This is a genomic window from Brevibacterium sp. FME17 (genome assembly GCF_014897515.1).
In the GTDB taxonomy this organism is placed as follows: domain Bacteria; phylum Actinomycetota; class Actinomycetes; order Actinomycetales; family Brevibacteriaceae; genus Brevibacterium.
In genome coordinates this window covers 1-57671 of sequence record NZ_JABUYD010000014.1, presented here as the reverse complement: position 1 = coordinate 57671, position 57671 = coordinate 1, and the positions used below count along the sequence as shown (strand labels likewise).

Sequence of the window (57671 nt, the reverse complement as noted above, 5' to 3'; positions counted from 1 at the left end):
CGGGCCGGTCACCGTGTTCATCGACCGGGTCCAGGTCGACCCTTTCGCCTCCCCGTCGAAGGTCCGGGTCAGGATCGACCGCGCCGAGGCGGGGTTCCCCACTGACATCACCAGCGAACGCGCAGATCGCATCGCGGCCGCCGACTTCCTCTTCCGCGTCGGCGATTCGTTCCTGCACCGCAACGGTCGGCGCTCGATCATCCTCGGACGCCCGGGACAAGAGGTGCTTGAGCGCACCAATGTCGTCATCGATGACGAAGGCTTCGAGGCACGTCTGCTCGTCAATCTTCCGGCTCGCGGCAGACGTATCTTGGGCCACCAGGCCGCGGACATCCTCACTCGCGATCTCCCTGAACTCGCTGAGGCCATGTTCGTCCATGCCAATCTGCCCCAGGTCGATAAGGCAAACAGCGGTCGGCCCGGTCAGGTCAACGGCAGCCAGGCCGGTGAAAATCTGCGCGAACATGTCCAGCTCCACAGGGATCAGCTGGAACTGCAGAACCACCTCGGCGAGGCAGGTCTTCTCGCGTTCGTCGGCAACGGTGCGATCCTGCCGAGGCAATCCGGGGATTCGGATCTGCCGATGGAGTCGAACGCTGTGGCCTTCGCCAGCCCGAGTTCACTCGAGCACACCGTCACACTCTCGAACGGACGCAGTCTCACAGGCATGGCGATCCCTCGTGGTGTCACAGTCATCGTCGGCGGCGGCTATCACGGCAAGTCGACGATTCTGCGCGCTCTCGAGCGCGGCGTCTACCCGCATATTGCAGGCGACGGCCGGGAATGGGTCATCACGGAACCCAGTGCCACCTCCATCCGGGCCGAGGACGGTCGCGCCGTGACCGGCGACGACATCTCGCCCTTCATCAACAATCTGCCATCCGGCACTGACACGAGAGCCTTCACCACGACGAACGCGAGCGGGTCCACCTCACAGGCAGCCAACCTCGTCGAAGCTGTGGAAGTCGGTGCACGTTCACTGCTCATCGACGAGGACACCTCGGCGACGAACTTCATGATCCGCGACGACCGAATGCGCGCACTCATCCCCGCCGACCGCGAACCCATCACCCCTTTCGTCGACCGCATCCGTCCACTGTTCACCCACCGAGGCGTCTCCACCGTGCTGGTCGCCGGTGGATCGAGCGCATTCTTCGAGGTCGCCGACCATGTCATCGCCCTCGACGCCTACGTGCCCCAGGAAGTCACCGAGAAGGCGCACGAACTCGTGGGTATGAAATCAGCCGATGACACAGGAGAAGTGTTCACCACTCCGCAGCCTCGAGTCCCCACGGCGAAGGCACTGCGTCCCAGCTCGAAGACGAAGTCGGCGAAGGCGAAAGGGCTCGGTCAGGTTCAGTTCGGCAAGGCCTTCATCGAACTGACCGCGGTGTCCCAGCTCGTCGACCCGCAGCAGACGACGGGCATCGCCGAGGCGCTTGAGTATATGGCCGAGATCTTCGACGACCGGACCTCACTGACTGAGGCTCTGGCCGAGGTCGAGGACATGCTTGATGCGCAGGGAGTCGACGGTCTGACCGGCAATCGCGATCATCCGGGGCATGTCGCCCGCCCCCGTGCACAGGAGATCGCGGCAGCGCTCAACCGTTTCCGGGGGCTGCGACTCATCGACTGAGCCGACTCTCCGGAGTCGACTCGCCTTCAGAACCGGGGCACCTGTTCAGTGCTCCTCGACCTCTTTCGAGTCGGTCAGGGTGCGAATACCGAAGATCGACATCACCAGCACGATGCCGGCAAGGACCGTGAACGAAATCTGCTGTGAGTGCACGAAGCCCGCAACCATTGCCGAATCCCAGGCACCCTGCGGCAGTGTGCTGCCGAGAACCGTGGCCATGATCGTGCCGACGATCGCGACGCCCACGGCGTTGCCGAGCTCCTGAGCTGTGTCATTGAGCGCCGATCCGATCGACGTGTGCGTCTCAGGAAGCGCACCGAGGAGAGCGACGGCACCGGTCGTCATGATCGTCCGCATCCCCATGGTCATGATGAGCATCCCGATCGCGCACCAGATGAATCCGTGCGTGAGAGCGAAGATCCAGACGACGAGGCTGATGAGGACGAGTGCGATACCGCCGATCGAGGTCTTGCGGTGACCGAAGCGCGCCATCGCGCGATCAACGAACGGGCCGGCAAGCAGCATGCCTGCCACGAATGGCAGGTTCGCCAACCCCGCCTGGAACGCCGACCATCCCCAGGCGAACTGGTAGAGCTGAGTCGAGACGAACATGACGCCCACCATGGCGATCATTGTCGCGGTCTGGAGGATCGCTGAACCACTCACGGTCGGCAGTGCGAGCAGTTTGAGATCGAGCATCGGGTCCTTGGCCGACTTCTCTCGCCAGATGAAGCCGATGAGGGACAGCACTCCGGCTGCGAAGATGATGATCGTCAGCGGTGCGCCCCAGCCGTTTTCAACCCCAGCGGTGAAGCCGTAGAGGAGAAAGCCCAGCGAGGCCACAGAAAGTATGCCGCCGGGGACGTCGGCATCACCTGCGCGCCGGTCAGCAGGGTCATCCTTGGCGATGCCGAACCGCACGCCGAGCCAGGCGATGAGCGCGACCGGTGCGTTGACCACTAGGAGTACTTGCCAGGGCCAGTTCGCGATCGCGAGTCCGGCAATTGTCGGACCGAGCGCGAAGCCGATCATTGAGACGACCACGATGAGGCCGATTGCCCTCGTCCGCAGATCGTCGCGGTCGAAGAGTCGAAATACCAGCGACATGGTCAATGGGGCGATGAATGCTGCGAAGATTCCTGACACTGCCCGCACCGCGATGAGCTGAGCGGGCGTGGAGACGAGCAGCACCGACAGTCCGGCAAGGCCGAAGAGCGCGAGACCGAAGAGGAGGGTCCGGCGGCGACCAAGCTTGTCACCCATTGTCCCGCCGACCATGAGCAGTCCGCCGAACGTCAGCGAATAGGCACCGACGATCCACTGCAGGTCAGATGGAGAAGCATTGAGGTCTCGCCCGATCGTCGGCAGAGCGACATTGAGAATCGAGTTATCGACCATCTCTACGAGCATGGTCAGGCACAGGGCGAGAAGAGCGGGCCAGGCAGCACGGAGACTCTGCGGTTTGGGTGCTCGAGTCTCGGCGATTGAGGAGGTAACAGAGGAGGAGGACATATGCGTCCTTTCGCGTGTGGGTGATAGTCGGCTGGATAGCCGGTGCGAAAATAACATCAGGATCGAACGACGCTCGATGATGGAACGCCGTTCGATTCATCGAACTATGTTCGAGAATAGAACGGTGTTTGGTTGAATGCAAATGGGTGGGTAGATTCAGAGACATGGATTCAGGTGCATCACGACGTTCGGTCCGAGATCTCGACACAGAAACAGAAAGTTCTGACAGCGGAGAAGATCAGAGCCCAGGTGACACGGGTGACCCAGGCGGCACGGGCGGTCCAGGTGACACCACCCCACGTCGTCGCGGCGGACGGGGAAAGCCCCGTTCCCGCGCCTCTCTCTCGCTCGAGACAATCATCGACGCAGCGATTTCGACCCTCGACACAGTTGGAGCGGAGAAGGTCACACTGAGGGGGCTGGCAGCCGAGCTGCAGAGCGGGGTGGCGAGCCTGTACTGGTATGCCTCGGGCAAAGATGAGCTCATGGCGATAGTCGCCGACGAGCTGCTGGGGCGCGCTCTCGAGGAGGCCTCGGCCCTCGAGGAGTCAGGGATGACCCGTCCGTCTACCTTTGCCGACTTCCCAGATCCCGAACCAGACACACGCACCAGCGACTCAACTGGTGAGGGGCTTGTGCAGATCCGGCGCCTGGTGCTGTGTCTCTTCATCCAGATGATTGAGCACCGCTGGCTGGCAGGGCAACTCATCAAAGCCGGACCCGATGAGCAGAACTCGCTGACATATTGGGAGCGGATCGGTCAGGCGCTGCAGAAGATGGAACTCAACGTCACCACACAGTTCCATGCCTCTCTGGCGGTCGTGAATTACGCATCCGGAATGGGGGCAGAAGTCTCACAGGGAGCCATCAACCGGGAGGCAGCGGTCGACGCCGAAGCAGAGTTCGCCGAGCAGGTTGACCACTGGTCGAGCTTCAGCCCTGAGCAGTTTCCGTTCGTCCATTCAGTGCTCGAAGAGTTCCAGAACTTCGACGACAAGTCGGAATTCGTTGCGGGCCTCGATCTTCTGCTGTCAGGGATCGAGCGCCAGACCTGGGGCTGAGCACATCGACGACGCAGATGGACCGCTGCCTGTAGCGATCGCCCGTAATGCTGACTCGCCTAACCGTCGAGGAGTGCGACGAGGTTCTCAACCGTCGTCACGGGCAGTGAGCACTGTGTTCCCTGGCAGACGATGGCGGCACCGTCGGGCACCTCGACCTCTGCACCGTTATCACCAGGGACGCCGGTTGAACCGGTGACCAATGTGACCCCAGGATGCCTGGCCGCGATGCTGTTCAGCGCGGCATCTCGGGTGGCGACACGGACTGGTTTGAGAGCTCGTTCGGACTGCCACAGCGCGTGACCGCAGCCGCGTGGGGCGCGTCCGGCGAGCGCCCTATAGACGCCGAGCAGCCGGTCGCGCAGGTCGAGTAGTCCTCCGGTGCTCAGGCCGTCGGTCTCCGCTCCGCCGTCCACGCCGATCTCTGCGTGCAGAAGTGCCACCTCTGCCGCGGCGGACCTGCCTGAGGGCACAGTATTGTCCACCGGATCGGAGGCTCTGACGTCGAGGATCTCGTCGCCCATGGAATCGAAGACCTCAAGCGTCTCACCCTCAGCGGTGAAGTCTGTGAACATCCTCGCGCTCCATGACCTCAGGTCACTCACCTGCACCGACGCTCCTGGGAGTTGGCGGACCATGATCCCTGCAGTGATGAACTGCGCCCAGTCGGCGAGGCCTGCCTGGCCGGGACCCGGGGTGTCACCGGTGAAGCTGCGCCGGACCTCGAAACTCGCATCGGTGCCGAAGCGTGCGACCATCGCTTCCCAGAAGTGGACAGCTTCACTCCCCCAGCCCGCCGACGGTCCGGTGGCTGCGGAACCACCCACACCAGCACCGCCATCTGCACCAATGCCACTTCCGTCGGACGCACCGGTGTACAAGGCGGCTTCGGCCAGAGCCGTGATTGCCAGCGAGTTCCATTCGGTGATCGTCTTCTCATCCCGCGCGGGCTGAGGGCGTGTGCCCAATAGGTGCCTCAGACTCTCCTGCTGTGCGACCGTCGCCGAGGTGGTCCACGGTGCAGGGTGGTTCTCGTCGAAGGGCACCTCGTCCATGCCCAACCAGTCGATGATGCGGATGGCGGCGACGACGGAGCCGGAGAGTTCCGCGGCGGCCGGCGAATCGACGAGCTGCAGCAGTCCCTCCTCCCCCACCTCGGCGAACTCTTCGGGTGTCACGACGTAGGCGGCACCTTCCTCCAGCACACCGTCAGCATTGAGGGAGTCCGCGTCGAGTGCGGCGATGAATCGGTCACCATCGGACATGTCCGTGGTGAGGAAATTCGCAGTGTCGGTGACCTCGCGTTCGGCGAGCGCCAACCACTTCGAATCCGGGTTGAGTGCACGTTCGACCTTCGCCCATTGCACGGCGGCGCGAAGGTAGAGCGCATTGTCATAGAGCATCTTCTCGAAGTGCGGCACGAACCATTGGCGGTCGACACTGTAGCGGGCGATGCCGCCGCGCACCTGGTCACGCATGCCGCCGCTGGCAATCCGAGCGAAGGTGCTGCGCACCGCGATGAGACAGTCGAGGACGAGCTCGCCTTCGAGGTGTCCGTCGGCTCCCAGCCTGTCGACCACGTCAAGGGCCAGTGCCCCTTCCCTCGCCGAGGTTGTTCCACCCAATCGTACGAATGTGGCCAGGAGCTGCATCAAGTTCATCAGCGGTGGGAACTTCGGGGCCTTGCCGAACCCGCCCCACGCGGGGTCATAGGAGTCGAGCAGGGACTCGGCAGCCGAGTCGAGTTCCTCGGCGCTGAGCAGCTCGGACGCGGCCTCGGCAGGCAGGGCGTCCGAGACGGCACTGGCCATATCAGCCAGACCCCGATCCATACGCGCCGTCATCTCTGTCACCTCGTCGCGGCGCTCCGTCCACGACTGGGACACGGCGGCGAGCACCTGTGTGAAGGCGGGCAGATTTCCCCGCGGGGCCGGTGGGAAGTACGTCCCGGCATAGAAGGGGCTGCCTTGCGGGGTCGCGAAGATCGTCATCGGCCACCCGCCTTGACCACGCATCGCCTGGAGTGCGTTCATGTAATAGGAGTCGATGTCCGGCAGCTCTTCGCGGTCGATTTTGATCGGCAGGAAGTTCTCATTGATGACGCGCGCGATGGCCTCGTCTTCGAAGGATTCATGAGCCATGACGTGGCACCAGTGGCAGGTGGAGTAGCCGATCGAGATGAGCAGCGGCACGTCACGACGGGCCGCCTCGGCGAGGTTGCCCTTCGTCCACATTCGCCAGTCGACGGGATTGTCGGCGTGGGCGCGGAGGTACGGACTGGTGGACGACGCGAGTTCATTGGCCATGCCCCCAGCGTCTCATTCGAATGCCCCCGCTGAGAACCGGCTCGTCATTCCACCGGCGCGAATGCCCAACATGAGGGCAAGGAGCGCTGAGGATTCGGGTGCCTTCAGCAGTCGTGCCTCCCCGTTGCTGCATGCCCATCCACTGAGCCATGTCCTCAGCAGAGCTGATCTTAACTATCAGCTGAGGTGCACTGACCAGGGCGCTCGATCTGCTCTCGGCCAGGGGGCCGACCCGCACAACAGCGGGAGGAAAATCCATCGGTCACCCACCAGAGGCCTTGCTCGCAATCCGCCGCTGCATCAGCAAGGTCGCTTCCTGAAAAGAACAGCCTTCCATGAGAGGATCCTACTATGGATGACTCGACCTCACTGGATGACTCGACCACGCTGAACGAGACGGCTGCCAGAAACGCTTCGGCCCCGATGCGCTTCACCGTGATCGCACTCGCGTTCGTCGTTCACTTCGTCGCCTGGGTCGGCTACTGCTCACTCATGTTCGCAAAAGCCGAGTATTACTCCGCCCAGAGCCTGCCCGCCGGAATTGCCATGTCCGTCCTGGCCTGCCTGGCCGGCGCCGCTGCCATCGTCGTCGCACGCGAGCTCTCGCCCATTCCGCGCAGCATCGTCACCGTGCTCAGCATTGTCATCTTCGGAATCTCGGCCATCGCCGAGGTAGTGGGACACATCGAACGGCCGAGTCCGGAAATGTTGGCGCTGACCTTCACAGAAGTCGTGCTGCTCATCGGCGCATTCGTGTTCCCCTTGGTCATCGTAGGGGTCCTCGTCGCCGTGGTGGGCAAGACTGCAACGGATGGCAAGCCTCCAGTATCGACCAAGCTTCCGGCAGCGGGCCGGGCGACAACCGGTGCGGGGGTCGTTCTTCTTGTCTGCGTGGTGATCGTGTTCTGCTGCCACGTGCCGTTGTTCCAATTCCTCGGTCCGCCTGCATTGCCCTCGTGGTACCGGCCGGCTTGGCCGATCGCCCTGAGCTCGGCAGTCGCCACGGTCGCCGCGGTGTTCCTCCTTGCACGCGCGCAGGGCCGCACTTCTTCACCAGGCTGGTCGCTGGCCATCAGAGTCTCCGGCTTCCTCACCCTGCTCTGCGCAATGTATCTGTGCAGTCTGGCGACCGGTGAGATTGTGGCCTTCCTACCTCTTGGCGACCTGAGCTGGCTGCTCTGGCGGGGAGCCGTGTTGGGACTCTTCATCGGTGCAGTGGCTCTGTTCGTCTCTGCGGCAGCGGGAAAGCCTCGACGCTGACCTCAGAGGGCTTCGACGACCTCGACAAGCCGGTCGGGCCTGTTGGTGATGATGCCGTCAGCGCCGAGGTCAATAGCCTTCTCCATCTCCTCGACACTGTCGACGGTCCACACTAGGCTCGACATTCCCAGCTCGTGGACGTGGCCGAGGAAAGTCGAATCGGCCGCGATGTACTGAGGATTGACCTGGTCGACCCAGGTAGCGAAATCGTGCAGTTCGTCCGGGCAGGGCCTCCCCAGAACCCCGACGGGGACTTCAGGCGCCAGGGCATGGAACTCGCGGATGAAGGCCCAATCGCCGGACTGGACGACGAGCATCCCCGCCGCCAATGCCCGGTCCAGATAATCGGGCACGGATGTCAGGGACTCAACAAGCACCTCGGCGATTCCGGGGTACTGGGCGGGATGCTTGACCTCGAGCAGCAGGCCGGTGCGAGTGGTGTGCACCAACTCCAGCACCTCGCCGAGGTGGGGCACGGTGACGCCGGCGAAGGAGGACCCCTTCCAGCTGCCGGCGTCGAGGGCTGCGATCTCGGCCGTCGTCATACCGCTTACGCTGAGGTCGGCACGCTCAGGGTGGAGCAAGCGGACGTTGGTGGTGCGCTCGAGGGTGTCGTCGTGGATGACGATGAGGTCGCCGTCCCTGTTCATATGCACATCGATTTCGATCATGTCCGCACCCTGCTCGATTCCGGCGGCGAAGGCGGGAATCGTGTTCTCGGGATACTTCGCCGAGGCTCCTCGGTGAGCGATGACCAGCGGTGGAACACGGACGAGGGAGGTAATTGCTGAGCAGGGGTTCAGGAGTGCGATGGGCATGTGGGGACTCCTCGACGATTGTTGCCGGTGACTGCGGGTCGGAGGCCGAATCGCGAAGACGGTCCACCGACGGTGCAGCCCATTGGCGATCAGATTAGTCATCACGAGCAAGTTCGCGATGTTATGAGAGTGGACTGGAGGTGAATCCTGGCCGTGCCGGGCTCACGAGCGCAGCCGTGGTTCGCTCTGCTCACCCACTGCTTCACTTTCCTTCAATGAGCCAATCGCCCCCACACCTGCGCACTACAGGAGCGGCTTGGTGGCAGACTGAAGACATACACAGCGAAAGTTCAGGCTTTCATCCGCCCGAACCTCTGATCGCATGATTGCCGAAGGAGGCTCAGTTCCATGGAGATGTTGCAGACCGCACTGGACGGCATCGATTCCGTATCGTCCTACGTTCTCGTTGCAGTGCTGATTCCCACTGGTTTGTATTTCACCATCCGCACCGGAGTAATCCAAGTGCGAATGCTGCCCGAAATGTTCCGCACGCTCGTCGAACCGGGAGGAAGAGATTCCGAGGGCAATAGGAACATCTCACCGTTCCGGGCCTTTTCCATCTCTGCCGCATCACGGGTGGGCACGGCCAATATTGCCGGCGTGGCCTTGGCCATCTCGCTGGGCGGCCCTGGTGCGATGTTCTGGATGTGGGTGACTGCCATCGTCGGCGGTGCCACCGCTTTCGCCGAGTCCGCACTCGGCCAGGTCTACAAGATGAAGGACGGCCCGAATTTCCGCGGCGGCCCGGCGTACTACATTCGGCACGGGATGAACATGAAATGGCTGGGTCTGATCTTCGCCGTGATCGTCGCCATCACCTACGGCATCGTGTTCAACACGGTGCAGTCGAACTCGATCGTTGACGCTGTCGGAACATCGTTCAACATTGAGGACTCGAACTTCGCATTCACAGCAATCGCCGGTGTGGTCATCGCCGTCGGTGCCTATGCGATCTTCGCCGGTGGAGCCAAGCGCATCTCGAACGTCTCCGCATACCTGGTGCCGATCATGGCCGGTCTCTACCTGATCGTCGGGATCATCGTCGTGGCGCTCAACCTCGGCGCCGTCCCCGACATGATCGCCACCATCTTCTCCGACGCATTCAGCATGAACTCGATCGCCGGTGGATCGCTTGGTTCCATCATGCTCATCGGCGTTCAGCGCGGCCTGTTCTCCAATGAGGCCGGAATCGGTTCCGTTCCGAATGCCGCGGCAACGGCCTCGGCGTCTCACCCAGCCAAGCAGGGATTCGTGCAGGCCCTGGGCGTGTACTTCGACACGATCCTCGTCTGCTCGATCACGGCGTTCATCATTCTGCTGTCCAACCCCAAGTACGGTGACTCCGGCGAGGGAATCCAGTTGACGCAGACGGCGCTGAGCGGGCAGCTCGGACAGTGGGCGATCCACTTCCTCACCTTCGCGATCTTCCTCTTCGCCTTCTCCTCCATCCTCGGCAACTACTACTATGGCGAAGCCAATATCGAGCACCTGACCACCAGCAGGGTCGCCCTGCGGGTGTATCAGCTGATCGTGATGGTGTCGGTCTTCATCGGAGCGATTGCCGCGCTGGACATCGTCTGGACCGCAGCAAACATCTTCATGGCGATCATGGCGCTGATCAACCTCTTCGCCCTGCTGATGCTTTCGCCGCTGGTGTTCAACCTGCTGAAGAACTACCAGGAGCAGCGCAAGCAGGGACTGGAGCCGGTCTTCCACCGCTCCGATCTGCCCACGTTCAAGCACATCAACACCACCGTCGACGCCTGGGACGGCACGGACGAGGTCACCACTGCGAAGTTCTGGCAGGACCGCGGCAAGAAGGTCCGCCCGGACGAGTGACACCGGCGTCCTGTTCACGCAGCGACAGCGCAATCGCATCGGGCGTTCCCCCTCACGGGAGCGCCCGATGCGCATTCACTGCAACCACTACAAGACGACTGGAAGGAAGTTTCCATGACTGTGGACCGCACAGAATTGGCCGAAGCCCTCGCCGAGGCGACCGGATGGTCGGTCATGGCCGATGCCCGCCGAGTGACGTTCACCAATGATGATCCACCGCAGGTGGTCATCTGGACTGTCACCGACGCTGAGATCGGCGAACTCCGTTACAGCCAAAACCGCATGGCCAAGTCGGCCGGAGCTCGACAGACTGCCGATCTAGGAGCATTGTGGCTGCCTGTCTACGAGGCGCTGGGTCCGTTCGAAGGATCCCGGGGATATATGCACGGGACAGAACTGATCATCCGCGAGTGATCTCGGTCAGGACTTGACCACCCTCACTCGCGGTTGGTCAGCGCTTGACTGACTTCGAGGTTGCCCCGGTTGCCCAACTGATCTGCCCGAAGGTGACCCGATAAGTCTTCTTGCTCTTCGTCTTAACCTTGTATGTGGCCTTGCCCTTCTTAGCGGTCACCGTCTTGATGGTTTTCCACTTGCTGCCGGACTTGACCTGGAATTTCACCTTCGGATTGTAGGTGACCTTCCCGTACTTCTCGGGGTTGTAGACCTTCGTCGTCGAGGTCAGAGTGACGGTCTTGCCGCTGCGCTTAGATGCGAGAGAGGCGTAGGTCTTGCCGCGAACGTAGAAGGAGCCCTTGGTGTAGTCGGTGCGCGCATACCAATGCGAGTTGTAGTTGGCATCATCATAGTCAGCGCTGATCTCAGAAGGCCCGATCCTGTACTTCCCTAGTCCCTCCAAACTCGGGCAGATCATTGCCCGATCTTTCGTTGAAGGCGAATGATAATTGCCAAAGTACGCGGAGGTGGTGCTTCCATGGCGGCCAGCAATATCTGCCTCCACGTCCCAACTGTCCACCTTCGACTTCTTGTACTTCATGTGAACATCAAAATATTTGCAGTTGCCGTTTGAGACAACCATGTTTTTCGCCGACAGCTTCGTCACGTCGAATGACATCGTCGCCGCCTCAGCGGACACAGCCGGACCGACAATGAGTGCCACAGCGGCAATAGCAGAGACAAGGGCACGCCTGATGAACTTCATGGAGACTCCAAAGAGTGGAATTGAACAGAGGAATGCCAGAGTCGGAGTCTTGGAATGTGTCAGTCGGCAGGCAGCGTCACGATACTTGAGGTGTCAATAAGCCGAACAGTATCACACCTGAATTCTGCCCGAGCGAAGAACCGTATCTACACAAAAACTGGTGGCCACGGAACCTCGGCGAAACCCGCAATAGCGGATCTTCCTTGGTTCCGTGACCACCAGTCATGGTGTCCGGAATCCCGCACCCAGCTTCAGCAGCAGATCAACGGATCAGCCACCTCGGCGATGGAGCTATTCAGCTCACAAAAGGATCTCAGTCCTCTTCGACGATGAGCGGGTAGACGCCGTTCTCGTCGTGGGTCTCGCGGCCGGTGACAGGCGGGTTGAACACGCAAGCCATGCGCAGTTCCTCGTCGGCGACAACGGTGTGCTTCTCGTGTCCGTCCAGGAGGTACATGGTGCCGTCGGAGAGGGGGTAGGTCTCGCCTGTCTCCTGGTCGGTCAGAGTGCCCTTGCCCTGCACGCAGTACACGGCTTCGACGTGGTTCTGGTAGTGGAAGGTCGAGGTGGTTCCGGCGTAGATCACGGTGTCGTGAAGCGAGAATCCGACTCGTTCCTTACCCAGCACCATGCGGCGGCTGCGCCAGGTCTCCGACTTGATATCGCGGTCTGTGTCGTTGAGGTCATCGCGGTTGACTACGTACATTCGTGGTCCTTTCAATCGGTACATCAGACGGGTTGCCGATGTGTCGGTCGAAATGTCGACCGATCCACCGGCAACGCGTCATACAAGTTTCATGGTTGAGTCTCGGCGAACCGAAGCTCAGTTTTTCAGGCTCTCGCGCTCAGCTGGGAGCAGGCTCAGACCGCCGCGGTTTCTTTGGCCGGAGCGAACTTCAGCACAGCAGCCTCGATGATGTCGAGGCCCTGTTCCAGATCGTGCGAGGAGATGGTCAGCGGAGGCATGATCTTCGTGACCTCATCCTTGGGACCGGAGGTCTCGAGGAGCAGGCCGTTCTCGAAGGCTTCTGCTGCCACCTTGCCGGCAACCTCGTCATCCTCGAAGAAGATTCCGGCGAGGAGTCCGCGTCCACGGATGGATGCTCCCTCTGCCTTCTCCACGATCGAGTCGAGGCGCTGGTGCAGTGCGGCGATTGTGTCGGCCAATTCGTTCTGGAACGTGTTGTCGGCCCAGAAGTTCTTGATCGCGGCGGTCGCCGTAACGAATGCGGGGTTGTTTCCGCGGAAGGTTCCGTTGTGCTCGCCTGGCTCCCAGACGTCGAGTTCGGGGCGGAACAGGGTCAGTGCCATCGGCAGACCCGATCCGGAGATCGACTTCGACAGGCAGACGATGTCTGGTTCGATGCCAGCCTCTTCGAAGCTGAAGAACGATCCGGTACGGCCACAGCCGGCCTGGACGTCGTCGACGATGAGCAGGATGTCGTGCTTCTTGGTGAGCTCGGACAGAGCGCGCAGCCATTCGGCACGTGCGGCGCGGAGGCCGCCTTCGCCCTGCACGGTCTCAACGATGACAGCGGCTGGCTTGTCGACGCCCGAGCCGGAGTCTTCGAGGACCTTTTCAAGCCACAGGAAGTCAGGAATCTCACCGTCGAAGTAGTCGTCGTAGGGAATCTTCGAGCTGTTGGTCAGCGGGATGCCTGCGCCTTCGCGCTTCATCGAGTTGCCGGTCACCGACAGCGAGCCCAGGGTCATGCCGTGGAATGCGTTGGTGAAGGACAGCATGTGCTGACGGCCCGTAACCTTACGAGCCAGCTTCAGTGCAGCCTCGACGGTGTTGGTTCCCGTTGGTCCGGGGAACATCACGGTGTAGTCGAGTCCGCGGGGCTTGAGGATGAGGTCCTGGAAGGTTTCGAGGAACTCACGCTTAGCTGGGGTCTTCATGTCCAGCGAGTGCAGGACTGCACCCGACTGGAGGTACTCGATGAGAGGGTTCATCACGACGGGGTTGTTGTGCCCGTAGTTGAGAGCTCCGGCGCCGGAGAAGAAATCGATGAATTCCTTGCCGTCTTCGCCCCACTGCTTCGCACCATGTGCCTTGGCGAAGGTGGCGGGCCAGGAGCGCGAGTATCCTCGCACCTCTGATTCGCGAGTTTCGAAGATGTCGGGAGTTGTGGTCTTAGAGCTTTCGGTCATCACTTGAGTCCTTTCGACTTCTGGATTACCCGCTTGCCTCGTGAGCAAGCGGCTAGGCGGTGGCCGCGACCGATCAGTTTCGGATACGGCTGTCGCCGGTCGGCGTCCCAGTCGGGATCAGCTGATCCCCAGGGCGCCTGGTGGCACCAGACTTTTCAGCGGTGCATCAAAGTGGTGCGATTTCGTACAGGTACTCGGTGTCGTGTCCGTCCGGGTACAGATCCGGGGTGATCAGCGCACGCCGTTCGCACGACGCTCCGCGCTGCTCAGCGAATGACTGGAACAGACGGTTCGACGCATCGTTATCATCGGTGATCGTTGTCTCCAGGCGGAGCGAATTGGTGCGGTCGGCCAGCTCGTTGAGCATGGTCTTCGCCAATCCGTGTCCGCGGAAGTCCGACGAGACAGCGACCTGCCAGATCATCAGCGTGTTAGGCCGATCCGGGCGGGTGTAACCGGTGACGAACCCGGCGGGCTCTCCGCCGATTCGCGCGATGGTCGAGGTGGCCGAGAAATCACGGCACCACAGGATGTAGGAGTACGAGGAGTTAAGGTCGAGAACGGCCGAATCTTTAGCCAGTCTCCACATGTGTTGACCGTCCTCCATGGTTGGAGTCCGGACATCGGTTTCTGTTTGAGGTTCAGCGACTGCGTTTCTCACGCCCCCAAACCTAACGACCTGAGGATGAGCGTCAACTCGAAAACCGGCGATTCACGCCACATTCCGGTGTGATTCCCGCGCGTGTTCCGCACGTCACGAACCCGGGTTTCCCCATGGCATCTCTGGGATGCGCCAGGGCGCTCCCGCGCGCTCATGCCGGGACAGAGCTTCGTTATCGTTTCGTTACATTTCAACACCTTTGGAACTGCGGTTCCACGGATGTTCCACGTTTCGCCGCCGCTTCGAGTCGTGACTTCGGGATGACTTTTCGATAGGCGCTGAAGCCAGCGCCCGCCTCATTGAGACGTGCGGCAGGGCTGGTTATTGAATGGGTGTGGGTGTGGAGGGCGCGGGTGCGGGTGTGGAGGGTGTGGGAGAGGAGGGCGCGGATATGTGGGTGAGGGTGTGGAGGGTGTGGGAAAGGGCGCCTCAACGGAGGCTGTCGCCGGCACCCGGCACCGATACAGCGCCGGAGCGTCCATACACCTATGCGTGCGTAGGTGTATGGACGCTCCGGCGTGGTCTCGATGGAGACACAGCCTCACGCATAGGGCGCAAGGGCGCTCCTCGGCGCCTAACCTGTGTTTCGGCCCTTAGCCTGTGTCTCGGCATGCGCGCCGGGCTTCACAGGAGCCCCTGGCCCCGCCTACCTCGGCGGCCCGGGCTACCTCAGCACTCCACGACGTTGACGGCGAGGCCGCCCTGCGCTGTCTCCTTGTACTTCGAGCTCATATCGGCGCCCGTCTGGCGCATCGTCTCGATCACCTCGTCGAGGCTGACCCTGTGCTGGCCATCGCCCCACAGCGCCATCCTCGAGGCGTTGATCGCTTTGCCTGCCGCGATCGCATTGCGTTCGATGCACGGGACCTGAACGAGCCCGGCGATCGGGTCGCAGGTCAGGCCCAGGTTGTGCTCCATCGCGATCTCGGCGGCGTTCTCGACCTGCTCGGGAGTTCCGCCCATGATGGCGGCCAGTCCCCCGGCGGCCATCGACGACGCGGATCCGACCTCACCCTGGCAGCCCACCTCGGCGCCGGAGATCGACGCTCTCTCCTTGTACAGGACACCCACCGCCGCCGAGGTGAGCAGGAAGTCCACGATCGCCCTGTGCTTGGCAGCCTCGCCGCCCTTGACCACAGAATCCACATAGTTCAGTGCGTAGTGGAGCACCGCGGGGATGATGCCCGCCGCACCATTCGTCGGCGCGGTGACCACGCGTCCGCCAGAAGCGTTCTCCTCGTTGACGGCCATGGCGATGAGGTTGACCCACTCCAGGTAGTATCCGGGGTCACGTTCGGGGTCCTCGGCCTTGAGCTTGAGATACCAGTCGTGAGCCCGTCGGCGCACCTTGAGTCCGCCTGGCAGGTAGCCCGAACGGTCCAAGGACGCCGAGGCGCATTCCTCCATCACGGAGTAGATGTGGAGGAGACCGTGGCGGATCTCGTCCTCATCGCGCATCGACTTCTCGTTGACGAGCATGATCTCAGCGACCGACATATCGGTCTCCTTGCAGCGCTGCAGGAGTTCGACGGCCGAGTGGAACGGGTAGGGCAGTTCTTCACTGTAAGCCTGCAGCTTGGCGTCGATGACAGCGTCGGCAACGGCGAACTCGTTGGCGTCATCGGTTCCGGACTCAGCAACAGCCTCGGCGGCCTGCTCCTTCTCACGGAACTCGGTCTCTGAGGTGACGAAGCCGCCGCCCACCGAGTAGTAGGTCTCTTCGGCCATCGTCTTGCCTTCAGCATCGAAGGCGGCAATGGTCATGGCATTCGTGTGGCGGGGCTTGATGGTCAGGGGACGTTTGACCATATCGTTCTCGGTGAAGGCGATCTCGACACCGCCAGCAGCGGCATCCGAGTCCCCGGCCACGTCGCCGAGGAGGATTGTGCCGGTCTCGGACATGCGGGTCCGGCGGGCGGTGAGTTCATTGGCTTCGACGTGCTCGGGAGAACAGCCTTCCAGGCCGATCAGGATGGCGTCAAAGGTGCCGTGTCCGGCACCGGTGGCGGCAAGGGACCCGAAGACATCAACCTTGATGTCTGCAACGGATCCGAGCTTGTCGCCCAGAAGTGTGAGGAAGCTCGATGCCGCTCGCATCGGGCCGACGGTGTGGGAACTCGACGGGCCGATGCCGACGGTAAAGAGATCGAAGACGCTCAGTGGCATGGAAAATACTCCGATTCTTTTCGTGTGATCGATGGGACCGGCCACGGGCCGGATGTTTCAGCTGTGGTCGGTCCCATCGGTCGGAGATTGTGTCAGAGGGAGTTGGCCTCTGCGTAGCCTGCTGCATCCATCACTTCGCCCAGTTCGGTGACGTTGACTTCGAACAGCCAGCCGTCGCCGTAGGGGTCGGAGTTGAGCAGTCCGGGGTTGTCCGTGGCTGCCTCGTTGATGGAGGTGACCTCGCCGGTGACGGGGCAGTAGAGGTCAGAGACCGACTTGGTCGATTCGACCTCGCCACATGTTTCGCCTGCGGTGACGGTGTCGCCGACTTCCGGCAGATCCACGTACACGACCTCGCCGAGGGCGTCAGAGGCGACCGCGGTGATGCCGATCTTCACCGTCTTGCCGACAATGGCGTCGGCACCGGCGTTGATCCACTCGTGCTCAGCGGAGTACGTGAAGTTGTCTGGGAGCGGAGGCAATTCAGCCATGATTGTCCTTTTCTGCTGGTTGACAGCTGTATGGGTGAGCAGGTGCCCCCCAGTGTACGAGCCACCGGGGGCAACAACATCAGGTTCGGTGGATCAGTTCTCGCCGCGTTTGTAGAACGGAAGTTCGGCCACGGTGAATTCGTGGGACTTGCCGCGGATGTCCACGAACACGGATGTGCCCGGATCGCCCAGCCCGCGGTCGAGGAACGCCAGGGCGATGGGGTGTCCCAGCGTCGGCGAGGGCTGTCCGGAGGTGATGGTTCCGACGGCAGTGCCGTCCTCGGCACCGACCTCATCTGCAGAAGCGAAGATGGTTGCCCCGGACCGTGCGGCGCGGCGGCCAGCGGAGGTGAGGCCGACGAGCACGCGTGCCGGTTCGGTCTCCCCCAGCTTGGCCAACGCGTCACGAGCTACGAAGTTCTCCTTCGTTTTGAACCCGATCATGCGGCCTAGACCCACGTCGTAGGGCGAGGTCTCGAGGCTGAGTTCGTTGCCGTAGAGCGGCATGCCCGCTTCTAGGCGCAACGAATCACGCGAGGCCAGGCCGCAGGGCACGAGGCCGTAGTCGACTCCCGCGGTTGTCAGGGTCTCCCACAAACGCTCGGCTGCGATGTTGGGAATGTAGAGTTCGAAGCCGTCCTCGCCTGTGTAGCCGGTGCGCGCGAGCATCAGGTCGATGCCCGCGATCGTCAGCGGCATCCATGCGTAGTACTTCAGCTCCCGGACCGCCTCGCCGACGGTGATCCCTGTCGAGTTCACCGAGGAATCATCGCCGGAGCCGTCGACGGCCGCATCGTTGGCCGTCGATCCGTCCGCCGAGGTGGTCGCGGGCCCGAATTCCCCATGTGCACCCTCGTCGAGGGCCCGAAGGATGATGGCCGCGGAGTTCGGCCCCTGCACGGCGATGAGTGCCGTGTCCTCTGACTCGTCGAAGAGTTTGGCATCGGCACCTGGGGACTCCCCCTGCAGGAAGTTCTGCAGGCGTTCCTTCAAGGTCGCGACGACGGTCGGGGTGTTCGAGGCGTTCGGGACGATGAGGAACTCTTCGTCAGCGATCCGGTAGGTGATGAGGTCGTCGAGGATGTAGCCGGCTTCGTTGACCAGCACACCGTACTTGGCTTTGCCGATCTTCATCTTCGAGTACTTCGCCACGAGCGCGTAGTCGAGGAAAGCGGCGGCATCGGAGCCGGTGAGGCGGACTTCTCCCATATGGGAGAGGTCGAAGATTCCCGCGGCCTCACGCACGGCTCGGTGCTCGGCCAGTTCGGATCCGTACTTCAGCGGCATGTCCCATCCGCCGAAGTCGGTGAAAGATGCACCCAGCTGCTCATGGATTCCGTGCAGTGGGGTCTCGCGCGTCGAATTCTCGGTACTCATCAGTCGTCCTCTCCATCGTTGACCTCGAAGGCCTCTGGCGGTGGGCAGGTGCACACCAGGTTGCGGTCGCCATAAGCACCGTCGATGCGGCTGACCGGCGGGAAGTACTTGGTCTGACGCAATCCCTTGACCGGGAACACAGCGGTGTCGCGGGAGTACTTGGCATCCCAGTCATCCATCACGACGGTGGCTGGGTGTGGGGCACCGGCCAACGGCGACTCCTCGTAGGTGTACTGGTCGCCGATCGAATCGATCTCGGCTCGGATGACGCGCATGGCCTCGATGAAGCGATCGAGTTCGTCCTTGTCCTCGGACTCGGTCGGTTCGACCATCAGGGTCCCGGGGACCGGGAACGCCAGGGTCGGGGCGTGGAAACCGAAGTCGATGAGGCGTTTGGCCACATCCTCGGCGGTCACGCCCGACTTCGCTGTGGCCTCGCGCAGGTCGAGGATGGTTTCGTGGCCGACGAGTCCGTGCTCACCGGAGTAGAGAATGGGGAACACATCGTGGAGCTTGGCCGCCAGGTAGTTCGCCCCCAGCAGTGCTGCACGCGAGGCCTCGCGCAGTCCGTCGCCGCCCATCAGCTCAAGGTAGGCGAAGCTGATCGGCAGGACGCCGGCGGAGCCGAACATCGAGGCCGAGATCGGCAGTTCGTGGGCATCCTCGGCACCGGCCACGAGTTCGGCCGCGGTGGGATCGCCGGGCAGGTACGGGGCGAGGTGTTCGCGCACCGCGACCGGTCCGACACCGGGTCCGCCGCCACCGTGGGGGATGCAGAAGGTCTTGTGCAGGTTGAGGTGGGAGACGTCGCCGCCGAACTCGCCGGGCTTGGCCAGACCGACCATGGCGTTGAGGTTCGCACCATCGACGTAGACCTGGCCGCCGGCTGCGTGGATCTTCTCGCAGACGTCGCGGACCTCGGACTCGAAGATTCCGTTGGTCGACGGGTAGGTGATCATGATCGCAGCGAGATTGTCCGCGTTCTTCTCGATCTTCGCGTCGAGGTCGGCCATGTCGACCGAGCCGTCCTCGGCGGTCGCGATGACCTGGACCTTGAGTCCGGCCAGGACCGCAGATGCGGCGTTGGTGCCGTGAGCCGACTGCGGGATGAGGACCACGTCGCGGTTGGCCTCACCGTTGGCCACATGGAAGTTGCGGATCGCCAGCAGCCCGGCCAGCTCACCCTGAGAGCCTGCATTGGGCTGCAGGGACACACGGTCATAGCCGGTGACCTCGACGAGCGAGTTCTCCAGACGGGTGATGAGGTTTCGCCAGCCATGAGTCTGCTCGACGGGGGCGAAGGGGTGGATGGAAGCGAACTCCGGCCAGGTGATGGGTTCCATCTCCGCCGCGGCGTTGAGCTTCATCGTGCACGAGCCGAGCGGGATCATGGTCCGATCCAACGCCAGGTCCCGGTCAGCGAGGGTGCGCAGGTAGCGCATCATCGAGGTCTCGGACCCGTGTGCGCTGAAGACGGGGTGGGTGAGGAACTCGGTATCGCGGTGGAAGGTCGCGTCGAAGGCTGGGGTCGGAACATGGTTGGCACCGAATGTCCCCGCCGAGGCGGCTTCGAAGTCCGCTTCATCGATGCGGGCAATGATTCCCAGGGCTTCAAGCAGTCCGTTGGCATCGGCGACCGAGTGTGGTTCGCCGAAGGAGACGCCGATGGTGGAGTCGTCGATGACGCGGATATTGAAACCGGCGCGTTCGGACACGACTCTGGCTGCTTCTGCGTCGGCGACGCGGATGGCCACGGTGTCGAAGAATTCGCGGCTGACCACCTCGGCGCCGGGTGCGGTGTCCGCGCACGCTCCGAAGGCCTGGGCCAGGCGGTGGATGCGGGAGGCGATGCGGGTCAGGCCGACGGGGCCGTGATAGACGGCGTACATGGAGGCCACGTTGGCCAGCAGTGCCTGCGCGGTGCAGATGTTGGACGTCGCCTTCTGGCGGCGGATGTGCTGCTCACGGGTCTGCAGGGCCAGGCGGTAACCGGGTTTGCCCTGGGAATCTTTGGAGACACCGACGAGGCGGCCGGGCAGCTGGCGCTGGAGGCCGGACTTCACGGCCATGAAGCCGGCGTGGGGTCCGCCGAAGAACAGGGGAACACCGAAGCGCTGGGCCGAGCCCACGGAGATGTCGGCGCCCTGGGAGGCGGAATCCTTGAGCAGGGTCAGGGCCAGGAGGTCGGCGTCGAAGGTCACAAGTGCGCCGCGATCGTGGGCGCCGTCCACGGCTTCGGTGAAGTCGCGGATGACTCCGGTGGTGCCGGGCTGGGCACAGACGATGCCGAAGATATCTTCGCCTACGAGGCCTTTGGCCAGGTCAGCGACGGTGACGCGGAAGTCCATAGCCTTCGCGCGGGCACGGACGACGGCGATGGTCTGCGGATGGAGTTCGGAGTCGAGGACGACGGTCGTCCCCTTCTTCACTGCTCGACGCATGAGGAGGACGGCCTCGGCGACGGCGGTGGCCTCATCGAGGAGGGAGGCGTTGGCGATGTCGAGGCCGGTGAGGTCCTGGACGACCTGCTGGAAGTTGAGCAGCGCTTCGAGGCGGCCCTGGGAGATTTCGGGCTGGTACGGGGTGTAAGCGGTGTACCAGGCGGGGTTCTCGACCAGGTTGCGGCGGATGACGGCCGGGGTGATCGTGTCGTAGTAGCCCTGGCCGATCATCTGCGTGCGCATGACGTTCTGGCCGGCGATCGCGCGGAGGTCACCGAGGACCTCGGCTTCGGAGCGGCCCGTGGGCAGGTCGAGTCCGTCGATCTGAATGGATTCTGGGATGGCTGCGGCCGACAGTGCTTCGAGGGAGTCGTAGCCGAGTTCGGCCAGCATGGCCGCGGTGTCGTCGGCGCGGGGACCGATATGCCGGTCGGAGAAGGGGCGTTCGGTGTCTCCGGTGGGTGCCGTGGTGTGCGCGAGTGAACTTGTGTGGGCGAGTGAACTGGTCAATTGCCGTCCTTGGGTCGGTGTCGCGCCCGCCTATGGAGGACGCACTGAGCAGTGGCGGTCCTCCCCGATCTGTCGGACGCGATCCTCCGTTACGCTGTGCGCACTGTGGCACGGCGAGCCGGAGTCGGCTCCTTCAGATATGCCTGCAATCGGTGGTACTGGGCCTGAGAGTTTCCCGGGGAGGGAATTGCACCTACGGCGCTGCTTCGCACTGTTCGGGCAACCGGTGGTTGCGACAGTTGAGCAGCTCTCCCACGTCATGTCTTAACGGCAGTATTCAATTGTGTGGTTTTGCGTGTTGCTGCTGTGGCTATATTCCTATAGCTGGTGTGGCTATGAACTTATGGGGCCAAGTCTAGTGTCTGCGATCACGGCGGACAAACACCGTGATGGAGCGCGGTTACCCGTGAGTCGGCCGTTCCGATCGGTGAGTCGGCTGTTCCGTTCGTGGTTGTGGGCTCGCGTGCGATTCTGTCGAGGAAATCGCACGCGAGCCCACACTGACGGAGTCAGCAGATCAGGCCTTTCCGCCGGCGGAGAACCGCATCAAATCTCTGCGAGGTCCTTGCCCTTGGTCTCCGGCAGCAGGGCCACGGCGGCGACCGTGCCAAGGCACAGCAGGATCACCCAGCCGCTGGAGAGCCAACTGAGATCGAGCGAATTGAACAGCCCGTTGAGATAGGGCGCCGTTCCACCGAAGACTGCGACGGACACCGAATAGGCGAAGCCGATGCCCTGGGTCCTCACCTTTGTCGGGAATGCTTCTGAAAGCACCGCGGACAACAGCGCACCGGACATCGCGACGATGAGAAGCGCAAAGGAGGAGGCAACGAACAGAGTCCATCCCGCCGAGGTGATCATGGCCATGAGCGGAAACTGGAAGACGGCCATGAGGAGACCGAAGCCGATGATGACCGGGCGACGGCCGATCTTATCCGAGAGTGCTCCCCAGAACGGCAGGGAGATGAGCGCAATGATCTGCGCGCCGACCGTGGCCCAGTAGGCCGTCTGCGCGTCCATGCCGCGTTCGGTGATCGCCAATGTCGACGCGTAGGACGACCATGTGTAGTGGGCTGCGGTGATGCCGGAGGTCATCAGGACGACGAGGACGATGGCGCGGGCAACTCGTCGGCGATCGAGCGGCACGACCTCAGCTGTGTCGGCCACCTCGGCTTCGAACACGTCGCTTTCAACCATGCCTCGGCGCATATAGAGGGCAACCAGCGCGAGCAGACCGCCGAGTGCGAAGGGGATCCTCCATGCCCAGTCGCCGACGGCGGCTTCGGAGAAGACGTTCGTGATGATGCCGCCGATGGTGTAGGCGAGCACGGATCCGCCGAAGATCGCAACGAAGACGATGCTGCCCCAGAAACCACGTCGATGAGCAGGAGCGATCTCCGCGATATAGGAGTTCGCGGTCGCCGATTCACCTCCGTGGGCAAAGCCCTGGGCCATGCGAACCAGAAGGAGCATGATCGAGGCGAGGATGCCAATCTGCCCGTACCCGGGCATGATCGCAATGAGGAATGATCCTCCGGCCATGATGAGCATGGTGACGATGAGGACGAATTTCCGGCCCTTTCGGTCAGCGATCTTGCCGAACACGATTCCGCCCAGCGGCCGCATCAGAAATCCGACTGCGAAGACGCCGAGCGTGGCAAGGACCGATGACACCTTGTCATCACTGTTGAACATGGCTGCGGCTATGAATGGAGTGAACACCGCATAGGCGCTCCATTCGTACCACTCGAGAACATTGCCGATGGTGCTGGCGAAGACCGAACGCCTCTTCAGATGCAGAGGCGCCGTTGCCGCTGCTGCTTGTGCTGTCATTTCTCTACCTTTCGAGGTTCTTCGAGATCGCCGAGGCGGACTCGAGGAGCAGTGGAACACCCTGTTTGAGTGAACCGGTGAAGTCGCCGGCGGCCGGGGCTTCGCCCGAGAGCCAGCGCGTGTAGATCGCTTCGCTGAAGATCGCTGCCTTCCACAGCGCAAGGGTCTGGTACCAAGGCAGTCCGGAGAGGTCGAGGCCCGTCCGCTCCTGATACCTCTGTGTCATCTGTGCACGGTTGAGGAATCCGTCTTTTCTGGTCACAGGCGTGAGATCCATGATCGTCTGGGGATAGTTCGGATCTGCGTAGGTCGCGGTGAAATACCCCAGGTCCGCCAATGGATCCCCCAGCGTCGACATCTCCCAGTCGAGGATCGCGGCCACTTCGATCGGCCGGTCCGGCTTGATCATCGCGTTGCCGGCCCGGTAGTCACCGTGGACCACCGAGTGACGCTGCGTCTCTGGTCGGTTGTCCTCCAACCATTGACCGATGCGGGCGACCTCGGGCAGGGAGCGTGTCGTGTTCTGGACCCACAGTGAGGAGAACAGAGCCACCTGTCGCTTGAGGTATCCGTCCGGACGTCCGAGAGCCGCCACATCGGGGACGGTCACGTCCACGCTGTGCAGAGACGCCAACTGATCGACGAGGATCTCACTGAACCGCTGCCTGTCGATGCGCTCATCGAGGATCGCCGGAAGTTCATCGGTGACGACGAGGCCGTCGACGAAGTCCATGATGTAGAACGGGACGCCCAACACTGACTTGTCCTCGCAGACCTGCAGGATCCGTGGAACGTCGACTCCTTGGGCACCGAGCGCTATCTGAATCTTCGCCTCGCGCACCATGTCATGGGTCGATTTCGGAATCGGCGGCCTGGGTCCGCGTCGCAGGACAACATCAGCGTCACCTCGGCGAATCCGGTACGTGACATTCGACTGTCCCTCTCCGATTCTCGACCATTGCAGCCGACCGCTGCCGATCCCGCAGGCGTCGAAGTACTCCGTGAGCGGCTCGGTGACGAGCAATGGCGGCGCCGGGAGTTCGGCGGCTTCAGCGAAGGTATCGACGACATCGACGAGGGTTGCGCTCAATTGGCACCTCCAACGACATCGCGACGTGGCTCGCCTGCGGCGACTTCCTTCCGCCGCTTCGACGAGGCCCGGCGTGAGATCGCGAATTTGTGCGTCTCGGTGGCGCCGTCGTAGATGCGGAAGGGGCGGACTTCGTTGAGGTACTGGATGAGCGGAAGTTCATCGGAAACTCCGTCGCCTCCGCACAGCTGCACAGCTCGATCGATGACTCGGTACACGGCCTCCGAACAGTAGACCTTGGCGATCGAGGACAAGGAGTTCGCCTCCTTCTGATCTGATTCGAGTACGAGCCCGGTCTTCGTGATCATGGCATCAGCGGTTTCGATGTCGATGACCGACTGTGCGATCAGCTCCTGAGCAAGTCCTTGACGCGCCAGAATGTCTCCGAAGACCTCGCGGTGCTCACACCGATCGAGCGCAGTGTCGAGGGCGCGACGAGCAAGACCTAACCACCGCATGCAGTGAGTGAGTCGAGCCGGTGCCAGACGGACCTGGGCGTAGTCGAATCCCTTCCCAGGAGCACCGAGAACTGCGGATTCTGGGACGCGCACATCGGTGAAGTGGACGTAGGGGTGACCGCCAGCGATTGTCCGGTCGACGGTGTGGATCGACCGGCCCACCTCGATGCCGGGAGTGTCTCGGTCGACGAGGAACATCGTCGCCGACTGCCCTCTTCCCGAAGCTCCCTCTCCCTGGGACGCACTCGATTCCGTGGCGACCATGACGATGAAGAAACTCGAGAGTTCGGCCCCGGAGATGAAGCGCTTGTCACCGTTGATGACCCAGTCTTCGCCATCTCTGATTGCCGAGGTGGCCAAGGCGGCCGGGTCCGACCCGGTGCCGGGATGCGGTTCGGTCATCGCGAAGGACGATCGGACATCGCCGGAGGCCAGCGGTGCCAGGTAGCGCTGCTTCTGCTCGTCGGTGGCGATGAGCCCGAGCATGTGCATATTGCCTTCATCGGGGGCCATGCAGTTGAGGACGGCGGGTCCGATCGGCGAGTATCCAGCTTCCTGGAAGATCGGCGACCAGTGCTTGATCGGCACACCCTGGCCACCCCATTCCTTGGCCACATGGGGTGCGAAGACACCGGCAGACTTCGCCTTGGCCTGCAGCTCCAGACGCACTTCTTCGTCGAGATAGACCCCCGGCCGAGGCTCGGCAGGAATGACGACCTCACGGATGAAGGTCCTGGTTCGGAGCCGCAGCGCCTCGACTTCGGTGGGCAATGCGGTCATGCTGTTCCTCCTGCGGTGATGAGTCCGCCGTCGGCGGTCAGTACCTGTGCGGTGATCCAATCGGCGTCGGATGAGGCCAGATACGCCACCGCTGCTGCGATGTCGTCCGGGGTGCCGAGGCGTTTGAGCGGGTAGGCCTCGGCGACTTCCTTCTCCTTGCCTTCGTAGAGGGCGGTGGCGAAGTTCGTCTTGACCACGGCCGGGGCCACGGCGTTGACGCGGATGTCGGGCCCGAGTTCGACTGCCAGGGTTCTGGTCAGGTGGGAGACGGCGGCTTTGGAGATTCCGTAGAGGCCGATGCCGGGGCTGGGTACCTCGCCGGTGACGGAGGAGACGCTGACGATCCGCCCCTTGTTCTCCCGGAATTCCAGTTCTTCGTGATGGACCGCGTTCTGGATCCAAGCGAGGGTACCGAGGACATTAACGTCGAGGACCTTGCGGGCCGCGTCGAGGTCGAGGTCGATCATCGATCCGTAAACGGGGTTGATCCCGACGTTCGTGACCAGAACGTCGAGCCGACCGTATGTGGCGGCGATGGTGTCGAATACTTCCGCGCGGTGATCGGCGTCGTCGGATTTTCCGGTGATGCCGACTGCAGTTCCTTCTGGGAAGGACTCGACCGCCTCGGCGAGGGCCTCGGGTTTGCGCGCGGTGATCACCACCTTGGCACCCTCGGCCTGGAGCCGCTTGGCGATCCCAAGTCCAATGCCACGGCTGGCTCCGGTCACCAGGGCAACCTGGCCTTCGAAGCGACGGCCGATACTTGCCTCAGTCATAAGTTCTCCTGTCATCATGGTCAGTACTTCGGCGCGCCCTGGCCGCGCAGCAGCCTGCGTTGGATCTTTCCGGTATGTGTTTTGGGCAGGTCGCCGATGATGTGAACGGTTCTCGGGTATTTGTATGCCGCAAGCCGTTCCTTCGTGAAGGCGATGAGATCGTCACCTGTGGTGGCTTCTCCCGCGCGCAGCGAGACGAAGGCGACGACCGTCTCACCTCGATATTCGTCGGGCTCTCCGACCACAGCGGCCTCGAGTACGGCAGGATGTTCGTAGAGGACGTCCTCGACCTCTCGCGGCCACACCTTGTAGCCCGAAGCGTTGATCTGGTCCTTTATCCGATCGACCAGGTAGATCCATCCGGCGTCGTCAATGACGGCGACATCGCCGGTGCGCAGCCATCCGTCGTCGAAGGCTGTTTCGTTTGCCTCGGGCTTGTTGAGGTAGCCGGGAGTGATCTGCGGACCGCGGAGTTCGAGTTCACCCGCACTGCCGTCGGTGACGACATGCTGGTCGACGATGTCGACGACTCGCGCTTCCAGACCGGGGAAGGGGACCCCGATGGCTAGGGTGTCTGTGGCTGGATCCACAGGGGCCTCGGTGTTCGGTGGAACTCCGATGACCGCCGAGGCGGTTTCGGTCATTCCGTAGATGTTGTGGATATAGTGTCCGAACTTCTTCCGGAACCGATCGACCGTGGCCGGTGGTACAGGAGCGCCGCCGGAGTAGAGGAAGCGAATGCTTGTCAGGTCCGCCGAGGAGGCTGTGGGGTGTTCGAGCAGCGCGTTGTACACGGTGATCGAGCCGATGGTCACAGTGACCTCGTAGTCACGAATGGCCGCAACGATCTTGTCGGCATCGACGCGACCGGTGAACGCAAGGGTGATCGGGAAGACCAGTGAGGTTGCGGCGCAGGCAACAGCTCCCGTGATGTGGAAGAGCGGTGCGACAGCAAGCATCACGTCTTGCTCGCCCAGCCCGAGCCACTGCCCGTACCCCATAGCCACGCTCATCACATTCCGGTGGGTGGCCACCGATCCCTTCGCCGGTCCTGTGGTGCCGGATGTGTAGGTGAGCAGGGCAGAGTCGTCGAGTCCAGGCAGCAGGTCTTCGCGTCTGGTCGAGCCTGCCCGGTGCGCGTCGAGGAACGTCTGCCACGAGTCGATGTCGACGCCCGTGCTGCCAGCGGGCGCCTGCGCCGAAGGGGTGGGTACGGTTGCAGCAGTCGGTTCGATGCTCTCCGTCGAGTATTCGCCATCCGTGGTGGTGAGCACCCAACTCACGGAGCTGTCGGTAACGGTCTGCACCAAAGATTCGCGGTCCCCTTCATCGCAGATGACCGCTGCTGCCTGGGAGTCATCGACGAGCGCCCGCAGTTCACGCCCCCGGTACATGGGGTTGAGGACGAGCGGGACGACACCGAGCTTCCACGCGGCCAGCAGAGCCACCGCGAACTGCGGAACGTTCTGCAGATAGATTCCGATGACGGTGGACTTCCCGAAGCCCCGGGCGAGGAATCCGGCCGCGAGGGCCTCAGCATCCCTATCGATGTCCGCGGTGGTGAAGCTGCGGTGCTGATAGACGATGGCAGTCTGCGCAGGGCTCCTGTCGACACGGGCGTTCCAGGCATGCGCCACCGATACCTCGCGGACATCCGGGTCGAGGCCGACACCCGCAGGATAGAGCTGTGTCCACACGTGCGACGAGGCGGGGGCCGCATCAGCGGCGTTCAGGCATTCATTCGTCATCGAACATCCATTCCTGGTCTGGAGGCTTTCGGTAGGACCGACCGAGCGATCGCTCGGTATTGCCTGTATCCTAGGTCACAGGGACCGAAAGGCACAAGAGAGTCGACTGCGCATCGCTGCGGGAGCGTCGACACTCAGCCCATGAGTACCCGTAGATTAGGACTGGAAGCAGTCATCGCCGTTCGCTTGAGACAAGGAATTTTCGTGGGCAGTTGGAGAAATTATCAGACGCCGTTGCTTCCTCCGATCCTGCAGGCGGCGCTGGAGAACTTCGTTCACGGCGGCTTCCACGGAACCAGCATTCGCCAGCTTGCTCATGCGGCGGGCCTCTCCGTTCCCGGTCTCTACCACCACTATGAATCGAAGCAGGCGATCCTGGCGGAGATCGACAGGCTGGCGATGACGGATCTCTGGTCGCGCAGCGTCGAGGCCCTGTCAGATGGACCGCAGGAGCCCCTCGCCCGGTTCGAGCGTCTCGTCGAATGCCTGCTGCTTTTCCACGCTCAGCAATCAGACATCGCCTTCATCGCGTTCAGCGAGATCCGCAGTCTGCAGGGCGAATCGCGGAACGCACATATTGCCGCACGTGACCGTCAACAGCAGCTTCTCAACGATGTGGTCGCCGAATGCGTCTCCGACGGCACTTTCGCGACGGAATTCCCGCGGGATGCTTCCCGCGCCATCACCACTATCTGCACCGGCGTATCCCAGTGGTACCGCCCCGGCGGCGAGCTCGATCCAGCCGGAGTGGCCGAGCGGTATGGCAGAATCTGCCGCCACGCGGCAGGACAGCCCGGCTCAGACCATCAGTCCGCGTCAGACTATCCGCACTGAACACCTTCTTGTGGCGGAGTAACGACCATTCCTCCACAGTCAATTCAGTCAGAGGGGCCAATTCTCCTCAGCGAACGAGGAGAATCAGGCGCTGCCGCCGGCGGTGATTACTCCCCCATCGGCAGTGAGCACCTGGGCGGTGATCCAGTCGGCGTCCGAGGACGCCAGGTAGGCCACGGCAGCGGCGATGTCCTCGGGAGTTCCGAGACGCTTGGCCGGATAAGCAGAGGAGACTTCCTCTTCCCTGCCTTCATAGAGAGCGGTGGCGAAGTTAGTCTTCACCACGGCAGGAGCAACGGCGTTGACCCGGATGTCCGGACCGAGCTCGACGGCCAGTGACTTCGTCAGGTGCGAGACTGCGGCCTTTGAGATGCCGTAGAAGGAGATTCCGGGGCTGGGCACCTGACCGGCCACCGAGGAGATGCTCACGACCCGTCCCTTGTTCTCACGGAAGCCCAGCTTCTCGTGATGGACTGCCTCCTGCACCCAGGCGAGCGTGCCGATGACGTTGACGTCGAGGATCTTGCGAGCGGCATCGAGGTCAAGGTCAATGAGCGGACCGTAGACCGGGTTGATTCCCACGTTCGTGACCAGCACATCGAGTCGACCGAACTTCTCCGCGATCGTGTCATAGACCTCCGCGCGGTGCTTGGGGTCGTCGGACTTCCCCGCAATGGCCAGGGCAGTGCCTTCGGGCAACTGCGCGACCGCCTCGGCGAGGGCCTCGGGTTTGCGGGCGGTGAGGACGACGGTGGCACCTTCGGCCTGCAGTCGCTTGGCGATGCCGAGTCCGATTCCACGACTGGCACCGGTGATGAGTGCGACCTGACCGGCGAATCGCTTGCCGAAATGGGCCTGGGCTTGGGTGCTGGCGTGTTCTGTCATGCGTGAACTCCATCGTCCGTCGAGTTAACCGAGCGTTCGCTCAGTGCTTTGTTTGTATCGTAGGCAGGAGCGACCGACAATCACAAGGACGAGTTGGCCGGCAGCATCAGGAGATGACGGATGAGCCGATTAGAGCAGACCCTCGACCTGGGCCCGGCCGAGCTGTTCCCGATGGCAAGGGATGCGATCCTGACGTGGAAGCTGCAGGAGTCTGCCGGTGTCATCGCGCGTCCTTCGCGCCGCGTGCATCCCGGCCAGATCATCGACCTGTGGCTCAACCCGGTCTGGCCATCGGCGCCGAGGCGGTGGCGCGGCCGGGATCTGGTGCTGCCGGTGGGATCGTGCATCGTTCTCGAGGTCATCGACGCAGAATCTGCGGCGGGCTTCGTCTACCGCACTCTGCCCGGGCACCTCGAGTCGGGGGAGCAGACGTTCCTCGTGTCCCTCGGATCAGACGGTCGCCTTGGCGTCTCCATCACTTCGGAATCCGTTCCCGGACACCCACTGCTGAGAGCCTTCGCTCCGATGTCCGTTGCAGCGCAGCGGATGATGGCCCGGCGATACGCCGCTGGACTGAAGCGGATGCTCGCCCCTCGATACCATGGCGATCATGACTGAAGCTCAGCTACGTGCGATGAGATCGGCCTCCTCACTGCTGGGGCGAGAGCTCACGTTCCTTGAAGAGTTCACCGGCGGTCAGCACGCGACCACCATCCTCACTACAGACGGTGAGAACGAACTGGTGGTTCGAGCCTTTACGGCACACCACGATGCGGCCGTCCGGGAAGCCGAGATCTTAGAGAGACTATCCGCACTTGGCGTCTGGGTCCCTCACCTGGTCGCGGCCAGCACCGAACTCGAGAATCCCCTCATCGTCACCTCACGGGTTGTCGGCAGTACGCCGCCTCCTGGCCTCTCGCCGATGACGATGGCCACGGAAATGGCGGCTGCACTCGTGCACATTCACGAAATCGATGGCACCGGACTGCGACCGACTCCAGCAGAACCTCCTCGTGGGCATGCTCCGATCATCAAGCGAGCCCAACAGGAATGGGACCGCCTGGGCATGAACGAGGCCGTGCTCACCCATTCAGATTTCTGGTGCGGAAATGCGCTCTGGGAGGGGGATCGCCTCACCGGAGTGGTCGATTGGTCAGGCGCCAGATGCGGCCCACCCGGTGTCGACGTCGCCTGGTGCCGACAAGATCTCGTCCTCCTCGGCTCCCCCGAGGCGGCTGAACTCTTTCTCGCAGAGTACGAACGACTCCTGGGCCGCCCGATCAGCGATATCAACGCCTGGGATGTGCAAGCCGCCGCTCGGGCACACGACCGCGTCGAGACCTGGCTGCCGAACTATCGCGGGATCGGACGGACCGACATCACTGCGAAGCTGCTGCGCGAGCGCCTCGATGCCTGGAACGCGACGTTGTGATCCGCGGGGCGAGCACGTCCGGAGTGGTCTAGCCCACTGTCGGCAAGACCTCCTCGGCGAGGTCGATCACTACGTCCAGGGCGGCCTTGCCATGATCGGTCCGGTGCGCCAGGTACAGAGTCGAGGGATCCTGCTCGATGTCGAGGGGCACGGCCACGGTTCCCGCCTCACGCGTATTCGCCGAGACCGAGTCGAAGGTGATCGAGATACCCAGTCCTGCTGCAACAAGGGCTCCGATCGTCTGCGAATCCGGCGCCGCCTGAGCCAGGCGAGGCGTGAAGCCGGCCTCGTGGCATAGTCGTAGGGTGTTCTCTCGCAGCGTCGAGCTGGGATGGGCAGGCAGGGTGATGAAGTCTTCGTCAGCGAGTTCGTCCACGCGCAGGGAGGAACGTTTTGCCAGCCGGTGGCCTTCGGGCAGGGCGGCGCACAGGCGCTCGATCATGACCGGTCGACCCGTCACCCCCGGTGGCTGCTTGCCCCATCTGACCAAGGCGAGATCAAGGGTTCCGTCGACCAGCCCGGCTAGGCCTTCCTCGGCGAAGACATTGGACTCGAGGCTGAAGACGATGCCCGGATTCCGTCCTCGCGAGGCTGTCACCAGGGCAGCGGCCAGAGCCCGCGAGGATGACCTGGCAAAACCGAAGCTGATGCGCCCGGTCTCCCCCGCTGCCGCCCGCTGGACGGAATCGACCGCAAGACCCTGGTATTCGAGCATTTTTCTCGCAGGTTCGATCAGCGCCTCACCCTCCGGCGAGAGTCTCACATTCCGGGTCGTGCGCTGAAACAGGGAGACCCCGAGCTCGTCCTCGAGAGCACGGATCGTGCGACTCAGCGGAGGTTGGAGCACACCCAGCCGCGCAGCGGCACGGCCGAAGTGCAGCTCCTCGGCGACGGCGAGAAAGGCACGCACCTGCTGAATCTCCATCATGTTCTGCTCTCCATCTACCTACGACCGCACACAGATCCTGCATTCGCTTAAATACCATTACAGATAACAATCACTTCTCATTATTACTCATATTGCTATATTGTGGGGTGAAACACTCTGAGGAACCTCAGAGTCGAGCAGAATCACCGGGAGCGTTCATCGATGAATGGCGAGACAGCCACGAGCCAGGCACCAGCTGATCACGGGACGACCGCGAGAGATCAGGCCGCGTCCATCGCCGATTTCCTCCCACGCGCCGGCAACGGTCCTCTCTCGGGCCAAGTCGTCGTCGATTTCTCCCGTGTCCTCGCCGGCCCCTATTCCACAATGATGCTCGCCGACCTCGGCGCCACGGTCATCAAGGTCGAAGGCCCAGGTGGTGACGACACGAGGAACTGGAGCCCACCGGTCCGCGATGACGATGCCACCTACTATCTGTCGATCAATCGGAACAAGTTCGACATCGTGCTCGACTTCTCCGATGCCGATGAACTTTCCGTGGCGCAGAAGCTCGCGGCCCGTGCCGACATCATCGTCGAGAATTTCAAACCGGGAGGTCTGAAGAAGTTCGGCCTCGACTACGACTCGGTCTCCACCTCTAACCCCGTGCCCAACGCAGAGGTCATCTATGCCTCTGTCACCGGATTCGGCGCCCACAATGCGCTGCCCAGCTACGATCTGCTCGTCCAGGCCATGTCCGGGTTCATGAGCGTCACCGGCAGCCCCGACGGCTCCCCCTACCGTGCTGGCGTCGCGGTCTTCGACGTCATCACCGGTCTGCACACGACGATCGGGATCATGGCCGCAATCCAGCACAAGAACCTCACCGGCGAGGGCCAGCTGGTCGAAACCAACCTCATGTCCTCCGCGATGTCGGGCCTGGCGAACCAGTCCGGAGCCTATGCCGCCGCAGGTGTGACACCGACGCGCATGGGCAACGCCCACCCCAGCCTCTACCCGTACCAGCCGATGGCCACGAAGGACGGCGAACTCATCGTCGCCGCAGCCAACGACGGCCAGTTCGCCGCCCTCGCCACAGCCCTCGGGCGACCAGACTGGGCCGAAGACGAACGCTTCGCAAAGGCCAAGACCCGCAACGCCAACCGTGACGAACTCGAACCCGAACTTCTCGAAGCCCTGCAGCAGCACACGGCCCAGGAATGGTTTGAGAAGCTCACGGCCGTGGGCCTGCCCTGCGCCCCGATCAACTCGATCTCCCAAGGAGTCGAGCGCGCCCGGGATCTCGGCCTCGACCCGATCGTCGAGACCGGTCAAGGCGAGCGCATCATTCCCACGATCCGCAACCCGATCCGGCTGGCGAAGTCCGAGGTCTCCTACGACCTCGCACCACCGGAACTCGGGGCCGACTCCGATCAGGTCCGCGCCTGGATCGACAGCCTCTAGCACCACGTCAACTCACAAGGAGAACGAAGCATGGATACTTCTGAACTGGATGACGTCCTCTCGATCGTCCGCGAATTCGTCCGCGAGAAGGTCGTCCCCATCGAACTCGAAATCGAGGCCGACGACGCCATCCCGGAGTCGATCATCAAGGAATCCGCCGAAATGGGTCTCTTCGGCTGGGCGCTGCCCGAGGAGTACGGCGGGCTGGGCATGAATGCCGAACAGGACGCGCAGCTGGCAATGGAGCTCGGCTATACGACACCGGCGTTCCGGTCCGTCTTCGGCACGAACAACGGCATCGCCGGGCAGGTCCTGGTCAACTACGGCACCGACGAGCAGAAGAGTCAATGGCTGCCGCAGCTGACCTCGGGCGATGTCGTCGCCTCCTTCGCTCTGACCGAATCCGAGGCCGGATCCGACCCCTCGGGCATGCGCACCAGAGCCGTACGCGAGGGCGACGACTACGTCATCAACGGCAGCAAGCGCTTCATCACCAACGCCGAGTCCTCCGACGTGCTCATGGTCTTCGCCCGCACCGACCCGAACGCGCGGGGTTCGAAGGGCATCTCCGTCTTCCTCGTCCCGACGAAGACGGCCGGCGTCACGGTCGGAACCCATGACAACAAGATGGGCCAGGCCGGTGCCTGGACCTCGGAGATCTTCTTCGACGACGTCCGTGTGCCCGCCGCCAACCTCATCGGCGGTGAGGAGGAGAAGGGCTTCTACGCCGCGATGGCCTCGCTGAACAAGGGTCGCCTGCACATCGCCGCGATCTGCGTCGGCCAGGCCACCCGCATCCTCGACGAGTCCGTGAGCTATGCCGCCGAGGCGAAACAGGGTGGAGAGCCCATCGCCCGGTTCCAGCTGATCCAGGCCATGCTCGCCGACATCTACACCGAGGTTGCCGCCGCCAAGACTCTCGTACTCGCCGCTGCGAAACGCTGGGATGCCGATGAGGACCGGAAGCTCGGACCCAGCTCTGCAAAGCTCTTCGCCTCCGAGGCTCTGGGCCGCATTGCCGACAAGGGTGTGCAGATCCAGGGTGGAACGGGCTACATGCGTGAGTCCGCCGTCGAACGCTTCTACCGCCATGCTCGCCTGTTCCGCATCTATGAGGGCACCTCGGAAGTCCAGCGCGTCGTCGTTGCCCGGCAGCTGCTCAAGGGCGCCCACAAACCCCAGTTCAACCTGTAACTCGCCTCCACGCTGAGAAGACACATCCACACGCAAAGAAAGAAGGACCTGATGACCGACGCACCAGCCACCACCGCCTCCACCGCCCAGGGCATCTCCGAGATCCCCGGCCTGCTCACCGGCAAGGTCGCCGTGGTCACCGGCGGCGCCCAGGGGCTCGGCCTGGCCATGGCCCGCAGCCTCGTCAACTCCGGAGCCAAGGTCGTCCTCGGCGATATGAATGAGGAGAGCCTGCAGTCGGCCGTGACCGAACTCGGCGGATCCGACTCTGCCGCCGGGGTCGTGTGCAATGTGGCCTCTCTGGAGAACACACAGAAGCTCGCCGATGCGGCAACGACGACCTTCGGCGGCGTCGACATCTGGGTCAACAATGCCGGCATCACCCGTGACGCGACGATTCGGAAGATGAGCGAGAAGGAGTTCGACGACGTCATCTCCGTCCACCTGCGCGGGACCTGGAACGGGCTCAAGGTCGCCACCGGCCTCATGCGCGAGCAGGACCGCGGCGGGGCGATCGTCAACGTCTCCTCCATCAGCGGCAAGGTCGGCATGCTCGGCCAGTCGAACTACTCAGCGGCGAAGGCCGGCATCGTCGGCATGACCAAGGCTGTGGCCAAGGAGGTCGCGTTCAAGGGCATCCGCATCAATGCGATCCAGCCCGGCTTCATCAACACCGCGATGACCGCGGCCATGCCCCAGCACGCGATCGATTCGAAGCTCGCCGAGATCCCGCTGGGCCGTCCCGGAGCGCCCGAAGAGGTTGCCTCGGTGGTGCTGTTCCTCGCCTCTGGCCTGTCCAGCTACCTCACCGGAACGGTCACCGAGATCTCCGGCGGACGCCACATCTGAGTGCTTCAGCCCCACATCGCGGTCCCCTTGGCGGCCACGTTCCCGTTGTGGTCGACGGCCACGACTACGGTGGTCGAATCATCGGGGTCATGTCCGACGATGACGACCTTCTCATCGACATAGAGCGGTGCTGACGCGGTGAAAGAGAACGACGAGGGGAGGGCATCGTCGCGACGCGCGGTGACGGCGTCGAGCAGCAGCATCCTGGTGAGGGGCCCGTGCACGAGAAGCCCGGGCAGGCCCTCGGTGGAGATCGCCCAATCTTTGTCGTAATGCACCCGGTGAGTGTTGAAGGTCAGCGCAGAGAACCGGAAGAGCTGGCGAGAGTCCAGAGTCAGCTCTTCGGACCATTCACCCACGACAGGACCGTGCTCGAGTGTCCTCCGCGGAGCCGATGACTCGCCGAGGAAGACATCGTGCCACGTTGATTCAACCGCTGGACGACCGCCCACCGAATAGCGGCGTACGATATCGGCAAAGACCAACCGCCCGCTCGCCCCCGTCTTCTCGGTCACGCGTCCAAGCGACGCGGACTGCTCGACGAGGTCACCCACGTGCAGCCGCGCGTAGAAGGTGGTGTCCTCCCCCGCGTACATCCGCCGCGGCAGATCGATGTCGGGGAGCAGATCGTCGCCAGGCGTACCATCGGGCCTCAGCCTCGCAAATGGACTGGAGAACGGGAAATAGAGACCTTCCCATCCGGCAGGGAGATCTGCGCCGGCTGACAGACTCCTGCGCTCGGGCGCGAAGGTGGACCTGTAGTTCTCTGCATTCACCTCACCGAACAGCTCGGTGCGAATCTGCTCCTCTGCCATCTCAGACCACCCCGCTTTCTTTGAGGTCCTCGATCGTCTTCGCGTCGTAGCCAGCAACCTCGGCGAGCACCGCATCGGTATGCTCGCCGAGGCGGTTTGCCACCCTGTTCGTCACCGCAGGCGTCTCGCTGAGCTTGATCGGCTGGCCGAACATCCGCAAGTTTCCGAGACCGCCGTAATCGGCCTCCACGACCATGTCCCGCTCGGCGGTTCCTGGGTCGTCGACGGCCTCTCCGACTGTCCTCAGCGCAGTCAGGGGCACGACGTCTCCGGCGAGCTCCTCAAGCTCACGCTGTGTCCGGTGGCCGAACCATGAATCGATGAGAGGCTTCACCTTGCGCTCGTAGACTTCGACGTCGAATCGTTTGCGCATGGTGTCGATTTCCGGATCTGTGATCGCCTCGGGCGAACCGAAGAGTTCACAGCTGGCTTTCCACAGTTTGTCGGTGTATCCGGCGAAGAAGACTTGACCGTCGGCACAGCCGAAGAGGCCGTACGGTCTTACCCAGGCATGGTCGTTGCCGCTTGGCTCCGCGACCTTCCCGTCGACCGTGTAGTCGACGACAGCGGTCTCAGTAAGTGCAAGGACGCTGTCGACCTGCGCGACGTCAACCGCCTGGCCGGTCCCTCCCTTCTCGACATGCCGGAGCGCTGCGATCGTCCCGATGACGGCGAAGAGTGCGGCGGAGAGATCGCCGATCGTCACTCCGACACGGGCCGGGGGCATCCCCTGGTATCCGTTCATCGACCACAGTCCGCCAGCGGCCTGGGCCGTGCTGTCGAACGCTGGCCTTCTGCTCCGCGAACCCGTCTGGCCATAGCCGGAGATCGAGGTGAAGATCAGCTGTGGGTTGATCCCGCGAAGGACTTCGTATCCAACGCCCAGCTTCTCCATCGTCCCGGGCCGGAAGTTCTCGATGAGGATGTCGGCGTGGCGCACCAGGTCCTTGAGAACCTGGCGCCCCTCATCGTGAGAGAGGTCGATTGTCAGACCGAGCTTCCCACGGTTGTATTGACCGTAATACCCGCTGAATTCCTCGTCGCCGTCAGAAAGGTAGGGAGGAAATCCGCGAGATACATCGGGATCGGCGGGGTTCTCTATTTTGATGACGGTTGCGCCAAGGTCGGCAAGGATCTCTGCCGCGTAGGGGCCCGCAAGAACCCGCGACATGTCAAGGACGGTGACGCCGTCGAGGGCGCCCTCGCCGCCTGCCATCTCTCGGATGAACTCATATGTTGGTTCCATGATCAGTCACTTCCCTGTGATGTCGTCGTAGCCCGTGCGGCGCCGAAGCCCGTCGGCGCCGCACGGATAGTGCTCGTTTCTGGTCGAAGCCTAGGCAGGAATGTCTTCCCCACCAATGTGGCGCCGGCACACACCTTGCGGTGGACTCTGTGACTTCGGCACATGTGACGGCGACCGTGCCCGAGACGGATACCGATGCCCGCGACGGTTCTGTAGTCGCCGCGGTCGAGGTGCAGGCCACACCTGCCGCTGCACCCGTCCGACCAGCTGATTCATAGGTTGTACCAGGTGAAACGTCCTCCCACCATCGTCGCCGCCACCGGCATCTGACGGAGATCCTCGCCAGAGACGGAGAACGGATCTTGTTCAACGAGCACCAGGTCGCCGATAGAGCCCACTTCGACCTCCGACCTGCCCCTCGTCGTCGCGGCGAGCGCCGTATCCAGATCGAGCACCTGTTCGGGGTGCCAGGGTTGGAGGCCGTCGCGGAACCTCGTCACCGCAGCGGACATCCCGATCCACGGGTCGAGAGGAGACACCGGGGCATCAGACCCCAGCCGCATGAGGGCACCGGCCCGTGCAAGGGACCCGAAGGCGAAGGCTCGCTCTGTGCGACCGGCCCAATGCCGGTCGGCCACATCCCGGTCATCCATTGCGTGTTCCGGCTGCACACTCGCGATGAGTCCAAGGGCTCCGAAGCGCTCGAAGTCGGAGGCACTGACCAATTGGGCATGCTCAATCGCTCCCGTCATTCCAAGTTCTTCAAAAGCATCGAGGACTCCGCTGTTCGCACGATCGCCGATCGCGTGGATCGCGGCAGTGATACCAGAGTTCTTCGCCCGGCTCATCACAGCCTCGAGTTCGTCGAGGGGCACGGTTGTCACTCCGCACGCCTGTGGGTGTCCGGCAGTGAGACCGGGATACGGATCCCAACACCAGGCTGTGCGGGTGTTCAGTGACCCATCGACGACAACCTTGAGTGGGCCCATCCGCACCAACCCACGAGAATCGAGCACATCCCCCGTTCGCACGCCGGCGGCGATTGCCGCCTCCAAACGCTCCGGCCATACCGAAACTTCAACTCTGAGCGAATCGACTCCTTCGTCGATTCGTGCAGGCCACAGGGAGAGGTTGTCAGTGTTCTCGAACTCGACGATCCCCACCACCCCCCGTTTGGCGGCAGCCTCTGCCGCCTCACGGTAGTCGCTGACGGTGAGCATCGATGGGTCCTGCAGACCCGTGAGTGCACCAAACCACTCGCCTTCACGAACAAGGCCAGTGGCTGGTTCCGGGCTCACCTTCATGAGCTTCGCCGCTGGCGTATTCACCCACCCGCAGTGCAGATCCTTGCTCACCAGGATCACAGGCAGCTCGGGGGAGACTCGATCGAGGGCTTCGAGCGAAGGCGCATCTGGCCACACTCCGTCTTGAAATCCGTATCCGATGAGGGCTCTGGAGTGCCCTGTTGTGTTCCCGTCTGGATGAGCGACGATCTCGCGGCGCACAATGTCGAGACAGTCGGCAGCGCTCCTTGAGAGTGAGACATCTATGCGCTGCCGTTGAGCCGTCCACTGGGCGAAATGCACGTGGTGATCCCAAAGCCCTGGCAGGAGCCAGCGACCATCGGCGGGATGAGTCTCAATCGGCTCATGGGTCCGTTGTCCCGCCGGCGAGATCGAATCGACCTTTCCTCCGCGGACGAGGACGTCGAACTTGTCAGGCTTCCCAGTCACCGCGACGTCAGTGAGCAGCAGGTCTTCACTTGCCTTCGGGTTCTGTACACTCATCGTGCCTCCTCGGCGAGTCCGTTGACCCGCTCCATTCTGTCGGCCAATCGAGAATTGGCGTACGGTCCCTCTGCGCGCAGGTGCGCGATGATCCGTCTGATCGTTTCCGTCGATTTGTCTTGATTCATCTTCTCCTTCGCCTCCAACCGCTTGACGCGCATGCGGAATCCTACGGTTCCACCGATAATGCGATGCGCGTACTCGCTGTTCTCCTCGGTCGAGTTCAGCAGATGGGGGTCTGGCAATGGGCTCTCGAAGTGCTCCACCAAACGATCGAGGGCCCGCAGGTTCTCCGCATCGCTGAGGATCTCCGCAGTGCCGTGCAGATGCACGACGGCGAAGTTCCATGTCGGCACGTTCGGGCGGAAGCCGTACCACGAGGGCGAAACGTAGCCATTGGGGCCCTCGACTATTGCCAGCATCGGGTGTCGACCGAGTTGGTGCTTCTCTTCGTCCGGACGCCCCACATGACTGATCAGGACGATGTCTTCGTCACCCTCGTCCAGGAGTACGGGATAATGGGAGGCTACCAACCCTCTTCCTGGCACCTCGGTGACGAATGTGCACCACGGGTTCTCACGGACCAGCTCTTTGACTGCCGTCGTGTCTTCGAGGGCGTAGTCAGGATTTTCCCTCATCTCTCTCCTCCTTCTCGGCGTCTCTTGGTCTCCTCATCGAGTCGCATCCATGCAAGACCCGCGAGTGTAGCGGCCTGCAGCCCCAGTACCTCGTCGTCGAAGATCACCGTCGCGGAATGCATACCTGACGCATCGTCTGTTGCCACTTCATCCGGTTTGGCCCCCAGAAACACGAGCGTCCCTGGCACCTGTTCCAGCACATACGCGAAGTCCTCCGAGGCCATCGCCGGTTCAGTCATCTCGAGGACGTTCTCGTCACCGACGGTGCTGCGCATCCACTCCATCGCCCGCTCCGTCTCCGTCACATCGTTGACGGTCGCAGGATAGGACGGAACAAATTCGATGTCCGCCTCACATCCGTGTGCCTCTGCGATGCCGCGAACCATCTGTGGGAGCTCATCGCGCACGAGCACACGTGCCGCATCGCTGAAGTGGCGCACGTTCGCTTCGAGGTCGATCTGACTGGCAAGTACATTTCCTGCGGCAGAGTCCGAGGTGATTCGACCGATCGAGATGACGACCGGGTCGTGTGCCGCGATCCGCCTGGCCCGGAAGCTCTGGATCGCGAGGATCACTTCGGCGGAGACCGGAACCGGATCGATCGCCAGGTGCGGAGCTGCCGCATGTCCGCCGGTTCCCCGGATCCGAATCCGCATGCCGTTGACACCGGCCATGATCGGCCCGGGCCGCGTCGTGAAACGTCCAAGGGGCGTTCTCCCATCGACGTGGATTGCAAAGGCGGCAACAGGTCGTCGATCTGCGACATCGAGGATTCCTTCATCGATCATCATCCGACCCCCGCCTAGCCCTTCCTCACCGGGTTGGAACATGAAGACAACGGTTCCGGGAATCTCCTCGCGGCGTGCGGCGAGAATCCTTGCCGCACCGATCAGACCCGCCACGTGAAGATCGTGGCCGCAGGCATGCATCGCGCCATTCTTCGAGGCGTACGGAAGTCCGGTTTCCTCCACAATCGGCAGGGCATCCATGTCGGCGCGGAGGAGGACTACGGGTGCTGAATCCGCGCCCACAGCGTTGGCCCCCGCCCCACCGCGGAGGACCGCCGTGACCGAGGAGAGAGATTCACCCGTCGACACCTCGAGTCCTAGCCCTTCAAGGTTGGCCAGAATCTCCTTCTGTGCGACCGGAAGGTCGAGTCCGACCTCCGGCTCATGATGCAGCCGGCGGCGAATCTTCCTCATTCGTTCAAGTTCCGCGACCCCCGCCTCGGCGATTCGATCGTGTGCCCGTGGGCTCATGCCGGGACCTCCGAATCGAACTGCATGCGTTCACCGAGGACCGGCACCGCGGCAAGGAGGTCCCGAGTATAGGCTTCTGCGGGGTTCGCCAGCAGCGTCTCCGTCTCGCCGTATTCGACGATCTTTCCGTCGCGCATCACACAGATCTCGTCACTGATGTAGCGGACGACCGCGAGGTTGTGAGAGATGAAGAGCATTGACAGCCCCAGTTCGTCCTGCAGTTCCCGCAACAGGTTGAGCACCGTGCTCTGGACTGACACGTCAAGCGCCGAGGTGACCTCATCGGCGATGATCACCTCGGGTTCTCCGGCCAATGCCCGTGCAATCGTGGCTCTCTGTCGCTGTCCGCCGGAGAGCGCCCCGGGAAGCTCACCCGATCGATCCGGGTCAAGGTGGACTTGGGACAGGAGTTCGCGAACTCGCGTGCGCTTCTGGCTCGAAGTCCAGTTGCGGCCGGTTGCGCGCGTGGCCTCCGCGATCGAATCGCCGATGGACATCTTCGGGTCCAGTGCGGAGTACGGGTCCTGGAAGATCATCTGTATGCGCCGCCGTGCGTTCCGTGCATCCCGCCTCCACCCGATCGTATCGACTCCGTTCACCCGAATACTTCCGCCTCGCACTGGCGCGAGCCCGACAGCGGCATTGGCGATCGTCGACTTCCCAGAGCCAGACTCACCGACGAGTCCGACGGTCTGTTTGCGTCCGACGGCGAGTGAGACCTCGGAAACGACAGTCCGGGTTCCGTACTTCACACTGAGCCGATCAATCTCGAGCACGCTCATAGCAGGCTCTCCTCTCTGAAATCCGTTTCCAGCACGTCTGCTTTGGGATCGCCGCGCACGGTGTGCGCAAAGTCCTCGATCACCGGCAGTCGGCTGCTGCGGTCGGAGCCCATATCGGGCAGGCACGCGATGAGCCCCCGCGTGTAGGGGTGCTGGGCGGTCTCTTGGATGGAGTGGGCCGACAGCTCTTCTATGATCTCGCCGTCCTTCATGACGATGACACGGTCGCAGAAGCCGGCGACGAGGGCGATGTCGTGGGAGATGAGAACGACCGCTGTGTCGGTCGACTCCTTCGCCGCCCGGAGCACCCCGAGGACTTGCTTCTGCACGGTGACGTCGAGTGCGGTGGTCGGTTCATCAGCGATGATGAGCTTTGGATGCCCGGTCAGTGCCATGCCGATCATTGCGCGCTGGCGCATGCCTCCGGAGAATTGGTGCGGGTAGTCCTGCAACCGGTTCGCGGCATCGGCAATGCCGACAGCCTCCAGCCCGGTTGTCGCACGCTCTTGTGCGTCTCGCCGACTCATCCCAAGGTGGATCTCTGGGACCTCTGTCATCTGTCGGCCGATAGTCAACGCGGGGTTGAGTGAGGTCAGCGGGTCTTGGAAGACATAACCCATTTCCGTGCCCAACCGCTTCCTTTCTGCTGGGGTGAGAGGTTCCGAGAGGTCGATGGTGTCGAAATGCCGCCGTTTCGCGGAAACGAACGCTGATACGTCGAGAATCCCGGCCAATGCCATTGCAGTGAGTGACTTCCCTGACCCGGACTCGCCGACGATGCCAACCGTCTCCCCCGGACGAACCATCAGGTCGATCCCGTGAACACGCTCCACGAGGCCACCGTCTCCGTCGGGGAAAGCGATTCTCAGGTCCGTGACTTCGGCAATGGGAGGATCTGACGGCTCCAGGGGAGTGCCGACGACCACGGGGTCCGGCAGATCGCCCTTGGTCTGGATCCGGTGCGGAATCATCGCTGCCCGGCTCGCTGCCATGACGCGCCTGACGCCCTGGCCAGGCTGGTCAGCGAGCGCTTCGGAGATCAGTGTGAACACGAGTCCGGCGAAGACGATGGCAAGTCCCGGGCCTGCGGCGCCCATCGGATTGATATAGATCTGCCCGATCCCTTCGTTCAGCATCCGCCCCCAGTCGTAGGCCGGGGCCTGGACGCCGAGCCCGAGGAACGACAGACCTGCAAAGGCGAGAAGGGTGACGCTCGCAGATGCGGACGCCTGGACCAGCAGAGGATTGGAGATATTGGGCAGGACATGGCGAAACAGCACCCCGAACGGCCCCACTCCTACTACTCGCGCCGCCCGTACAAAGTCCTTCCCGGACACCGAAGAGGAAAGGTTGTACACAAGGCGCGTGAGGTTCGGGATACCTGCGAGTCCGATCGCGAGCATAGCTCCGGTGGCGGTCGCTCCCCAGATGACAGTGAAGAAGAGGACGAGTAGCAGCCATGGGAACGCCAGCAGCATGTCCATGACCCACACGACAGCGCGGCGCAGGTGCTTGGGCATGATGCTCGTGCCCAGCCCGATGATGAGACCGCCCGTCACTCCAATCGCAGTGGCACCGGCGGTGAGCAGGAGCGAGAGGCGGGTGGCCGCCATGACTCGAGCGAAGATGTCCCGCCCGAGGTCATCGGTGCCGAAGAGATGGTCGGGGCCGGCAGGAGCCCATCGCTCGCTAACCGATCGTGTTGCCGCGGCTTCGCCCCAGACGAGTGGCCCGATCACCGCGACGACAATGAGCAGTGCGATACCTATGGCCGCGGCGATTCCTGCCGGGCTGATGAACTTCTTCACGATGTCATCCTTCCGTGATCGATGTGCGGGGATCAATGGTGATGAGAATGAGGTCGACGACGAGGTTCACGGCGAGAACCATGAGCGCAAACACCAGGACCACACCCTGGATCATCGGATAGTCCTTTGCACCGACGGCGGACACCAGTGTGTTTCCCATGCCCGGGATCGCGAACACAGTTTCGATGATCACCGTGCCTGCGGTGAGGCCGGCGAGGAGGAGCCCCCCGACGGTGAGCGTCGACGTGACGATGTTGGGCAGCGCATGCCTGAACAGCAGGATGCGTTCGGGGAGACGTTTGATCCGCGCCGTTGAGATATAGGTGGAATCGAGTACCTTGATCATTTCTACCTGCACAATCCGCGCCAGGTAGGCCATCGGCCCCAGCGCCATGCCGATAACCGGCAGCACAGCAGAGTCGAGTCCGCCCCACCCTGCAGGCGGGAAGAACCCAAGCCACACGCTGAAGACCGCGATGAGCGCGACAGACAGAAGGAAGTCGGGAATGGCGATGAGGACGCCGAGCGCACCCGAGATCGTCGCGGTCACCGCACTGCCCCGCCCGGAGCGGGCGATAAGTGCCGCGCCCATGCCGAGCGGCAGTGCCCCAGCGAGGGCAACGACGAATCCGGAGGCGGCGAGGATGAACGTCGTGGGAAACCGGGATCCGATCACCTCCGACACCTCCTGCCTTGTCTGGATTGACGTGCCGAAGTCACCGGAGAACAGGCCGCGCACGTAGTCGAAGAACTGCTGAGGGATCGGCTTGTCGAGGCCCAGATCGGATCGCACATTCTCGACAAGCGACGTCGGAGCGGTGGGTCCCAGTGCTGCGCGAACCGGATCGCCGGGCACCATGTGGATAAGAAAGAAGCTCGCGAGCACCACAATGACCAGTGAAGCCAGGAGACGCCCTGTCCGACGAATCGCGAATGAGGTGCGTGGAGACAGTCGCTCTGAGAAGGTCCTCACAGCGAGAGGTCTGCCCGTGGGTCTTGTGAGTCTGAGGGAAAGAGTCATCGTGACTCACTCGGTCATCCGGATTGACGGTGCCTGAATGTAGGAGGTCTCTTCGAAGACCGCGCCGTTCATGAACGTGGGCAGCTCCGTTCCCGTCGTGGGGAAGGTATGGAAGTTGTCGACGAGGAGCTTTTCGGCGTCCTCCCAGAGGCCACAGGCCTGGTCAGGAGGCGCGGACAGTGCGCGTTTGGCGGCTGCGTCATAGTCCTTGTCGTCGGTGGCCATGAAGTTGAGGCCGCCCTTGTCCGGTGTCGCACCGCCGTAGAAAGCATCCTGGATCGTGGGTCCTCCCGACGAGATCTGAATCCAGCCGGTGTCCCAGTCGAACGTTTCGTAGAGGGATTCCGACCAGCCCGCACCATCCAATGCCTGCAGGTCGGTCTGGACGCCGATGTCCAGCCAGTATTCGCGCAGCAGCTCTGCCGCGGGGGCATGGGTGTCGCTGGCTGCGTCATAGAGGAAAGTGATTTCGAGCGGTTTCCCGTCTTTGTGCCGCACGCCATCATCGCCAAGAGTCCAGCCGGCATCATCGAGCAGTTGTCCTGCCCTCTCGGGATCAAAGTCAGGCAGCTCCCAGACCGGGCCGTCATCGGGCACACACAGGTTGGGGGATTCGGTGATGAGGGAATCAAGGGCGACTGGGTTTCCTCCCGACACGACCTCGGCTGCCTCCTCGCGATCGAAGCCTATCGAGAGCGCTTCTCTGACGGCGCGATCGCTCGTCGGGCGCTCCTTGCGCTCGTTGAAGAGCATCTGACCGATCGGGTTGATGATGCCGGTGTGGTCGAAGCCCTGCGCCTCGACTCGTGCACGGTCCGCGCCAGTGATGCGCGCGGCATTGAGATCGCCGGAAACGAGGAGATTCGCGCGGGTCGACTCATCGGTGACGACCTTGATCTCAAGGTTGTCGGGCACACCCTCCGTCTCCGACGTCAAGCCGTTCGGGCCCCAGTCGTAGTCGTCACGTGCGGTGAAGATGAAACTGTCCGGGCTCGTCTCGGTCAGTTCGTATAGACCCGTGCCATTCGACGCGTTCTGCAGGCTCTCGGGATTTTCGAGTCCGGCGGAGCACACCATCTCCACCGTTCCTGCCTTGCTCATGAGAAAGGAATCCGGCTTCGGCACCGTTACGGTCAGGGTCGACCCATTGGCCTCTGCCTTGAGACCGTCGGGGACCAGGGAACCGTGATGAACTGACGTGTTGTCTGGGTTCGCGTGATATTCGAGGTTCTGCGCGGCCACATCGGCGGTGAAGTCGGTGCCGTCCTGACAAGTGACGCCGTCCTTGACCTCGTAGGTGACGGTCTTCCCGTCTTCGCTCTCCTCCCATGATTCGGCCAGCCAAGGAACGAATTCTCCCGACTCATCGGTATAGACGAGGGACTCATATGCGTATGAGGCGATCTGCCGTTCCTGAGGCTGTGTGCTGGTCATCGGAATCGTGTTGCTCACCTCGCCATTGACGGCGGCAACAAAGGTTCCTCCCGAGACCAGGTCGGCGGAGTTCGATACCCCCTCGCCACAGCCGGACAGGATCAGAGCTCCCGCGCTGAGGACGGCGATTGCAGACAAAGGTTTCTTGATTCGCATTGTTCTTCACTTCGCTTCCAGATTCCACAGTTGGTACCGAACAGATTTCTGCTGGCCTTGGTCGTCATGGTGCGTATTCCACTGAATCAATTGGGGGAGGGGACAGAGGAGCGGGACCCGAGAATCGACAGCGGCCCGGCGGCCTTCGCCGAGATTCGCACTGTCTGCTGCGCACTGTATGAGACAGGGGTCTCAAGGATGTCGTAGACCTCGACCCTGAGCGGATCTGCTCCCGCTTCGATCGCCCGATCAATCGCAGCCTGCGAGGCCCTTGCAACGGCCTCATCTCTGTCCTCGTAGGCACTGATCTCTTGAGCCCGGCCTCCCGCCAGAGACATGGCCGCCCCGACAGCGTTGGCCACATCGCCATGTTCAGGCCGAATGACCGTACCCACCCCTGGCAAGTCGTCCGGCACGAGGAAGGCCCCGCCACCGACGACGACGAGAGGCACGTCAACGCGTCCGGAGGACAGCCTCTCAACGGATTGCTCGAGCCGTTCGTGTGCACGTTCGAGTCCCGTGCGAAGGCCCTGGGAGAGCGCCGGAGAATTCGGGACGCTCAACTCAGCGAGATCACCTCCGGCCCTGCCCATGAGAATCGCGGCGTCGGTGAGAGTCGCCACGGCACCGCCGAAAGCGAGCGCATCGGACGTCAAGCGGTGACCCAACGAGTCGGGACCGAGTCGGCCCGTGGAGGGTTCGATTCGTGTGCCACCACCCACAGCGATGCTGAGGACGTCTGGCATGCGGAAGTTGGTGCGCACACCGCCGATCTCTCGAGGCAGGCTCGACTCACGAGGGAATCCCCTGGTCACAACACCAAGATCGCTCGTGGTCCCTCCCACATCGACGACGATCGCGCTGTCCACATCCGCGAGGAGGGCCGCGCCGCGGATCGAGTTGGCCGGACCTGACCCGATTGTGAGCACGGGATAGCGCTCGGCGAACTCGAGGGCCATAAGGGTCCCGTCGTTCTGTGCGAAGTAGACCATCGCGCCGACGAGGCCCTCTTGCTCGACAACGTTGAGAAGGGCACGGGTCACACCGCTGGCGACTCCGTACAGGGCGGCGTTGAGCACCGTCGCATTCTCGCGTTCGAGGAGCCCGATCGCGCCGACATCCCGGCTCAGCGATACCGGGATATCCTTTCCCAGGGTCGCGTGCACGATCGCCTCGACTTCCACTTCCTGGTCGGGGAACGAGGGGCTGAAGATCCCGCAGACGGCAACCGCGTCGATCGGCCCCTCGAGTGAGCGGAGGAAGCCTCTGACTGCCTCGTGATCAAGGTCGCTGATCGGGGTCCCGTCGACCATGTGGCCGCCTGGCAGCAGAGCAGAGCCTGCAAGGACTGTATTCCGCAGGTCCACCGGCCAGGCGATCAGCGGCGGGTAACCGCTCGACGCTGGTGCCCCAAGGCGAATGACGGCGACTCGGCCCAGATCTTTGCGCCGAACAATGGCATTCGTGGCGTGGGTCGTGCCCATCATGACTCTCGTGACATCTCGACGACGCCCGCCCAGATCGGCGAGGACGGTCGTGATCGCTGCGCGGATTCCGCCGGTGACGTCATCGGTTGTCGGCTGTTTGGTGTGAGCGATCACCTCGTGGGACGGATCAAGCACCACCGCATCGGTGTTCGTGCCACCCACGTCGACGCCCAGCGAGAGCTGCTCGCCGGTCGAGCTGACTTCCATCCTCTCGATCACAGTCCGCCTCCTGTTGCCGTAGGGAGCGTCAAGGCGAAGGCGTCGCGCTCGCTGTCAGCACTGCTCGTATCGATGCCGCTGTCTCTGCCGACCTCGCCATCGCTGTCGAACGGGCGGTAGTCGATGTCGTATCCGAATGCTTCAGGCCCCGCGATCTCCAGGCCGCGCTTCGTTCGCCAGAGTGGATCGCAGGCCCAGGTGAGGACCGACACACGCTGTCCGAAACGCAGCAGCTCGGTCGAGATGGCATGACCGGTCTCCGAATCGACGAGCGTAATCAGGTCCGGGACGCTGGCACGGACGTCACCATCCTCGAGGACAACGAGGTTTTCGTTCTGTATCTCTACCCGGAGGAGTCGATGGCGCTCGGTTCCGATTCCCGCGATCGTCACCGATCCGAAGACGAAGCCGTCGCGTGTCCGACGGGACACATCGATGATCTTGCCGCTGATGAGCACCGCCGCATCAAGTACTGTGGCCAGCGCGAACACCGGCTCGTCGGAGCGGAGCAGAGCCGCGCCTACATCGATCGCACGACCGACCGTTCCACTGATGACGGCTCCCTCGACATCATCTCCGTCGAGCAGTGAGGCTCCAAGGCACAGTGAGCCGCTGGCGATGGAGAATGCACGAACGTGCCGCTCCAGCCACGCCGAGTCAACGGTTCTCATGACCGTGACGTTGCCCACCACGTCGCTGAGCACGGTCAGGCCCCGAGGAAGTCCGGCAACATTCATTGCGACCATCGTGGCTTTCGGGAACGCCCGACCCATGCCGTCAGCGTCAAGAACGTCGAGTCCCAGCTGAGCCGCCCATCCAATCGGGCCGACGCCGTTGCTGCCCCCGATCTCCATCGGCATCACAGCGGTGATCGTCTTCCCCGCCACCTTCTGGGCCTCGCTCAGCAGAGTGAGCGGCTGTTCAGCCGAGGTGAGCATCTCGATGCCCACAGTCGGAGCGCCGACTCCTGACATCGCCACAACGGTATCGTTTGGCCCCATTTCCTCGACTGACCTCAGACGGACTGGCCCGTGCTTCTCAAGCGCGGCCTCCGCACCCATCTGTGCCGTGGACACCGCGCCGCCGCCGCCAGTGCCGAATACGGCCGCTCCGGCTGCCAGAGCCGCTACGTCTTCAGCTGTGATTTCTCGTCTCATAGGTCGAGCCTAGAGATGCCGAGGCCGATGCCAATGTTGTCTCAGCACATAGAACCGGGCTAGTTTGTGTTCATGGCACAGATCGATGTCGGGCAGATTCTTCAGCAGGGCTCCCGTTTGGGAGTCGAGCTTCTTGCCGGCCCCAGCAGCGGCAGCACCGTGACACGGGTCGAGATCGCCGCGCTCGCAGAAATCGATTCTCTGCCCGAGGGGACCCTCATGATCGTCGACGCCCAGGAGTCACCCAGCGGGTATCGCATCGACATAGCAATCCGACAGTCGCAGGCTCACGGGGTCTCTGCTCTGGTGTTCCCTATGCATGTGGATGTCTCTGCCACCGCTCGTCACCTCGCCGAGGACGCGGGGATTCCCCTCATCGGTGCGGCAGGCAGAAAGGCCTCCGACCTCGCACTCGCGATTGATCGGATGGTAAGCAACGAGTCTTCTGATGTGCTCACCCGAGCACAGCACGCGCTTGCCCGAGCCCGCGATGCCGCAGCCGGGGGCTCTGGGGGCACGTCCTCGGCGGTCCTTGAGGCGGCCTCGGCCTCGCTGGGCGGACGGGTGTGGCTGGAACCCGACCCACAGATCGATTGGACCGAGTCCGCGGCTGTGTTCATCGGAGATGTTCCCAGAGGCCGGCTGCTCTTCGAGACCGACGCCGACGACGATGCGGTCGCGACTGATGCGGCCGAGCTCGCACTGCCTGGAGTCGCCGCCGTATTCTCCCGCGTGATGCTCCACGAGGTGCAGGATCGATTCGCTCCCCGGCAGACCTCAGGTGAGCTCATTGCCCAGCTGATCGTCGCGGAGTCTTCCCGTCTCGACTCCCTGGCGAACCAGGCCTACCAGCTCGGAGTCCCCTTACAGCTGGCACACGGGGTGTCCTGGTTGAAGTTCACGCACAGCCAATCGAAGCGCCTGCGCCCTCCCAAAGCCCTGCAGTCCACGCTCGAGCTGTTCGCCCTCGAGCTGTTCGACCAGCGCCCCGAGCTGTGGCATATCGCCTTCGTCCACGACGACGCGTTCATCGTCGTCACCGAGGCGCCGAGGTCAGGCGACCATCAGCGAAGACTTCGCGAGGTGAGCGCGAGCGTCGCCGACCAGGCACAGGTGCTCGGCGCCGGCGACTGGGATGTGACGGTCGGCCTCGGTACCCCTCAGAGCGGCGCCGACGGCCTGCGACAATCCGCGGCAGAGGCCCGCGTTGCCGCAGAGTCCGCTATCTCGTCCGGCCGTACCGGTCACATCGAAGTCACCGACGTGACCGGGCTTCGCCGCGTTCTCCTCGACTTCTTCGCATCGCCGATCTCTCGGGAACTCCTCCGGGACATCCTCAGCCCGCTCGATGCCCAGGGACGCGAAAAAGCGGAGACCTCAGTCCGCACACTTCTGGCCTACCTCGGTCATCGAAACTCTCCAACGAAGGCAGGGGCGCAACTGTCCCTGCACCCGAATGCGGTCTCCTACCGAATCCGCAATATCGAGAGCATGCTCGGACTGGACCTCAATGATCCCGACACGAGATTCTCCGTGGAACTCGCGTGCCGCGTCCGACTCCTCGGCTACACCTAGCCCACCGAATGCGACGTCCTTTGTGACTGGGAGACAAAGAGCATCGAATATCTGTATGGGGGACACATTCCATGGGCTTCGCGACGGATCTAGGCTGACGAACACGCAGCCAACCGAAGGAAGCCTGTCATGCCTCGTGCGCCGATCACCGACGGAGAAATCCACTACGAGTCCCTTGGAGACGACGCTGGGATCCCCCTCGTCCTCGTCGAAGGCGGGTGGACGCAGCTCATCGGGTGGGCACCGGACTTCATCGACCAGCTTGGCGAGGCAGGTTTCCGTGTGCTTGCGCTCGACAACCGCGACACCGGCCTGTCGACGCATTTCGGCGGCCCGGATGACCTCGACGGAGGCTACGGCCTTGAAGACATGGCCGACGACGTCGCAGCGGTGATCGGCCATGCCGGATTGGCTTCTGCCCACGTCGCAGGCCGCTCGATGGGCGGGATGATCGCCCAGATGCTTGCCATTCGCAGTCCTGAGCTCGTCCGCAGTCTCGGACTCTTCTACTCCATCCCTGGTCGGGACAAGCGCTACATCCTCCACGGGGATCGTGCGGAACTCTTCTCACCGCAGAGGCGCATTCCACGGGACGAGCTCCTCGCTTCCGCCTTGGCCGCGAATCGCGGATTCATGCCCGACGGCGACGCGTGGGGCGACAAGGAATGGTACGAGAACGAAACGCGCCGGTACGTTGGCGACGCCTATGATCGCCACTACTCCCCCGACGGCGCACCTCGACAGTGGGCAGCCCTGCGACGCGCCCCCGAACGGCTCGATGACCTCCGTGATGTAGTCGTCCCGACCACAGTCGTCCACGGACGCGATGACCATGTATTGCACTGGTCGGCCGCGATCGACATCGCCGAGGCGATGCCGCAGGCCGAGCTCCACATCTATCCGGGTCTTGGGCACTTCTTCCCACCCGCCCTGATCCCGTCCTTCGTCGAGAGTCTCGCTCGCACCGCTCGCCAAGGAGAACTTGCCCTCGGGCAGAGCGCCGATGCCGATGCCGATGCACCATGATGTAGCAGCCATCGTCGGTTGCACACGAGGTTCCCTTCCACCCAGGTCTCGTCGAACATCGTGGAGAAGCCATCGGCGACGTTGCCGAACAACCCAAGGTCACCTGAATCAGAGAGGCACCATCTATGTCGAACGAGTACTCACACATCGTCATCGGCGCCGGCAGCGTGGGATCAGCCGCCGCCTACTGGCTGTCGCAGCAAGGGGCCGAACGGGTGCTGGTGCTTGAGCAGTTTGACCTGCTTCATCAGAACGGGTCCTTTTCGGATCACTCTCGGATTATTCGCCGCGTGTATCCGTCGACCGACTATGTGCGGCTCACCGACGCGATGTTCGACGCATGGTCACGCATCGAAGCAGCGAGCGGGCTTCCTCTCTACACGAGAACTGGCGGCCTCGACCTCGCGGAGGTCGGCACGACTGGCTACGACTATGTCCGGAAATCGCGGACCGCTCTCGACGCGCTCGGGATCCCCTTTGAGGACCTGAGCGCCGCGGACATCCGACAGCGGTTTCCACAGTGGCGTGTATCGGACGACACCGAGGGCATTTGGCAGGCCGACAGCGGCATTCTCGACATCCGTCGATCAGTAAGCGCGCACATCTCGCTGGCCCGTGCCGCGGGCGTTGAGTTCCGTGCACAGTCTCGTGTCGAGAATATTGATCTCGCTGACGACGGTGTCACCGTTCATGCAGGCGGGGAGGAGTTTCGCGGGGATCGCATGGTCGTCGCCGCGGGTTCGTGGCTGGGGCCGCTGATGGATGACCTCGGACTGTCGTTCAATCTCACGTTGTCTCAGGAACAGGTCACCTACTTCAGCAGCGAGACATTGTCGTCGTTCACCCCCGATCGGCATCCGATTTGGATCCATCACGCGCACGACGACGTGTACTATGGCTTCCCGGTCTACGGCGAAGCGGCGACAAAGATCGCCCGCGATATGCGCAGCAGGTTCATCTCCAGCGACGACAGGGTATTCGTCGGAGACGACGCAGAGGGCGAGATCCTCGCCAAGTACTTGCGGGAGCATCTGCCAGAAGCGGCGGGCCCCGCACTGATGCACCACACCTGTGTCTACGACATGCCGCCCGACAGAGGATTCATCCTCGACACCCTGCCCGATCACCCACACGTGGCCGTGTTCAACGGCGCCGGTCACGCGGGGAAGTTTGCAAGTCTTATGGGACAGATACTCGCTGATCTGCAGACTAGCGGATCGACTCCGCACCCTATTGCCCCGTTCACACTCGACCGTCCCGCAGTGTCCGATCCCGACTACCCCACCACATTCAAACTGCCAGACCCGGAATCGGCGACATGACTCGGTGCGCCGAAACCGCGAGAGCCTATCTCCGAGGTGCGATCCGGTCGGCATCGTCTCTCGCACCCGTCGGTCTCTGAGACGCTCAGCTTTGATTCGCACTGGCCGCCGTTCGAACAAGGAGACGATATGCACACCTCAACACTACTGAAGACACCAGAATTCACGTTTGCCGGAAAGAGCCGGACGATCGGGTTGGATAGCATCTTCCCTGACTTCACCTCGCAGGACCGGGTGGGGATCGTAGCGACCTCCCCAGGCGACTCGCTGCGTGCAGCACCGCTGCTTCTCTCCGCAATTGGCGCCTTCTATGAGGAGTTGTGGGATTCGGAGGACGATTTCTATCTGTACCCAGACTTCTTCGTCTTCCATGTCGGCACGCTCACCGGCTATCACAGTCCGTTCGACATCTGGCCGCAGAGCAAGGAGGTCGTCGTCGAACACGATCCGCAGTCCCTGCTCGCAGCAATCAACGACCGTGGCATCACCCGCCTCGTCCTCCCGGATGCGCACGGTGGGGACGGAGTTCTCATGGAGCATGCGGTGCAGCTCGCTGCACGACGAGTCCGATCGATCGTGCGCCACGCACCAGCAGATGCGGACCCGATGTGGACGGTGACTCCGTCGCTCGCGGCAGCGAAGATGATCAGAAGATGCGCTCGCGTGTCCGCACCGATCCTGGGCGAAGAGCTGACCTCTTCGTGGACCGAGGACCCGGGCGCGGCTCAGGGATACTCTCCCGTCGACTTCTCGGGATTGCTCTCCTGGCTGTGCACGATAGGCACCACTCATGCCAGCATGGGCTTCAGCAGCGAGTACCGCGCGGCTGCATCCGTCACTGACGCAATCCTTGCACGCGACATCCATGAAGTTCGTCGCGACGACATCGAACCGCACCCCTAATCGTCCTAGGTGCGATGGCTGCTGACAATGCCCCGGCGGTCGGTTGCCGATCGCAACCCGCGTGGGGCGTCGGCGGAATCGCGCATGCCTCCGCCTTCAAGTTCCAGGTGCATACGGCGTCCGCTTGCGCGCAGGTGAGAGCACTCACAGAAAAGTGCAGAAAATGCAGCAGCTGACCGAGAACCGGATCAAGAAGTCATTCGTCAACGCTTCCCGACGCGAGGTCGAGAAGATGAAGCTCCCAGCGTCACTCACCGAGGTGGAATGGGCGGAGCGCGAATATCTCGGATGGACCGACCCGAAGATTCCGCAGCGCGGCTGCGTTGTCGTTCCTGTCGATGGTGCCCCCGTGGAATCGTCCTGCGTTCGGCCGCCGCGTCGAAGAGCAGGGCCATGAGCAATTTGTGCGAGGATCTTCACGAGATCAACGACGTGAAGATGTTCGTGGCGAAGAAGGCGGGATCCTCCAACACAGTCGGCACGCTCATCCACAGCGACTTCGACTGCTCCGAATTGGTCCTCGATCCCCCGCGGGCGATCGAGGGTCACAACCATCCCGAGACACACATCGCGAGTCGGATCGCGACGTTGTCGGGTCATGCCGAGAACTTCGCCAAGCGGCTGATGGGCACGAAGCAGACCCTTGCCGAGGCGGCCCGACGTCCCGGAGGGGACGTGAGCGATGACAAGGTCGACCCGGGCCGCTCGAACGGTCAGCCGGCTCACCGAGGCGACGACACTCAGGCCTGGTACTTCACCTGGCCACCGACGACCGTCAGTGCCAGACGGGTGTCACGGATCGCCTCGGCGTGGGCGAAGAGTGCTTCTTCGGATTCATAGCCGAGCAAACCATCGTCGGAGTCGGCTGCGTTGGGATTGAGCCCCTCGGCAACGAGCGGATCGGTGTCGACGACGATGAAGTCGGCGTCCATGCCCGGGGCCAGATAGCCTCGTCGATCTTCGAGTCCTGCGGCATAGGCCGGGCCCTGGGTATGCTGCCGAATTGCCTCAGCGGCGGAGATCCGACGTCGAGGCTGGAAGCTCGTGGTCGCGTCCCCGGAGATGTTCGCCCTGGTCATCGCCGCATAGATCGCTGCGAAGGGATTGGCGGGCTCCACCGGCCCATCGGAGCCGAATGCCACGTGTGCCCCGGCGGCCAGCAGGTCGGGCCAGGCGTAGGCGGCAAGTTGCGCGGATTCGTCGATGAGGTGGAGCAGGTGCAGGTCAGAGATGCAGTGACGGGGCTGCATGGAGGCGATGACGTCGAGTTCGGCGAACCGGGCGACATCGGCAGGCTGAATGAATTGGGCGTGCTCGACCCGGTGGCGCAGGGGGCGTTCGAAGCGCTCCTGCGCCTCCGTCGTGGTCTGGCGCAGACGTTCGAAGACGTTGAGCACATGGTGGTTGGCCTGATCGCCGATGGCATGGATGGCAACAGAGATGCCGGCCTCGGTGGCCCAGCGTGCGTTCTCGAACAGGTCGTCCTCTGACATCTGGGCGATCCCGTAGTTGGCGTCCTCCGGCGCACTGCTCAAGGCGTCCTCGGGCACAGTGCCGGGGTAGGTGTAGAACTCCTGCTCGGCGCCCGCCTCGTCGGGGGTCACAGTCTCTTCGTGAGCGTGCGGCTCGGGAAACGGTGAGGACATGTGGCAGGTGTGCGAGCCCAGGGCTCCGTCGGAGAACAGCTTCAAGCCACCTCGGCGCAGCCAGTCATCGCCGTCGCCGGTGTGCCACCCGGTCTCGATAGCCCAGGGCACCTCCGGTGAGCGCAGATACTTCGTCACGCGGATGTGCTGTCGGTCGGCTTCGCGCAGGTCGTACCACCCCAGCGTCGAGGCGATGGAGTCGAAGTCGTGGATCCCGGTCAGCCCCTGGGAGAGGAACAGCTTCTGGGTGCGATCGAGTCGCTCGACCTGTTCTGCGCGGGAGGGTTCGGGAATGAATCTGGCCACCAGGTCGGTGGCATCCTCACGGACCAGCCCGGTCAGCGAGCCCTCGTCATCGCGAACGAATTCTCCGCCGAACGGGTCCACGGTGAGATCATCGATGCCGGCGATCTCCAGGCCGTGGGCATTCGTCCAGAGGGTGTGGAGATCGACCGACCACATCGCCACCGGGTGGTCGGGCACGGCCTGGTCGAGGAGTTCGCGATCGGGGTAGCGCGGGTCATCCCACTTGTTGATGTCCCACCCGGAGCCGACCACCCATTCGCCGAACGGCATCTGGCTGGCGCGTTCACGGATGGCGTCGACCGCCTCGGTCAAGGATCGGACATCGGAGAGATCGAGGTCGGTCAGGGAGTCTGCGTAGTGGACCGAGTGCATGTGCGCGTCGACGAGGCCGGGCAGGATGACCTGGCCGGCGCAGTCGATCTCCTCGATTTCGAGGCCCGGAATCACCGCGGTGGCCCCGATTCCTCCCGCCGAGGCGAGCGCTGCCGTCGTCGAGGACTCGGAGGCTGCGATGTCGAGCAGTTCGGCTCTGGTGCCCACGGCCACGATCGTCTCCCCGTCGACGAGGATCGAGTCGGGTGCGACCGCCGAGGTGGCATCAGGGGAGGCAGGTGCAGAACTTCGCACGACGGCATTGGAGAACAGACGCATGAGCACCAGTCTAGAGCGCAAGTGCACGCGTTCCAGGCTGGGGTGCGAGGTGGTTTCTGCGCGCCGATACCACACGTCTTCTACCGGGAGTAGAATCCGAGGCATGGCCAATGTCTTCAGTTCTCAGGACACCCGTCTCGCTGCGGGTGCTCGCATCGTTCTTCCTGCCATCTGGCTCGGTCTCATCATCGGCATCTCCCTCATCGAGGCGCCGCTGAAGTTCACCGCGCCGGGCATCACGATCCCGCTGGGACTGGGCATCGGCCGTCTGGTCTTCACCGCCATGAACTGGGTCGAGATCGCCATCGCCGTGATCCTGCTGTGGTCGGTGTTCAAGTCAGCCGTCGGAGCAGGGTATCGGCAGCTGACATGTGCGGTGACGGTCGTCCTCATCGCCAAGGTCGCCGTGATCCGACCCCTGCTCAACAAACGCACCGATGCCGTGCTCGCCGGCGTCGATGACGGCGGGTCGAGCCTGCACCTGTTCTACATCGCCGCCGACGGTCTGCTCATCGTCGGACTCATCACCATGCTCATCGTCGCTGTTCGACGCTGGGTCACGGTCCACCCACCCAGTGCCGACTCGGCAGGCAGTTCAGACTCCCTGCTGCACTGACGCTCAGTAGTACACGGCCAGCCTGCCGCGCGGGCCGTCGATGACTTCGACGGGGGTGTCGAAGATGCGGGTGAGCACCTCGGCGGTCATGATCTCCGCAGGTGTGCCGAACTCGACGACACTGCCGGTCTTCACGGCACAGATGTGATCGGCATAGCCCTGCGTGTCAGGGTGAGTTGAGTCCACCGGTTCATAGCAAGTCCGCCTTCGCA

General features: G+C 62.9%; 46 protein-coding genes, 2 pseudogenes and 1 riboswitch (1 of these 49 running past the window's edge). Of the genes and pseudogenes, 17 read left to right on the top strand and 31 right to left on the bottom strand.

The window, feature by feature from the left end; translation table 11 throughout:
* Window positions 1-1636, top strand: partial view of an ABC-ATPase domain-containing protein gene (locus INT40_RS13360; protein WP_193096244.1) — the 3' portion only. 95 nt of this gene lie to the left of the window's left edge; only the last 1636 of its 1731 coding nucleotides appear in the window; its start codon lies beyond the left edge, outside the window; it ends in the stop codon at window positions 1634-1636.
* Window positions 1637-1681: 45 nt separating this feature from the next.
* On the opposite strand, the gene INT40_RS13355 is transcribed toward INT40_RS13360, so the two are convergent.
* Complete coding sequence (locus tag INT40_RS13355; RefSeq protein ID WP_193096243.1) at window positions 1682-3148, bottom strand: MFS transporter; 1467 nt, start codon at window positions 3146-3148, stop codon at window positions 1682-1684.
* 164 nt (window positions 3149-3312) lie between these two features.
* On the opposite strand from INT40_RS13355, the gene INT40_RS13350 reads away from it, so the two are divergent.
* Complete coding sequence (locus INT40_RS13350; protein ID WP_193096242.1) at window positions 3313-4209, top strand: TetR/AcrR family transcriptional regulator; 897 nt, start codon at window positions 3313-3315, stop codon at window positions 4207-4209.
* 59 nt (window positions 4210-4268) lie between these two features.
* Here INT40_RS13350 and INT40_RS13345 read toward each other — a convergent pair whose 3' ends face one another.
* Window positions 4269-6515, bottom strand: coding sequence for a thioredoxin domain-containing protein (locus INT40_RS13345; RefSeq protein WP_193096241.1), 2247 nt, complete (start codon window positions 6513-6515; stop codon window positions 4269-4271).
* Between the two features lie 351 nt (window positions 6516-6866).
* Between INT40_RS13345 and INT40_RS13340 the strand changes: the two genes are divergently transcribed.
* The gene (locus tag INT40_RS13340) at window positions 6867-7775 is read left to right on the top strand and encodes a hypothetical protein (protein ID WP_193096240.1); all 909 of its coding nucleotides are present in this window, start codon (window positions 6867-6869) and stop codon (window positions 7773-7775) included.
* A gap of 2 nt (window positions 7776-7777) precedes the next feature.
* On the opposite strand, the gene INT40_RS13335 is transcribed toward INT40_RS13340, so the two are convergent.
* The gene (locus INT40_RS13335; protein WP_193096239.1) at window positions 7778-8593 is read right to left on the bottom strand and encodes a glycerophosphodiester phosphodiesterase; all 816 of its coding nucleotides are present in this window, start codon (window positions 8591-8593) and stop codon (window positions 7778-7780) included.
* 348 nt (window positions 8594-8941) lie between these two features.
* On the opposite strand from INT40_RS13335, the gene INT40_RS13330 reads away from it, so the two are divergent.
* Both INT40_RS13330 and INT40_RS13325 read left to right on the top strand, forming a co-directional pair.
* Window positions 8942-10432, top strand: a complete 1491-nt coding sequence (locus INT40_RS13330) for an alanine/glycine:cation symporter family protein (protein ID WP_101573244.1) — start codon at window positions 8942-8944, stop codon at window positions 10430-10432.
* Between the two features lie 114 nt (window positions 10433-10546).
* Complete coding sequence (locus tag INT40_RS13325) at window positions 10547-10846, top strand: hypothetical protein (protein ID WP_101573242.1); 300 nt, start codon at window positions 10547-10549, stop codon at window positions 10844-10846.
* Between the two features lie 37 nt (window positions 10847-10883).
* Here the strand turns inward: INT40_RS13325 and INT40_RS13320 are convergent, their stop codons facing one another.
* From INT40_RS13320 to INT40_RS13260, 13 genes are all read right to left on the bottom strand, one after another.
* On the bottom strand, window positions 10884-11594 hold the full coding sequence (locus INT40_RS13320) for a hypothetical protein (protein WP_101573240.1): 711 nt from the start codon (window positions 11592-11594) through the stop codon (window positions 10884-10886).
* Window positions 11595-11907: 313 nt separating this feature from the next.
* Entirely contained in the window at window positions 11908-12300 is a 393-nt protein-coding gene (locus tag INT40_RS13315) for an ectoine synthase (protein ID WP_101573238.1), read from the bottom strand.
* Window positions 12301-12455: 155 nt separating this feature from the next.
* Window positions 12456-13748: a diaminobutyrate--2-oxoglutarate transaminase gene (ectB, locus tag INT40_RS13310; protein WP_101573236.1), complete on the bottom strand. Its 1293-nt coding sequence runs from the start codon at window positions 13746-13748 to the stop codon at window positions 12456-12458.
* A gap of 166 nt (window positions 13749-13914) precedes the next feature.
* Window positions 13915-14355, bottom strand: a complete 441-nt coding sequence (gene ectA, locus INT40_RS13305) for a diaminobutyrate acetyltransferase (RefSeq protein WP_180959005.1) — start codon at window positions 14353-14355, stop codon at window positions 13915-13917.
* 723 nt (window positions 14356-15078) lie between these two features.
* A complete protein-coding gene (locus INT40_RS13300; RefSeq protein ID WP_193096238.1) occupies window positions 15079-16575 on the bottom strand; it encodes an L-serine ammonia-lyase in 1497 nt (498 codons plus the stop codon).
* Window positions 16576-16667: 92 nt separating this feature from the next.
* Window positions 16668-17066 (bottom strand): glycine cleavage system protein GcvH, encoded by a 399-nt coding sequence (gcvH, locus tag INT40_RS13295; RefSeq protein WP_180959004.1) that lies wholly within the window; start codon window positions 17064-17066, stop codon window positions 16668-16670.
* Between the two features lie 93 nt (window positions 17067-17159).
* On the bottom strand, window positions 17160-18443 hold the full coding sequence (locus INT40_RS13290; RefSeq protein ID WP_101573230.1) for an aminomethyltransferase family protein: 1284 nt from the start codon (window positions 18441-18443) through the stop codon (window positions 17160-17162).
* The gene (gcvP, locus tag INT40_RS13285; protein WP_193096237.1) at window positions 18443-21394 is read right to left on the bottom strand and encodes an aminomethyl-transferring glycine dehydrogenase; all 2952 of its coding nucleotides are present in this window, start codon (window positions 21392-21394) and stop codon (window positions 18443-18445) included. The genes INT40_RS13290 and gcvP overlap by 1 nt, the downstream gene beginning before the upstream one ends.
* A gap of 143 nt (window positions 21395-21537) precedes the next feature.
* A riboswitch (glycine riboswitch) is annotated at window positions 21538-21659 on the bottom strand.
* A gap of 281 nt (window positions 21660-21940) precedes the next feature.
* Window positions 21941-23227, bottom strand: coding sequence for an MFS transporter (locus tag INT40_RS13280; protein WP_193096236.1), 1287 nt, complete (start codon window positions 23225-23227; stop codon window positions 21941-21943).
* A gap of 4 nt (window positions 23228-23231) precedes the next feature.
* On the bottom strand, window positions 23232-24317 hold the full coding sequence (locus tag INT40_RS13275) for a phosphotransferase family protein (protein WP_193096235.1): 1086 nt from the start codon (window positions 24315-24317) through the stop codon (window positions 23232-23234).
* A complete protein-coding gene (locus INT40_RS13270; protein WP_193096234.1) occupies window positions 24314-25555 on the bottom strand; it encodes an acyl-CoA dehydrogenase family protein in 1242 nt (413 codons plus the stop codon). The genes INT40_RS13275 and INT40_RS13270 overlap by 4 nt, the downstream gene beginning before the upstream one ends.
* On the bottom strand, window positions 25552-26331 hold the full coding sequence (locus INT40_RS13265; RefSeq protein ID WP_193096233.1) for an SDR family oxidoreductase: 780 nt from the start codon (window positions 26329-26331) through the stop codon (window positions 25552-25554). The genes INT40_RS13270 and INT40_RS13265 overlap by 4 nt, the downstream gene beginning before the upstream one ends.
* Window positions 26332-26351: 20 nt before the next feature.
* Window positions 26352-28079, bottom strand: a complete 1728-nt coding sequence (locus INT40_RS13260) for a class I adenylate-forming enzyme family protein (protein WP_193096232.1) — start codon at window positions 28077-28079, stop codon at window positions 26352-26354.
* A 204-nt stretch (window positions 28080-28283) separates the two neighbouring features.
* Here INT40_RS13260 and INT40_RS13255 point away from each other — a divergent pair, with 204 nt between their 5' ends.
* Window positions 28284-28913 (top strand): TetR/AcrR family transcriptional regulator, encoded by a 630-nt coding sequence (locus tag INT40_RS13255; protein ID WP_319021992.1) that lies wholly within the window; start codon window positions 28284-28286, stop codon window positions 28911-28913.
* 84 nt (window positions 28914-28997) lie between these two features.
* On the opposite strand, the gene INT40_RS13250 is transcribed toward INT40_RS13255, so the two are convergent.
* The gene (locus tag INT40_RS13250) at window positions 28998-29798 is read right to left on the bottom strand and encodes an SDR family oxidoreductase (RefSeq protein ID WP_193096230.1); all 801 of its coding nucleotides are present in this window, start codon (window positions 29796-29798) and stop codon (window positions 28998-29000) included.
* A 120-nt stretch (window positions 29799-29918) separates the two neighbouring features.
* Between INT40_RS13250 and INT40_RS13245 the strand changes: the two genes are divergently transcribed.
* Together INT40_RS13245 and INT40_RS13240 are read left to right on the top strand one after the other, a co-directional pair.
* Window positions 29919-30416, top strand: a complete 498-nt coding sequence (locus INT40_RS13245; RefSeq protein WP_193096229.1) for a DUF1990 family protein — start codon at window positions 29919-29921, stop codon at window positions 30414-30416.
* The gene (locus tag INT40_RS13240; protein WP_226831317.1) at window positions 30409-31230 is read left to right on the top strand and encodes a phosphotransferase family protein; all 822 of its coding nucleotides are present in this window, start codon (window positions 30409-30411) and stop codon (window positions 31228-31230) included. The genes INT40_RS13245 and INT40_RS13240 overlap by 8 nt, the downstream gene beginning before the upstream one ends.
* A 28-nt stretch (window positions 31231-31258) precedes the next feature.
* Here the strand turns inward: INT40_RS13240 and INT40_RS13235 are convergent, their stop codons facing one another.
* Window positions 31259-32158, bottom strand: coding sequence for a LysR substrate-binding domain-containing protein (locus INT40_RS13235; RefSeq protein ID WP_226831315.1), 900 nt, complete (start codon window positions 32156-32158; stop codon window positions 31259-31261).
* A gap of 162 nt (window positions 32159-32320) precedes the next feature.
* On the opposite strand from INT40_RS13235, the gene INT40_RS13230 reads away from it, so the two are divergent.
* From INT40_RS13230 to fabG, 3 genes are read left to right on the top strand one after another with little or no spacing between them, the layout of a single operon-like run.
* Window positions 32321-33562 (top strand): CaiB/BaiF CoA transferase family protein, encoded by a 1242-nt coding sequence (locus INT40_RS13230; protein ID WP_193096228.1) that lies wholly within the window; start codon window positions 32321-32323, stop codon window positions 33560-33562.
* Between the two features lie 30 nt (window positions 33563-33592).
* Complete coding sequence (locus INT40_RS13225) at window positions 33593-34756, top strand: acyl-CoA dehydrogenase family protein (RefSeq protein WP_193096227.1); 1164 nt, start codon at window positions 33593-33595, stop codon at window positions 34754-34756.
* A gap of 51 nt (window positions 34757-34807) precedes the next feature.
* On the top strand, window positions 34808-35605 hold the full coding sequence (gene fabG / locus INT40_RS13220) for a 3-oxoacyl-ACP reductase FabG (RefSeq protein ID WP_193096226.1): 798 nt from the start codon (window positions 34808-34810) through the stop codon (window positions 35603-35605).
* 5 nt (window positions 35606-35610) lie between these two features.
* Here the strand turns inward: fabG and INT40_RS13215 are convergent, their stop codons facing one another.
* The 11 genes from INT40_RS13215 to INT40_RS13165 all read right to left on the bottom strand — a co-directional run bounded on the left by INT40_RS13215 (window position 35611) and on the right by INT40_RS13165 (window position 49414).
* Complete coding sequence (locus tag INT40_RS13215) at window positions 35611-36420, bottom strand: hypothetical protein (protein ID WP_193096225.1); 810 nt, start codon at window positions 36418-36420, stop codon at window positions 35611-35613.
* 1 nt (window position 36421) lies between these two features.
* A complete protein-coding gene (locus INT40_RS13210) occupies window positions 36422-37666 on the bottom strand; it encodes a CaiB/BaiF CoA transferase family protein (protein WP_226831313.1) in 1245 nt (414 codons plus the stop codon).
* Window positions 37667-37938: 272 nt separating this feature from the next.
* Window positions 37939-39453, bottom strand: a complete 1515-nt coding sequence (locus INT40_RS13205) for an amidohydrolase (RefSeq protein ID WP_193096224.1) — start codon at window positions 39451-39453, stop codon at window positions 37939-37941.
* The gene (locus INT40_RS13200) at window positions 39450-40091 is read right to left on the bottom strand and encodes an FMN-binding negative transcriptional regulator (protein ID WP_193096223.1); all 642 of its coding nucleotides are present in this window, start codon (window positions 40089-40091) and stop codon (window positions 39450-39452) included. The genes INT40_RS13205 and INT40_RS13200 overlap by 4 nt, the downstream gene beginning before the upstream one ends.
* Window positions 40088-41350: a M20 metallopeptidase family protein gene (locus INT40_RS13195; RefSeq protein WP_193096222.1), complete on the bottom strand. Its 1263-nt coding sequence runs from the start codon at window positions 41348-41350 to the stop codon at window positions 40088-40090. Before INT40_RS13195 ends, INT40_RS13200 begins: the two co-directional genes overlap by 4 nt.
* The gene (locus tag INT40_RS13190; RefSeq protein WP_193096221.1) at window positions 41347-42132 is read right to left on the bottom strand and encodes an ABC transporter ATP-binding protein; all 786 of its coding nucleotides are present in this window, start codon (window positions 42130-42132) and stop codon (window positions 41347-41349) included. Before INT40_RS13190 ends, INT40_RS13195 begins: the two co-directional genes overlap by 4 nt.
* Complete coding sequence (locus INT40_RS13185; protein WP_193096220.1) at window positions 42129-43940, bottom strand: dipeptide/oligopeptide/nickel ABC transporter permease/ATP-binding protein; 1812 nt, start codon at window positions 43938-43940, stop codon at window positions 42129-42131. The genes INT40_RS13190 and INT40_RS13185 overlap by 4 nt, the downstream gene beginning before the upstream one ends.
* 4 nt (window positions 43941-43944) lie before the next feature.
* Complete coding sequence (locus INT40_RS13180; protein ID WP_319021991.1) at window positions 43945-44913, bottom strand: ABC transporter permease; 969 nt, start codon at window positions 44911-44913, stop codon at window positions 43945-43947.
* 54 nt (window positions 44914-44967) lie between these two features.
* Window positions 44968-46551, bottom strand: a complete 1584-nt coding sequence (locus INT40_RS13175) for an ABC transporter substrate-binding protein (protein WP_193096218.1) — start codon at window positions 46549-46551, stop codon at window positions 44968-44970.
* An 86-nt stretch (window positions 46552-46637) separates the two neighbouring features.
* Window positions 46638-48257: a hydantoinase/oxoprolinase family protein gene (locus INT40_RS13170; RefSeq protein ID WP_319021990.1), complete on the bottom strand. Its 1620-nt coding sequence runs from the start codon at window positions 48255-48257 to the stop codon at window positions 46638-46640.
* Window positions 48254-49414, bottom strand: coding sequence for a DUF917 domain-containing protein (locus tag INT40_RS13165; RefSeq protein ID WP_193096217.1), 1161 nt, complete (start codon window positions 49412-49414; stop codon window positions 48254-48256). The genes INT40_RS13170 and INT40_RS13165 overlap by 4 nt, the downstream gene beginning before the upstream one ends.
* A gap of 72 nt (window positions 49415-49486) precedes the next feature.
* Between INT40_RS13165 and INT40_RS13160 the strand changes: the two genes are divergently transcribed.
* The 5 genes and pseudogenes from INT40_RS13160 (at window position 49487) to INT40_RS13135 (ending at window position 55080) form a co-directional block, all read left to right on the top strand.
* Complete coding sequence (locus INT40_RS13160; protein WP_193096216.1) at window positions 49487-50989, top strand: PucR family transcriptional regulator; 1503 nt, start codon at window positions 49487-49489, stop codon at window positions 50987-50989.
* A gap of 129 nt (window positions 50990-51118) precedes the next feature.
* Window positions 51119-52015: an alpha/beta fold hydrolase gene (locus INT40_RS13155; protein WP_193096215.1), complete on the top strand. Its 897-nt coding sequence runs from the start codon at window positions 51119-51121 to the stop codon at window positions 52013-52015.
* A 125-nt stretch (window positions 52016-52140) separates the two neighbouring features.
* A complete protein-coding gene (gene solA / locus INT40_RS13150) occupies window positions 52141-53337 on the top strand; it encodes an N-methyl-L-tryptophan oxidase (protein WP_193096214.1) in 1197 nt (398 codons plus the stop codon).
* A 129-nt stretch (window positions 53338-53466) separates the two neighbouring features.
* Window positions 53467-54240 (top strand): hypothetical protein, encoded by a 774-nt coding sequence (locus INT40_RS13145; protein ID WP_193096213.1) that lies wholly within the window; start codon window positions 53467-53469, stop codon window positions 54238-54240.
* A gap of 163 nt (window positions 54241-54403) precedes the next feature.
* A pseudogene (locus INT40_RS13135) lies at window positions 54404-55080 on the top strand (FBP domain-containing protein).
* Here the strand turns inward: INT40_RS13135 and INT40_RS13130 are convergent.
* Window positions 54981-56843: an amidohydrolase gene (locus tag INT40_RS13130; RefSeq protein WP_193096211.1), complete on the bottom strand. Its 1863-nt coding sequence runs from the start codon at window positions 56841-56843 to the stop codon at window positions 54981-54983. The pseudogene INT40_RS13135 and the gene INT40_RS13130 sit on opposite strands and share 100 nt — an antisense overlap.
* A 103-nt stretch (window positions 56844-56946) precedes the next feature.
* Between INT40_RS13130 and INT40_RS13125 the strand changes: the two genes are divergently transcribed.
* On the top strand, window positions 56947-57459 hold the full coding sequence (locus tag INT40_RS13125) for a hypothetical protein (RefSeq protein WP_193096210.1): 513 nt from the start codon (window positions 56947-56949) through the stop codon (window positions 57457-57459).
* Between the two features lie 3 nt (window positions 57460-57462).
* Here INT40_RS13125 and INT40_RS13120 read toward each other — a convergent pair.
* A pseudogene (locus INT40_RS13120) lies at window positions 57463-57671 on the bottom strand (hypothetical protein); the annotation flags it as partial.

Coding starts and splice junctions, on each gene's coding strand:
- INT40_RS13260 (WP_193096232.1), bottom strand. CDS start 28,079: ATGACGAATGAATGCCTGAACGCCGCTGATGCGGCCCCCGCCTCGTCG.
- INT40_RS13230 (WP_193096228.1), top strand. CDS start 32,321: ATGAATGGCGAGACAGCCACGAGCCAGGCACCAGCTGATCACGGGACG.
- INT40_RS13235 (WP_226831315.1), bottom strand. CDS start 32,158: ATGATGGAGATTCAGCAGGTGCGTGCCTTTCTCGCCGTCGCCGAGGAG.
- INT40_RS13245 (WP_193096229.1), top strand. CDS start 29,919: ATGAGCCGATTAGAGCAGACCCTCGACCTGGGCCCGGCCGAGCTGTTC.
- INT40_RS13350 (WP_193096242.1), top strand. CDS start 3,313: ATGGATTCAGGTGCATCACGACGTTCGGTCCGAGATCTCGACACAGAA.
- INT40_RS13190 (WP_193096221.1), bottom strand. CDS start 42,132: ATGAGCGTGCTCGAGATTGATCGGCTCAGTGTGAAGTACGGAACCCGG.
- INT40_RS13145 (WP_193096213.1), top strand. CDS start 53,467: ATGCACACCTCAACACTACTGAAGACACCAGAATTCACGTTTGCCGGA.
- INT40_RS13290 (WP_101573230.1), bottom strand. CDS start 18,443: ATGAGTACCGAGAATTCGACGCGCGAGACCCCACTGCACGGAATCCAT.
- ectA (WP_180959005.1), bottom strand. CDS start 14,355: ATGGAGGACGGTCAACACATGTGGAGACTGGCTAAAGATTCGGCCGTT.
- gcvH (WP_180959004.1), bottom strand. CDS start 17,066: ATGGCTGAATTGCCTCCGCTCCCAGACAACTTCACGTACTCCGCTGAG.
- INT40_RS13160 (WP_193096216.1), top strand. CDS start 49,487: ATGGCACAGATCGATGTCGGGCAGATTCTTCAGCAGGGCTCCCGTTTG.
- INT40_RS13165 (WP_193096217.1), bottom strand. CDS start 49,414: ATGAGACGAGAAATCACAGCTGAAGACGTAGCGGCTCTGGCAGCCGGA.
- INT40_RS13205 (WP_193096224.1), bottom strand. CDS start 39,453: ATGAGTGTACAGAACCCGAAGGCAAGTGAAGACCTGCTGCTCACTGAC.
- solA (WP_193096214.1), top strand. CDS start 52,141: ATGTCGAACGAGTACTCACACATCGTCATCGGCGCCGGCAGCGTGGGA.
- INT40_RS13250 (WP_193096230.1), bottom strand. CDS start 29,798: ATGACAGAACACGCCAGCACCCAAGCCCAGGCCCATTTCGGCAAGCGA.
- INT40_RS13340 (WP_193096240.1), top strand. CDS start 6,867: ATGGATGACTCGACCTCACTGGATGACTCGACCACGCTGAACGAGACG.
- INT40_RS13200 (WP_193096223.1), bottom strand. CDS start 40,091: ATGAGGGAAAATCCTGACTACGCCCTCGAAGACACGACGGCAGTCAAA.
- INT40_RS13240 (WP_226831317.1), top strand. CDS start 30,409: ATGACTGAAGCTCAGCTACGTGCGATGAGATCGGCCTCCTCACTGCTG.
- INT40_RS13210 (WP_226831313.1), bottom strand. CDS start 37,666: ATGGAACCAACATATGAGTTCATCCGAGAGATGGCAGGCGGCGAGGGC.
- INT40_RS13355 (WP_193096243.1), bottom strand. CDS start 3,148: ATGTCCTCCTCCTCTGTTACCTCCTCAATCGCCGAGACTCGAGCACCC.
- INT40_RS13280 (WP_193096236.1), bottom strand. CDS start 23,227: ATGACAGCACAAGCAGCAGCGGCAACGGCGCCTCTGCATCTGAAGAGG.
- INT40_RS13175 (WP_193096218.1), bottom strand. CDS start 46,551: ATGCGAATCAAGAAACCTTTGTCTGCAATCGCCGTCCTCAGCGCGGGA.
- INT40_RS13265 (WP_193096233.1), bottom strand. CDS start 26,331: ATGACTGAGGCAAGTATCGGCCGTCGCTTCGAAGGCCAGGTTGCCCTG.
- INT40_RS13270 (WP_193096234.1), bottom strand. CDS start 25,555: ATGACCGCATTGCCCACCGAAGTCGAGGCGCTGCGGCTCCGAACCAGG.
- INT40_RS13320 (WP_101573240.1), bottom strand. CDS start 11,594: ATGAAGTTCATCAGGCGTGCCCTTGTCTCTGCTATTGCCGCTGTGGCA.
- INT40_RS13195 (WP_193096222.1), bottom strand. CDS start 41,350: ATGAGCCCACGGGCACACGATCGAATCGCCGAGGCGGGGGTCGCGGAA.
- INT40_RS13215 (WP_193096225.1), bottom strand. CDS start 36,420: ATGGCAGAGGAGCAGATTCGCACCGAGCTGTTCGGTGAGGTGAATGCA.
- INT40_RS13330 (WP_101573244.1), top strand. CDS start 8,942: ATGGAGATGTTGCAGACCGCACTGGACGGCATCGATTCCGTATCGTCC.
- INT40_RS13125 (WP_193096210.1), top strand. CDS start 56,947: ATGGCCAATGTCTTCAGTTCTCAGGACACCCGTCTCGCTGCGGGTGCT.
- INT40_RS13155 (WP_193096215.1), top strand. CDS start 51,119: ATGCCTCGTGCGCCGATCACCGACGGAGAAATCCACTACGAGTCCCTT.
- fabG (WP_193096226.1), top strand. CDS start 34,808: ATGACCGACGCACCAGCCACCACCGCCTCCACCGCCCAGGGCATCTCC.
- INT40_RS13130 (WP_193096211.1), bottom strand. CDS start 56,843: ATGCGTCTGTTCTCCAATGCCGTCGTGCGAAGTTCTGCACCTGCCTCC.
- INT40_RS13345 (WP_193096241.1), bottom strand. CDS start 6,515: ATGGCCAATGAACTCGCGTCGTCCACCAGTCCGTACCTCCGCGCCCAC.
- INT40_RS13335 (WP_193096239.1), bottom strand. CDS start 8,593: ATGCCCATCGCACTCCTGAACCCCTGCTCAGCAATTACCTCCCTCGTC.
- INT40_RS13315 (WP_101573238.1), bottom strand. CDS start 12,300: ATGTACGTAGTCAACCGCGATGACCTCAACGACACAGACCGCGATATC.
- INT40_RS13300 (WP_193096238.1), bottom strand. CDS start 16,575: ATGCCACTGAGCGTCTTCGATCTCTTTACCGTCGGCATCGGCCCGTCG.
- INT40_RS13225 (WP_193096227.1), top strand. CDS start 33,593: ATGGATACTTCTGAACTGGATGACGTCCTCTCGATCGTCCGCGAATTC.
- ectB (WP_101573236.1), bottom strand. CDS start 13,748: ATGACCGAAAGCTCTAAGACCACAACTCCCGACATCTTCGAAACTCGC.
- INT40_RS13325 (WP_101573242.1), top strand. CDS start 10,547: ATGACTGTGGACCGCACAGAATTGGCCGAAGCCCTCGCCGAGGCGACC.